The organism is Streptomyces sp. NPDC001816 (assembly GCF_042892235.1).
GTDB lineage: Bacteria > Actinomycetota > Actinomycetes > Streptomycetales > Streptomycetaceae > Streptomyces.
Window position 1 is genome coordinate 111789 of the sequence record NZ_JBIATY010000016.1, and the last position, 56934, is coordinate 168722.

53 protein-coding genes (2 of these 53 running past the window's edge) are annotated in these 56934 nt (G+C 70.9%); 37 read left to right on the forward strand and 16 right to left on the reverse strand.

Going from position 1 to position 56934, the window contains the following annotated elements; all coding sequences use genetic code 11:
• Together ACFYZZ_RS39895 and ACFYZZ_RS39900 are read left to right on the forward strand one after the other, a co-directional pair.
• A protein-coding gene (locus ACFYZZ_RS39895) for a GNAT family N-acetyltransferase (RefSeq protein WP_386577082.1) crosses the window boundary here: on the forward strand, positions 1 to 231 show its end. 294 nt of this gene lie to the left of the window's left edge; only the last 231 of its 525 coding nucleotides appear in the window; its start codon lies off the left edge, out of view; it ends in the stop codon at positions 229 to 231.
• A 75-nt stretch (positions 232 to 306) separates the two neighbouring features.
• Positions 307 to 615 carry a DUF4229 domain-containing protein gene (locus tag ACFYZZ_RS39900; RefSeq protein ID WP_389187326.1) on the forward strand — a complete coding sequence of 103 codons (309 nt, stop codon included), beginning with the start codon at positions 307 to 309 and terminating at the stop codon, positions 613 to 615.
• Between the two features lie 66 nt (positions 616 to 681).
• Here the strand turns inward: ACFYZZ_RS39900 and ACFYZZ_RS39905 are convergent, their stop codons facing one another.
• Positions 682 to 1239: a GNAT family N-acetyltransferase gene (locus tag ACFYZZ_RS39905; RefSeq protein ID WP_386577084.1), complete on the reverse strand. Its 558-nt coding sequence runs from the start codon at positions 1237 to 1239 to the stop codon at positions 682 to 684.
• 339 nt (positions 1240 to 1578) lie between these two features.
• Between ACFYZZ_RS39905 and ACFYZZ_RS39910 the strand changes: the two genes are divergently transcribed.
• On the forward strand, positions 1579 to 3585 hold the full coding sequence (locus tag ACFYZZ_RS39910; protein ID WP_389187329.1) for a transposase: 2007 nt from the start codon (positions 1579 to 1581) through the stop codon (positions 3583 to 3585).
• A gap of 28 nt (positions 3586 to 3613) precedes the next feature.
• Positions 3614 to 4258 carry a TetR/AcrR family transcriptional regulator gene (locus ACFYZZ_RS39915; protein WP_386577086.1) on the forward strand — a complete coding sequence of 215 codons (645 nt, stop codon included), beginning with the start codon at positions 3614 to 3616 and terminating at the stop codon, positions 4256 to 4258.
• A 199-nt stretch (positions 4259 to 4457) separates the two neighbouring features.
• On the opposite strand, the gene ACFYZZ_RS39920 is transcribed toward ACFYZZ_RS39915, so the two are convergent.
• Complete coding sequence (locus ACFYZZ_RS39920; RefSeq protein ID WP_389187332.1) at positions 4458 to 5318, reverse strand: MaoC family dehydratase; 861 nt, start codon at positions 5316 to 5318, stop codon at positions 4458 to 4460.
• Between the two features lie 292 nt (positions 5319 to 5610).
• Here ACFYZZ_RS39920 and ACFYZZ_RS39925 point away from each other — a divergent pair, with 292 nt between their 5' ends.
• The 5 genes from ACFYZZ_RS39925 to ACFYZZ_RS39945 all read left to right on the forward strand — a co-directional run bounded on the left by ACFYZZ_RS39925 (position 5611) and on the right by ACFYZZ_RS39945 (position 13801).
• Positions 5611 to 7569 (forward strand): AMP-dependent synthetase/ligase, encoded by a 1959-nt coding sequence (locus tag ACFYZZ_RS39925; protein WP_389187334.1) that lies wholly within the window; start codon positions 5611 to 5613, stop codon positions 7567 to 7569.
• 169 nt (positions 7570 to 7738) lie between these two features.
• On the forward strand, positions 7739 to 8683 hold the full coding sequence (locus tag ACFYZZ_RS39930; protein ID WP_389187337.1) for a LysR family transcriptional regulator: 945 nt from the start codon (positions 7739 to 7741) through the stop codon (positions 8681 to 8683).
• 206 nt (positions 8684 to 8889) lie between these two features.
• Positions 8890 to 9708, forward strand: coding sequence for a hypothetical protein (locus tag ACFYZZ_RS39935; RefSeq protein ID WP_389187340.1), 819 nt, complete (start codon positions 8890 to 8892; stop codon positions 9706 to 9708).
• A gap of 112 nt (positions 9709 to 9820) precedes the next feature.
• Positions 9821 to 10615, forward strand: coding sequence for a BTAD domain-containing putative transcriptional regulator (locus tag ACFYZZ_RS39940; RefSeq protein WP_389187343.1), 795 nt, complete (start codon positions 9821 to 9823; stop codon positions 10613 to 10615).
• Positions 10616 to 10783: 168 nt separating this feature from the next.
• Positions 10784 to 13801: a BTAD domain-containing putative transcriptional regulator gene (locus ACFYZZ_RS39945; RefSeq protein ID WP_389187346.1), complete on the forward strand. Its 3018-nt coding sequence runs from the start codon at positions 10784 to 10786 to the stop codon at positions 13799 to 13801.
• A 111-nt stretch (positions 13802 to 13912) separates the two neighbouring features.
• Here the strand turns inward: ACFYZZ_RS39945 and ACFYZZ_RS39950 are convergent, their stop codons facing one another.
• The 4 genes from ACFYZZ_RS39950 to ACFYZZ_RS39965 all read right to left on the reverse strand — a co-directional run bounded on the left by ACFYZZ_RS39950 (position 13913) and on the right by ACFYZZ_RS39965 (position 16026).
• On the reverse strand, positions 13913 to 14116 hold the full coding sequence (locus ACFYZZ_RS39950) for a hypothetical protein (protein ID WP_389187348.1): 204 nt from the start codon (positions 14114 to 14116) through the stop codon (positions 13913 to 13915).
• Positions 14117 to 14278: 162 nt separating this feature from the next.
• On the reverse strand, positions 14279 to 14929 hold the full coding sequence (locus ACFYZZ_RS39955; RefSeq protein WP_389187351.1) for a class I SAM-dependent DNA methyltransferase: 651 nt from the start codon (positions 14927 to 14929) through the stop codon (positions 14279 to 14281).
• 54 nt (positions 14930 to 14983) lie between these two features.
• Positions 14984 to 15298 (reverse strand): AzlD domain-containing protein, encoded by a 315-nt coding sequence (locus ACFYZZ_RS39960; protein ID WP_389187354.1) that lies wholly within the window; start codon positions 15296 to 15298, stop codon positions 14984 to 14986.
• Positions 15295 to 16026, reverse strand: coding sequence for an AzlC family ABC transporter permease (locus ACFYZZ_RS39965; protein ID WP_389187357.1), 732 nt, complete (start codon positions 16024 to 16026; stop codon positions 15295 to 15297). Before ACFYZZ_RS39965 ends, ACFYZZ_RS39960 begins: the two co-directional genes overlap by 4 nt.
• Positions 16027 to 16094: 68 nt before the next feature.
• On the opposite strand from ACFYZZ_RS39965, the gene ACFYZZ_RS39970 reads away from it, so the two are divergent.
• Complete coding sequence (locus tag ACFYZZ_RS39970; protein WP_389187360.1) at positions 16095 to 16670, forward strand: helix-turn-helix domain-containing protein; 576 nt, start codon at positions 16095 to 16097, stop codon at positions 16668 to 16670.
• A 92-nt stretch (positions 16671 to 16762) separates the two neighbouring features.
• On the opposite strand, the gene ACFYZZ_RS39975 is transcribed toward ACFYZZ_RS39970, so the two are convergent.
• A complete protein-coding gene (locus ACFYZZ_RS39975) occupies positions 16763 to 16966 on the reverse strand; it encodes a cold-shock protein (protein WP_003992177.1) in 204 nt (67 codons plus the stop codon).
• A 286-nt stretch (positions 16967 to 17252) separates the two neighbouring features.
• Here ACFYZZ_RS39975 and ACFYZZ_RS39980 point away from each other — a divergent pair, with 286 nt between their 5' ends.
• From ACFYZZ_RS39980 to ACFYZZ_RS40010, 7 genes are all read left to right on the forward strand, one after another.
• Positions 17253 to 18101, forward strand: a complete 849-nt coding sequence (locus tag ACFYZZ_RS39980; RefSeq protein ID WP_389187363.1) for a menaquinone biosynthetic enzyme MqnA/MqnD family protein — start codon at positions 17253 to 17255, stop codon at positions 18099 to 18101.
• A gap of 104 nt (positions 18102 to 18205) precedes the next feature.
• The gene (locus ACFYZZ_RS39985) at positions 18206 to 19918 is read left to right on the forward strand and encodes a protein kinase (protein WP_389187366.1); all 1713 of its coding nucleotides are present in this window, start codon (positions 18206 to 18208) and stop codon (positions 19916 to 19918) included.
• 174 nt (positions 19919 to 20092) lie between these two features.
• Complete coding sequence (locus ACFYZZ_RS39990) at positions 20093 to 22447, forward strand: PQQ-binding-like beta-propeller repeat protein (protein ID WP_389187369.1); 2355 nt, start codon at positions 20093 to 20095, stop codon at positions 22445 to 22447.
• A gap of 47 nt (positions 22448 to 22494) precedes the next feature.
• The gene (locus ACFYZZ_RS39995; RefSeq protein WP_389187624.1) at positions 22495 to 23214 is read left to right on the forward strand and encodes a prepilin peptidase; all 720 of its coding nucleotides are present in this window, start codon (positions 22495 to 22497) and stop codon (positions 23212 to 23214) included.
• A 71-nt stretch (positions 23215 to 23285) separates the two neighbouring features.
• Positions 23286 to 24485 carry a cyclic dehypoxanthinyl futalosine synthase gene (gene mqnC / locus ACFYZZ_RS40000; RefSeq protein ID WP_389187372.1) on the forward strand — a complete coding sequence of 400 codons (1200 nt, stop codon included), beginning with the start codon at positions 23286 to 23288 and terminating at the stop codon, positions 24483 to 24485.
• Between the two features lie 37 nt (positions 24486 to 24522).
• Positions 24523 to 25122, forward strand: coding sequence for a hypothetical protein (locus ACFYZZ_RS40005; protein WP_389187375.1), 600 nt, complete (start codon positions 24523 to 24525; stop codon positions 25120 to 25122).
• 76 nt (positions 25123 to 25198) lie between these two features.
• On the forward strand, positions 25199 to 25894 hold the full coding sequence (locus tag ACFYZZ_RS40010) for a demethylmenaquinone methyltransferase (RefSeq protein ID WP_386577104.1): 696 nt from the start codon (positions 25199 to 25201) through the stop codon (positions 25892 to 25894).
• A 24-nt stretch (positions 25895 to 25918) separates the two neighbouring features.
• On the opposite strand, the gene ACFYZZ_RS40015 is transcribed toward ACFYZZ_RS40010, so the two are convergent.
• Together ACFYZZ_RS40015 and ACFYZZ_RS40020 are read right to left on the reverse strand one after the other, a co-directional pair.
• On the reverse strand, positions 25919 to 26227 hold the full coding sequence (locus ACFYZZ_RS40015; protein WP_386577105.1) for a PASTA domain-containing protein: 309 nt from the start codon (positions 26225 to 26227) through the stop codon (positions 25919 to 25921).
• Positions 26228 to 26346: 119 nt separating this feature from the next.
• The gene (locus ACFYZZ_RS40020) at positions 26347 to 26853 is read right to left on the reverse strand and encodes a GNAT family N-acetyltransferase (RefSeq protein ID WP_389187380.1); all 507 of its coding nucleotides are present in this window, start codon (positions 26851 to 26853) and stop codon (positions 26347 to 26349) included.
• A 98-nt stretch (positions 26854 to 26951) separates the two neighbouring features.
• Between ACFYZZ_RS40020 and ACFYZZ_RS40025 the strand changes: the two genes are divergently transcribed.
• Entirely contained in the window at positions 26952 to 28235 is a 1284-nt protein-coding gene (locus ACFYZZ_RS40025; protein ID WP_389187384.1) for a geranylgeranyl reductase family protein, read from the forward strand.
• Here ACFYZZ_RS40025 and def read toward each other — a convergent pair whose 3' ends face one another.
• A complete protein-coding gene (gene def / locus ACFYZZ_RS40030) occupies positions 28236 to 28859 on the reverse strand; it encodes a peptide deformylase (protein ID WP_389187387.1) in 624 nt (207 codons plus the stop codon).
• Between the two features lie 295 nt (positions 28860 to 29154).
• Here def and ACFYZZ_RS40035 point away from each other — a divergent pair, with 295 nt between their 5' ends.
• Positions 29155 to 29433 carry a hypothetical protein gene (locus tag ACFYZZ_RS40035; RefSeq protein WP_389187390.1) on the forward strand — a complete coding sequence of 93 codons (279 nt, stop codon included), beginning with the start codon at positions 29155 to 29157 and terminating at the stop codon, positions 29431 to 29433.
• A 119-nt stretch (positions 29434 to 29552) separates the two neighbouring features.
• Here the strand turns inward: ACFYZZ_RS40035 and ACFYZZ_RS40040 are convergent, their stop codons facing one another.
• Positions 29553 to 30371: a C40 family peptidase gene (locus ACFYZZ_RS40040; RefSeq protein WP_389187393.1), complete on the reverse strand. Its 819-nt coding sequence runs from the start codon at positions 30369 to 30371 to the stop codon at positions 29553 to 29555.
• A gap of 745 nt (positions 30372 to 31116) precedes the next feature.
• On the opposite strand from ACFYZZ_RS40040, the gene ACFYZZ_RS40045 reads away from it, so the two are divergent.
• From ACFYZZ_RS40045 to nuoN, 14 genes are read left to right on the forward strand one after another with little or no spacing between them, the layout of a single operon-like run.
• A complete protein-coding gene (locus ACFYZZ_RS40045) occupies positions 31117 to 31476 on the forward strand; it encodes an NADH-quinone oxidoreductase subunit A (RefSeq protein ID WP_003992243.1) in 360 nt (119 codons plus the stop codon).
• 15 nt (positions 31477 to 31491) lie between these two features.
• Positions 31492 to 32046, forward strand: a complete 555-nt coding sequence (locus tag ACFYZZ_RS40050; RefSeq protein ID WP_023547484.1) for an NADH-quinone oxidoreductase subunit B family protein — start codon at positions 31492 to 31494, stop codon at positions 32044 to 32046.
• Positions 32043 to 32807 carry an NADH-quinone oxidoreductase subunit C gene (locus tag ACFYZZ_RS40055; RefSeq protein ID WP_389187397.1) on the forward strand — a complete coding sequence of 255 codons (765 nt, stop codon included), beginning with the start codon at positions 32043 to 32045 and terminating at the stop codon, positions 32805 to 32807. Before ACFYZZ_RS40050 ends, ACFYZZ_RS40055 begins: the two co-directional genes overlap by 4 nt.
• The gene (locus ACFYZZ_RS40060; protein WP_389187400.1) at positions 32804 to 34144 is read left to right on the forward strand and encodes an NADH-quinone oxidoreductase subunit D; all 1341 of its coding nucleotides are present in this window, start codon (positions 32804 to 32806) and stop codon (positions 34142 to 34144) included. Before ACFYZZ_RS40055 ends, ACFYZZ_RS40060 begins: the two co-directional genes overlap by 4 nt.
• Entirely contained in the window at positions 34141 to 34923 is a 783-nt protein-coding gene (gene nuoE, locus ACFYZZ_RS40065) for an NADH-quinone oxidoreductase subunit NuoE (RefSeq protein WP_389187403.1), read from the forward strand. Before ACFYZZ_RS40060 ends, nuoE begins: the two co-directional genes overlap by 4 nt.
• Positions 34923 to 36266 carry an NADH-quinone oxidoreductase subunit NuoF gene (nuoF, locus tag ACFYZZ_RS40070; RefSeq protein ID WP_386577114.1) on the forward strand — a complete coding sequence of 448 codons (1344 nt, stop codon included), beginning with the start codon at positions 34923 to 34925 and terminating at the stop codon, positions 36264 to 36266. The genes nuoE and nuoF overlap by 1 nt, the downstream gene beginning before the upstream one ends.
• Entirely contained in the window at positions 36263 to 38791 is a 2529-nt protein-coding gene (locus tag ACFYZZ_RS40075) for an NADH-quinone oxidoreductase subunit G (protein ID WP_389187407.1), read from the forward strand. Before nuoF ends, ACFYZZ_RS40075 begins: the two co-directional genes overlap by 4 nt.
• The gene (gene nuoH / locus ACFYZZ_RS40080; protein ID WP_389187410.1) at positions 38788 to 40152 is read left to right on the forward strand and encodes an NADH-quinone oxidoreductase subunit NuoH; all 1365 of its coding nucleotides are present in this window, start codon (positions 38788 to 38790) and stop codon (positions 40150 to 40152) included. Before ACFYZZ_RS40075 ends, nuoH begins: the two co-directional genes overlap by 4 nt.
• A complete protein-coding gene (gene nuoI, locus ACFYZZ_RS40085) occupies positions 40145 to 40747 on the forward strand; it encodes an NADH-quinone oxidoreductase subunit NuoI (protein WP_389187413.1) in 603 nt (200 codons plus the stop codon). The genes nuoH and nuoI overlap by 8 nt, the downstream gene beginning before the upstream one ends.
• Positions 40744 to 41586 (forward strand): NADH-quinone oxidoreductase subunit J, encoded by an 843-nt coding sequence (locus ACFYZZ_RS40090; RefSeq protein ID WP_389187415.1) that lies wholly within the window; start codon positions 40744 to 40746, stop codon positions 41584 to 41586. Before nuoI ends, ACFYZZ_RS40090 begins: the two co-directional genes overlap by 4 nt.
• Positions 41583 to 41882, forward strand: coding sequence for an NADH-quinone oxidoreductase subunit NuoK (gene nuoK, locus ACFYZZ_RS40095; RefSeq protein ID WP_386577119.1), 300 nt, complete (start codon positions 41583 to 41585; stop codon positions 41880 to 41882). Before ACFYZZ_RS40090 ends, nuoK begins: the two co-directional genes overlap by 4 nt.
• A 15-nt stretch (positions 41883 to 41897) precedes the next feature.
• Entirely contained in the window at positions 41898 to 43817 is a 1920-nt protein-coding gene (nuoL, locus tag ACFYZZ_RS40100; protein WP_389187418.1) for an NADH-quinone oxidoreductase subunit L, read from the forward strand.
• Positions 43818 to 43822: 5 nt separating this feature from the next.
• Positions 43823 to 45394, forward strand: coding sequence for an NADH-quinone oxidoreductase subunit M (locus ACFYZZ_RS40105; protein WP_389187421.1), 1572 nt, complete (start codon positions 43823 to 43825; stop codon positions 45392 to 45394).
• Positions 45391 to 47040 (forward strand): NADH-quinone oxidoreductase subunit NuoN, encoded by a 1650-nt coding sequence (gene nuoN, locus ACFYZZ_RS40110; protein WP_389187423.1) that lies wholly within the window; start codon positions 45391 to 45393, stop codon positions 47038 to 47040. The genes ACFYZZ_RS40105 and nuoN overlap by 4 nt, the downstream gene beginning before the upstream one ends.
• A 61-nt stretch (positions 47041 to 47101) precedes the next feature.
• On the opposite strand, the gene ACFYZZ_RS40115 is transcribed toward nuoN, so the two are convergent.
• Positions 47102 to 47647 (reverse strand): hypothetical protein, encoded by a 546-nt coding sequence (locus ACFYZZ_RS40115; RefSeq protein WP_389187426.1) that lies wholly within the window; start codon positions 47645 to 47647, stop codon positions 47102 to 47104.
• Positions 47648 to 47975: 328 nt separating this feature from the next.
• On the opposite strand from ACFYZZ_RS40115, the gene recQ reads away from it, so the two are divergent.
• Positions 47976 to 50015, forward strand: a complete 2040-nt coding sequence (gene recQ, locus ACFYZZ_RS40120) for a DNA helicase RecQ (protein ID WP_389187429.1) — start codon at positions 47976 to 47978, stop codon at positions 50013 to 50015.
• Positions 50016 to 50084: 69 nt separating this feature from the next.
• Here recQ and ACFYZZ_RS40125 read toward each other — a convergent pair whose 3' ends face one another.
• From ACFYZZ_RS40125 to fahA, 4 genes are all read right to left on the reverse strand, one after another.
• A complete protein-coding gene (locus ACFYZZ_RS40125) occupies positions 50085 to 51023 on the reverse strand; it encodes a M56 family metallopeptidase (protein WP_389187430.1) in 939 nt (312 codons plus the stop codon).
• A 247-nt stretch (positions 51024 to 51270) separates the two neighbouring features.
• Positions 51271 to 51648, reverse strand: coding sequence for a GntR family transcriptional regulator (locus ACFYZZ_RS40130; protein ID WP_389187433.1), 378 nt, complete (start codon positions 51646 to 51648; stop codon positions 51271 to 51273).
• Positions 51645 to 52424, reverse strand: coding sequence for a hypothetical protein (locus ACFYZZ_RS40135; protein WP_389187436.1), 780 nt, complete (start codon positions 52422 to 52424; stop codon positions 51645 to 51647). The genes ACFYZZ_RS40130 and ACFYZZ_RS40135 overlap by 4 nt, the downstream gene beginning before the upstream one ends.
• Positions 52425 to 52549: 125 nt before the next feature.
• Complete coding sequence (fahA, locus tag ACFYZZ_RS40140; protein ID WP_389187439.1) at positions 52550 to 53767, reverse strand: fumarylacetoacetase; 1218 nt, start codon at positions 53765 to 53767, stop codon at positions 52550 to 52552.
• A gap of 272 nt (positions 53768 to 54039) precedes the next feature.
• Between fahA and ACFYZZ_RS40145 the strand changes: the two genes are divergently transcribed.
• The 3 genes from ACFYZZ_RS40145 to ACFYZZ_RS40155 all read left to right on the forward strand — a co-directional run.
• A complete protein-coding gene (locus ACFYZZ_RS40145; protein WP_389187627.1) occupies positions 54040 to 55290 on the forward strand; it encodes an ATP-grasp domain-containing protein in 1251 nt (416 codons plus the stop codon).
• Positions 55291 to 55334: 44 nt separating this feature from the next.
• On the forward strand, positions 55335 to 56534 hold the full coding sequence (locus ACFYZZ_RS40150; RefSeq protein ID WP_389187442.1) for an FAD-dependent oxidoreductase: 1200 nt from the start codon (positions 55335 to 55337) through the stop codon (positions 56532 to 56534).
• Positions 56535 to 56688: 154 nt separating this feature from the next.
• Positions 56689 to 56934, forward strand: partial view of an HAD family hydrolase gene (locus ACFYZZ_RS40155; RefSeq protein ID WP_389187445.1) — the beginning only. The gene runs 567 nt beyond the window's last position; only the first 246 of its 813 coding nucleotides appear in the window; it begins with the start codon at positions 56689 to 56691; its stop codon lies beyond the right edge, outside the window.

The window sequence follows — 56934 nt, forward strand, 5'->3', positions numbered from 1 at the left end:
CCCAGGCACCAGGGCAAGGGCTACGGCCGCGACCTCCTGGAGGCCGCCGCCGACGCCGCCCGCGGCCTCGACGGCATCGAGGCCATCCGGCTCACCTGCCGGGGCGGCCTCGGCCTGGAGCGGTTCTACGGCTCCTGCGGCTACAAGGAGGTCGGCCGGATACCCGGCGCGATCCGGGTCGCGCCCGACGACGACCGGGACGACATCTTCATGCTGCTGCCGCTGCCCTGACCCCGCTGCAAGATCGGGTCCGCACCGTGCTTCACTGGACGGTGCCCCTGTTTGGAATCGGAAGAGTGGATTGAGATGCTCCGCTACACGCTGATGCGCCTCGGCATCTTCGCCGGCTGCTTCGTGGTCGTCTGGGGAGCCGTCTACTCCGGGATCTTCCCGCGCGGCTTCGGCGACTCCAACTTCCTGTGGGTCATGCTGCTCGCGCTGGTGCTCTCGGCGCCGATCAGCTTCGTGGTGCTGCGCAAGGAGCGGGACCGGGCCTCCGTGCAGATCGTGAACCGGGTCGACCGGATGAAGGCCAACCTGGACGCCAACCGCAGCCAGGAGGACGTGTCGGACGACTCCGCACGGACGCAGGGCGGGGCAGCCGCGCCCAACTGAGGCTTCTCGTCCATCCGGTTCGGTGGTTTCGTGCCCACCTCAGACGAGGGCCGCCTTCAGACCAGTTCACAGTCTGCTCATCGAGTGCAGTTGGGTGAACTCGTCAGCGAGCATGCCCATCATGACGAGATCATGGTGTCGGCCGGCGAAGAACACGTGATCGCGGAGGCGGCCCTCCTCGGTGAATCCGAGCCGACGGTGGAGTGACAGCGATGCCTCGTTGTGGGCGAAGATCCGCGCCTGGCACCTGTGATAGCGCCGCTCGGCGAACATGAAGCGCAGCAACAGCACGACGGCTTCTACCGCGTAGCCCTTGCGCCAGTGGTCAGCACCGATGGTGACGCCGTACTCGAACCAGCCGGCACGAGGATCAGCGAGATGCGAGCCGACAGTGCCGACTATTTCTCCCGTGTCGACGGCCTCGACTGCCAACTGGAAGCAGTCACCGCCGGGCTGGGCACCGGCTTGCTCTCTCGCCCAGACGCGGTAGCCCTCGGCAGAACGAGGCGGCTGCAGTAGGTCTCCCAACCGCTCCTCGTCTGCGGTGAAGCGCATGAACGCCGCCCAGTCGTCGGGCTCGATACCGCGCAGGCGTACCCGTTTGCCGGTCCAGAACGATGTCATCCCCTATTTGATCACGCTGCCGCCCGGAGAGTTCCAGGCTTGCCGCCCCTGAGACAGAAGGTCAGGCCGGTCCAGCGCTTGAGGGTACGGGCGTTCAGGCTGGCGGCTCAGAGCTTGGGCCGACGCGGGTCATATGTCCCATCAGGCGAGTCCTCTTGGCTGGTCCTTTCCCCGGCAGAGGATGTCGTTGCTGCCGAGGTCGCGATGAGTGTCCGTACGGCGATGCGGGGCTCGAATGCGTGACCCTTTCATCGTGGTGTCGTTGATCGGGTGACGGCGCCGCGATCGGGAGCGTGGCGCCGCGCAGTCTGGCTGTTGCGTCTGGAGGGGGTGTCAGTCATGCAGGCTGACCAGACGCGGCGGTTTCGGGGGAAGAACAGGGCTCCGAAGTGGACCAAGCCCGACGACGAGACCGTGTCGGTGATGGTGCTGCCGCTGGCCGTCACTGACCCCGCCGACCTGGACCGGCTGGAGAAGCTGTTCGGGTCGATGTGGTCGATCAAGCGGGCCGTCCAACGCGACGCCCGCGCCAAGGTCGATGCCTACTGGGCCGCCAAACACGAACGAGACCACGACGGCGCCAAGGCCGTAAGACAGCGCCTCGGCCTGTCCCGGGAGGCACTGGAGCGCTGCGCCTACCGGCACTTGGAGGACGCAGGCCACCTCAAGCACCACGCCACCAAGGCCCTGGTCATGCACATGGCTGACGAGGTGTGGAACGGTGTCTCCCGCCACCTGTTCGCAGACAACTCGGGGCGTCGGCTCGGGCGCCCGAAAGTGGGCCGATGGCACGACTTCACCCGCATCCCCGGGCGCGCCCGCTCCCACACCACCGCGAACAAGTGGGAGACCTTCCGTCTCGTCGGTACCCTCCAGGGCCACGCCTTGGCCTACGCCTCCGGCGGCCGGTACGAGTTGATGCAGCCGCACCGGATGCCCAAGCCGACCGCACCGACCGGCCGGGTGCCCACGGGCAAGTTCACCGTCTCGGCCAAGCCGGTCACGCGTAAGGCCACCTGGTGGGACCACACGGGTCCGCTCGCCGTCGTCTTTGCCGGAGGCTCCAACTCCAGTCGGGGTGACCTGGTACTCCCCGTCCGCGTCCCCCAGGGGCCGAAGCAGTACGCACGCGTGGAGTACTTCCTCAGCGATCCGGGACGCTGGCACAAGGTGGACCTTGTACGCCGCCGGAAGGCATCCGCGCCGGGCGGCTGGTCGTACGAGGCGCACCTGATGATCCTGGGCCCCGGATACGTCTCCCCGACCGTGCGGGAGATGCGCCGGACGGCCGCCGAGCTGGACCGGATCGGCGGCGTGGATGGCAACGTATCCAACCTGTCGATTGTGTCCTTCCCTGCCTCCCTGGACCCCGCCGACGGGTGTCCGAAGTCCTCCGAAATCGTGTTGACCGAGGAGGAACGGGTGCGGCTGGAGAAGGAGGCGAATAAGCGGCGGGGTCGTGCGCGGGCGCTGGAGCGCTCCCGCCGGGCCACCAACGCCGCCCAGTACGGCCTTTCCAAGCGGCAGGTCAAACGCGCCGAGCGCCGGGCCGCCAAGGGCCTCAAGCCCAAGACGGTGACAGTGCCGGGTGGTGCCCGCGACGCCCGGTCTAACGGGGTGCCGAAGCAGGCATTCCGCCGCGACCGGCTGTCCAACGGCTACCAGGAGCTGCGCGCCCGCCAGACCGAAGCCGCAGCCACCGCTGCCGAGTACCGGCGTCACCGCGCCCGCGCCGTAGCCCGCGACATCATCGCCGTCCACGGCCCCCACCTCACGGTGGAGGACTGCGACATCCGCACCTGGTACCGGCTATGGGGCAAGCGCCTCTCTCAGACCACGCCCGGCATGCTGATCTCTGCCCTGGAGATCGAATGCAAGGCCGCCGGTGGAAGGCTCGTGCGGGCCTCCACCTGGTCAACAGCCCTGTCCCAGCACTGTCTCTGTGGTGAACGCGTCACCAAGTCCCTGCGGGACCGGGAACACAAGTGCATCGCGTGCGGCCTGATTGGCAAGCGTGATCTCGTGTCCGCGGCGCTGGCCGCCTTCGTGGATCTGACCGGCCCGGACGATCCCAGCACTGCCCGGCTGGACAGCGCCCGGTCGCGGCACGCACAGATCATCTTCTCTGAAGGGCTGGAAGAAGCCCTGCGTGAGTCAACCACACCGTGCCAGAGCGCCCCTCGGGGTGCCGGTCGCGTGGCAGTTCCGCGTCAGCGCGGGACCTCTGCTCACCGAACCGTCGGGAAGCGACTCCGAGCAACCCCGGATGAGACACGCCCCGTGCGTGACCACACCGGAAAGCCCGGGTACCGCCCCGCGTGCAGTCCCCAGCTCACCTTCTGGTGAAGCGCGGATCAAGTCTTAGGCTTGCCCTATGGGTGCCGTGAAGACCAAACGGATGCCGAGGGCGGTTCGGGAGCAGCAGATGCTCGATGCCGCCGTGCGGATCTTCGGCCAACGCGGCTACATGGCCGCCTCGATGGACGAGATAGCCGAGCTTGCCGGCGTGTCCAAGCCGCTGGTCTACCTGTACCTGAACTCGAAGGAAGACCTCTTCACCGCCTGCATCCGCCGCGAGGCCGGTGCCCTCACCCAGGCCGTCCGCGCCGGGGTCCGTGCGGGGCTGCCCGCCGACCGCCAGCTGTGGGACGGACTCCAGGCGTTCTTCGCGCACACCGCCGAGCACCCCGACGGCTGGTCCGTGCTGCACCTCCAGGCCCGCACCCACGGCGAGAGCTTCGCCGCCGAGGTCAGCGCGATGCGCGAGGAGATCGTCGCGTTCGTGACCCAGCTGATCGCGGAGGCGGCCCGTGCGGCCCACCAGGACCCCGACCTCCCCGAGCGCGAGGTCGCGGGCCTGGCCGAGGCCCTGGTCGGCGCCGCCGAGTCCCTCGCGGCCTGGGCGAACGCCACGGACGGCGTCACCGCCAGGCAGGCCGCGTCCACCCTGATGAACTTCGCCTGGGCGGGCTTGGGCAACCTGATGCGGGGGCGTCCCTGGGTTCCGCCGCAGGGCTAGGCGCCGTACAGGTGTATCGCCGTTGCCGGGTGCGGGTGCATGGGGGTTGTTCGCGCAGTTCCCCGCGCCCCTCAGGTAGGCAAGCTGCAGCTTGCCTACCTGAGGGGCGCGGGGCTGTACCGATGTGCGGCTCCGCCGCGTGGGCGCGATCAGCCACGCACCACCCGCACCCGGCAACGGCGATACACCCGTACCGCGCCTAGCTCACCTCCCCGGTCAGATGCAGTCGGCCCCCCGCACTCCGCAGCTCGAAACGGCCCTCGCCGTCCGCGCCGTACCTCACCGTCCCCGGCAGCAGTACCGGCGCCCGGAACTCGGCCCGGACCGCGGTGGAGCCGCTCGTGCCGTGGGCGGCCAGGCTGCGGGCGACCGTCCACATGCCGTGCGCGATGGCCCGGGGGAAGCCGAAGACGCGGGCGGTGAGGGGGTGCAGGTGGATGGGGTTGCGGTCACCTGAGGCGGCGCCGTAGCGGCGGCCGACGTCCCCGGCGAGCCGCCATTCGGCCAGGACGGGCAGCGGGGCCGGGTGCTCGTCCCGGGATCCGTCGGGCCGGCCGGGCGTCCGGTGCCGGGCGAGGTAGGTGCTCCGCGACTCCCACACGGCGTCCCCGCCGGCCGCCAGCTCGGTGACCACCGTGGCCTGCGTGCCGCGCCGGTGCGGGGTCAACCCCTCGATGTGGACGGCGAGTTCGTACTCGCGGGTGGCCGGCAGGGCGGTGCGGCGGACGATCTCGATCGAGGTGTGGACCAGGCCGAGCAGCGGCAGCGGGAAGTCCCGGCCGCTCATCAGGCGCATGGCCAGCGGGAAGCCCAGGACGTGCGGATAGGTGACGGGCAGCGCGTCCGTGCCGTCGGCCGAGCCGGTCGCGAAACCGCACACCCGCTCGTAGGCGGCCAGCCGGGCCAGGTCGACGCGCAGGCCGGGCAGCACCAGGCGGGTGCGCGGGAAGTCCGCTTCCGGGGACGGGCGCTTGAAGGGGGAGCGCAGGGCGCCCCGGGCCAGCAGCGGAGGCAGTGCGGGTGCGGCGGGCAAAGTGAAGCTCAGGCGGCGGTCGGCCATGTCCAACTCCGCGCGACTCGGTCCGAAGTCCTTACTCTGGAGTAAGGTTACCGGTGGTAAGTCTATGTCATGGGTGAGGGGGGAGGTCGAGACGTGTCCCGGGTGGTAGCGGGCGGGCAGGGAAGTTGACGCCTCCTCACGTAACCCCCGACGCTGCACACCCCCGGCTCCGGACCACCCCCGAACCCGCACGAGTCCCCCACAGGGGCCTCGTACGATCACCTGCCTAACTGGCGGTAACCCCTGTTTATGGGCCGCCGGTGAACGCCTCGCCGCAAGAGGTACGTACGTCATGCAGCAAGCAGTTCGCCGCTGCACGCCCCAGGAGCCGCCCGTGTCCACTGATCACGTAGTCCACGCCACCGACTACGACGGCCTCCCGGTCCTCGTGGAGCCCGAGACCCGGCGGCTGGACGGTGCTGTACGGGAGGCGTATGTCCCTCCTTTCGCGTCGCCGGTGAAGCACGGCTCGCTCGCGGACCTGCCGTTCGACAACGCCGAGGCGGCCCCCGGCGCGATCGTGCTCAGCCGTAGGCTCGCCGACGGCGGCTGGACGGACGTGACCGCGGCGGAGTTCGCCGGGCAGGTGCTCGCGGTGGCGAAGGGGCTGATCGCGGAGGGGCTGGTGCCGGGCGACCGGATCGCCGTCATGGCCCGCACCACGTACGAGTGGACGCTGCTCGACTTCGCCGCCTGGTCGGCCGGCCTGGTCACCGTCCCCGTCTACCCCACCTCCTCCGTCTTCCAGACCCGCTGGATCCTGCACGACTCCGGCGCGAAGGCCCTGGTCACGGAGAGCGCAGGCCAGGCCGCGGCCATCGCCCCCGAACTGGAGCGCATACCGGACCTGCGGCACCTGTGGGTGATCGAGAAGGGGCACGTGGAGCGGCTGGCGGAGCTGGGCGACCAGGTGCCGGACGGCGAAGTGGGCGTCCGCAGAGGGATGCTGGGGCCCGACACGCTCGCCACGCTCATCTACACGTCCGGCACCACCGGCCGGCCCAAGGGCTGCGCCCTCTCGCACGGCAACTTCTTCGCCGAGGTCGACAACGCCATCGAACTCCTCTACCCGATCTTCAAGGCGAAGTCGGGTGAGGAGGTGTCGGTGCTGCTGTTCCTGCCGATGTCCCACGTCTTCGGGCGGATGGTGGCGATCGCCTGCGTCCGGGCCCGGGTACGGCTCGGGCACGCGCCCAGCCTGAAGGCCGAGGACCTGCTGCCGGACCTGGCCGCCTTCCGGCCGACCTGTCTGCTGACCATCCCGTACATGCTGGAGAAGATCTACAACTCCGCGCGGGCCAAGGCGGAGACGGGCGGCCGGGTGACCACCTTCGACCGCGCGTCCGCAGTGGCCGTGCGCTATGGGGAGGCGCTGGAGGCCCGCCAGACCGGCACCGGCGGCGGCCCGGGCCGGACCCTGAAGACGGCCCGTTCCTTCTACGACCCGCTCGTCTACCGGCGCATCCGCAACGCCATGGGCGGCAAGGTCAGGTACGCCATCTGCGGCGGCTCACCGCTCGGCCGCCGCCTGGCCGCCTTCTACGCCGGGGCCGGCATCGAGATCTTCGAGGGCTACGGCCTCACCGAGACCACCGGCGCCTCGACGGTGACCCCACCGCTCAAGCCCCGCCTGGGCACGGTCGGCTGGCCGCTGCCCGGCACTCGGGTGCGGATCGCGGCGGACGGCGAGATCCTGATCGCGGGCGACCACGTCCTGCGCGGCTACTGGGACCCACAGGCGGGCGGAGTCGTCCCCGCGACCCGGGACGGCTGGCTGCCCACCGGCGACCTCGGCGAGCTGGACGACGAGGGCTATCTGACCATCACCGGCCGCAAGAAGGAGCTGCTGATCACGGCCGGTGGCAAGTCGGTGGCACCGGCGCCGCTGGAGAACTGGCTGCGCCAGCACCCGCTGATCTCCCAGTGCATGCTCGTCGGCGACGCCCGCCCCTACGTCGCCGCCCTCATCACCCTGGACCCCGACGGCATCACGCACTGGCGCCAGATGAACGGCAAGCACCCGGTGCCGCCGGAACTCCTGGTCGGCGACCCGGAGCTGGAGGTCGTCCTGCAGCGGGCGCTGGACGAGGCCAACAAGCTGGTGTCCCGGCCCGAGTCGATCCGCAGGTTCACCGTGCTGCCCGTGGACTTCACCGAGGCGGCGGGCCATCTGACCCCCTCGATGAAGCTGCGTCGGCAGCAGATCATGCAGGACTTCGCGGCCGAGGTGGACAGCCTCTACACCCGCTGAAACGGTCGGCACCCGCTCCCGCCGGCCCCGCCTCGGTCCGGACTCGGCGAGGAGCGTGGAGCGGGTTGCCGCCTGGGTCGGTCGCGGCCCGGCATCGATCCTCGTACGGCCGCCGGAGCCAGTCAATCCTAAGGTTTTCTCCGTAAACCCCAGTGTTAGCTTGGGTGTTGTGACCCTCGACGACCTTCGTGTGTTCGTGGCGGTGTGCCGGGCCGGGAGCCTCAGCGCCGTCGCACGGGAGCTGGGCTGCACCCAGTCCGCCGTCAGCCAGCACGTCAAGCGGCTGGAGCGGGAGACCCAAGTGGCCCTCCTGGAGCGGCAGCCGCGCGGGGTCGTGCCCACCCGGGCCGGCCGGATCCTCGAAGCGGCGGCGGCCGAAGGGATCTCGGGCCTCGACCTGGCGGTACGGCAGCTGCGCGACCTGCTCGACGGGCACAGCGGACACGTCCGTGTGGCCACCGGCGCCACCACCGTCCGGCACTTCATGTCCGACGCCGTCGTCACCTTCCGGCGCCGCCATCCACAGGTCAACCTGGAGTTCCGAACGGTCAGTTCCGGCCGCGGCAGCTTCGACGCGCTCACCGACGGCACCCTGGACCTGGCCTGGATCACCCTCGGCCCCCCGGTGCGCGGCATCGAGCAGCGCGCCGTGGTGGAGCTGCCCTGGGTGCTCGCCGTCCCCGCCGACGACCCGCTGGCCACGCGCACCCGCCTGGATCCGGCCGATCTGGCCGACGTACGGCTCATCCGGCTGCCGCCGAATTCCGCCTCCGCCGCCCATCTGGAGGACGCCTGCGCCCAGTGGGGCGTCCGGCTCGGCCACGACACCAGCGTCGCCGACTGGGACACCGCGCTGCTGCTGGCCGAGCTGGGGGTGGGACGGGCTGTCGTCCCGGCCGTACCGGGGCTGCCGGTGCCCGGCGAGGGCGCGCTCCGGCTCGTGCCGCTGCCGGGTCTGCGGCCGCTGCCGGTCGGCTGGGCGGTCCGCCGCTGGGACGCGCTCAGCCCGCCCGCAAGGGCCTTCGCGGACACGGTCGTCGAGCGCTGCGGCGCACCGGCTGTGCCTGAAACGGCCGGACAGCGCGGTAAACCGGCTGTTCTGCCTTTGCCGTGAATCCGCCCCCGGCAGGTGCCGAGGAGCGGGTAGCGTAGGAGGGATGCACGCGTTTCCCTGGTGTGTCGTCAACTGGTCAATTACACAGAAGAAGTGAGCGTCTTGGGCCCACGCACCACCTCGGGAACGGGCCGGGATCGGATCGGTAACGCCCGTTCGTAGCCTGCCTTTCCACCCTCGCCGACTCCGTCACCACGAGCAGAGGCATGAAAGAAGACAACGACGTCCGCCGGATCTTCCTGCTGAACCCTGACCAGCGCCTCGTCCGCGAGGCCACGCACGCGGGTGTCCAAGTGCGCTCCATCCGGGTCGACGCAACGGACGAGGCGGCCCTGCGCGCACCGCTCGCGGAGGCCGCCGAGGCCGGGCTGTGCGTCAACCCGGCCCGCGCCCTCAGGGTGCTCTCGGACCCGGCGGCCGTACAGCGCCTGGTCCGCGACAACCGGCTTTCCCCGGGCGGCACCGAGGTCGCGCCCGGCGATCTGCGGCTGACCGTGGAGACGCTGAGCGTGCACGGCATGCACCAGGCCGTCGGGATCACCGCCCGCACCCCCTACGGCCTGCTCCACCCCGCCCCGCTCACCGACGACACCGCAGCCGAGGTGCGCGCGGTGGTGACCGCCCTGCTGGACCTGACCGGGTACCAGTACGGGCCGGCCCACATCAGCGTCGCCCTCACCCCGCGCGGGCCGGTGATCACCGGCTGCCGGGCGGGACTCGGGGACGACCCGGTGCCCGAACTGGTCAAGGTGGCCGGCGGGTTCGACCTGGCGGCCGGCGCCATCGAGGTGCTGGCCGGTCAGCTGGTCGACGCGGTGCGGCCGACCCGGTTCGCGGCCGCGGCCCTGCTGAGCCCGCCGTGGCGGCTGCAGACCACCGAGGTCGGGATACTGCCGCACGTCCGGCACGTCTCGCCGCCCGAGGCGCTGCGCCCCGGACACCTCGTCGTGCACGCCGAATCGCCCGAGCTGGCCGCCCGCCGGGTCGCCTCCCTCACCGCCCTGGTCGTCGGCGACGGCGGCTGACCGGCGACCGGGAACGGATCGGGAACGATCCGGTACGGGCCGACCGCACTGTCGATACGTCGCCGGAAGAAGGACGACGACGCCAGCGACATCAACGGGAGGCGGAGTCAGGATGCTGAAGTTCTCGATCCTTGGGGCACTGCAGATCCGTACCGTGTCCGGCCCGGCGGAGATCTCCGGCGACCTGCAGCGCACCCTGGTGCAGACCCTGCTGATCAGCGAGGGTCAGTCGGTGTCCGGGGAGAGCCTGGTCGAGGAGCTGTGGGGGGACGCCGTCCCCGACAACCAGGCCAACGCCCTCCAGGCCCATGTCAGCCGGCTGCGCCGCAGACTGCGCAGCCTGGAGCCCGGCCGGTCCGGATCCCGGGTGACCATCCACCCCTCCGGCTACCGGCTCCTGGTGACCGAGGGCGAGCTGGACGCCGCGGAGTTCGTGCGCACGGTACGGCAGGCCGAGTCGGCGTCCCCGCAGGACGCGGAGCGCACCGCGCGGCTGCTCGGCGGCGCCCTTGCGCAGTGGCGCGGCCCCGTCTTCGGCGGGTTCGCCGGCGGGACGCTGTGCCAGCTGGCCGGTGCCCGCTACGAGGAGTACCGGATGCGGGCCATGGAGCTGCGCTTCGACGCCGAGCTGCGGCTGGGCCGGCATGCCGCCGTGCTCGCGGAGCTGACCGAGGCGCACACCAACCATCCTTTGCGGGAGCGCTTCTGCGAGCAGCTGATGATCGCCCTGTACGGCTCGGGGCGGCAGGCCGACGCCCTCGACGTCTTCCGCCGGATGCGCCGCCATCTCGACGACGAACTCGGCATCCAGCCCTCCCCGGCCCTGCGTCAGGTGGAGAGGGCGATTCTCTGCCATGACCCGGCTTTGGCCGGTGATGTGCGATCCTCTCTTCTTCAACTTGCATAAAGGGTTAGCTTTGGCTCGGCCGAGACGCGTCGCACGCTAACGTGAAGTCGCCTTCCAGCGTTGCCTGTTCGGGTGCAAACTAGGATTGTCCCGAACATCTCGGGCCGGGCAACGCGATGGGGCGGGGGGGACGGGTTCGTGGAGTCGGCGGTATCCGCTCGGCCTGTCGTGCGCTTCAACATCCTCGGCCCGTTGGAGGGCTGGCACGGCGACCGCCGGCTGAGACTCGGCAGCCCGACCCAGGAACGCGTTCTGGTCACGCTCTTACTGGAGCCGGGGCGCATGGTGCCGGTGCCCCGGCTGGTCGCCGCAGCCTGGGACGACGAGCCGCCGCAGACCGCCGGCCACCAGATCCGCAAGGCCGTCGCGGCGCTGCGCACCCGGATCCCTGGCGGCGCCGGGCTGATCGTCACCGACGGCGCCGGATACCGGGCCGTCCTCGGCGAGGAGCAGCTCGACCTGCACGAGTTCGGCCGCCGCTCGGCCGAGGCCCGGCAGGCGGTGGCCGCCGGGCAGCCCGCCGAGGCCGTCGGGCATCTGCGGGCCTGTCTGGACCTGTGGCGGGGCCCGGTCATGGCCGGAACGGGCGGTTCGGTGATCTCCGCGGCCTCCGCCGCGCTCGAGGAACGGCACATGGCCGTCGCCGAGCAGTACTTCGAACTACAGCTGGAACTCGGCCAGTCTGCCGAACTCATCGGCCCTCTACGCGAGTTGGTGACCGCACACCCGCTGCGGGAGACCCTGCGCGGCCAGCTGATGCTCGCCCTGTACCGGGGCGGCCGGCAGGCCGAGGCGCTGGAGGAGTTCGGCCGGGTGCGCGAACTGCTCGTCGAGGAGCTGGGCATCGACCCGGGCGCCGAACTGACAAGGCTGTACGAAGCCATTCTGCGCGACAGCCCAGAGGTGGCGCCCCGGGTGCCGCAGTCCGTGGCCGACCGCGCGGCCCACCTCGTACCGGCCCCCCTCGACCGTCCGTCCGGATCCGAGCCCGCGCCCTGCACCCTGCCCTACGACCTGCCGGACTTCACCGGCCGCGACGAGGAGCTGGCCCGGCTGCTGGAAGTGGGCCGGGCCCCGGCCGGCGGGTGCGCCCGGATCGTCGGCGTGGACGGCATGGGCGGCAGCGGCAAGACCACCCTGGCCGTGCACGCCGCCCACCTGCTCGCGCCGGACTACCCCGACGGGCAGCTCTTCGTCGACCTGCGCGGATTCAGCCCCGGTGAGAAGGCGCAGGAGCCGGGCGCGGTCCTGCACTCCCTGCTGCGCACCGTCGGCATCCCGGACGACCGGATACCGGACGACCTGGAGCGGCGCACCACCTTGTGGAGAACCGTTTCCGCCCAGCGGAAGCTGCTGCTCCTCCTCGACAACGCCGCCGACGCCGCCCAGGTACGGCCGCTGCTGCCCACCTCCGAGGACTGCCTGGCCATCCTCACCGGCCGGGTGCGCATGCTCGAACTCGACGGCGCCGAGTGGCTCCCGCTCGGCCTGCTCTCGGCCGACGACAGCACCACCCTGCTCACCCGGATGCTCGGCGCCGACCGCACCGCCGCCGAACCCCAGGCCGTCGACCAGCTCGCCCGGCTGTGCTGCGGCCTGCCCCTCGCCCTGCGCATCACCACCGCCCGGCTGCGCAACCGCCCCCGCTGGACCGTCCAGTACCTGGTCGACCGGCTCGCCGACGAGACCCGGCGGCTGCGCGAGATGAGCGCCGGGGAACGCAGCGTCGAGGCCACGCTCCGGCTGTCGTACCAGGCGATGGAGGAGGACCGGCGCGTCGCGTTCCGGCTGCTCGGCCTGCACCCCGGCAGCGCGATCGACGTCCACTCGGCCGCGGCGCTGCTCGGCACCGACGTCCACGACGCCGAGGACGTCCTGGAGCACCTGCTCGACGCGCATCTGCTGGAACAGCACGAGGCGGGGCTGTACGGCTTCCATGATCTGGTGCGAACGTATGCGATGAGTGTGCGGGAGGCGGAGGACGACGAGGAGAGCGCGGTCGAGCGGCTGGTGGCGTACTACATGCTGGCCACGGACCGGGCCTGCGAGGTGCTCTTTCCCGGCCGCGAGCGCTTCGGCGAGCCGCCCGAGCGGGACCTGTCCGAACTGCCCCGGCTGGACGGGGACGAGCGGGCGCTGCGCTGGTTCGACAGGGAACACGAGGCGTTGCTCGCGGTCGTCGCGCAGGCCGGCGCCCAGGGCCTGTACCGCTCCGCCGCGCTGCTCGCCCGCAACGTGCTCTTCTATCTGGACCTGCGGGGCCACTACGAGGAGTACCGGGTGGTCGGTCGCATCGGCGTCGATGCCTGCCGACAGCTCGGCGATCCGACGCTGCTCGGCGTCTGCCTGGGCAACCTGGCCGTGGCTCACTGGTGGTTCGGCGACTTTCAGGATGGGATCACCACCGCCCAGGAGGCCCTGGAGTTGGCCGTCATCGACGATCGCCGGGGCGAGGCGATGTGCATCGACGTGCTTGGCATGCTGCACGGTGCGATAGGAAACTTCGACGATGCACGCATGTACCTGAACCAAGGCATTGCTCTGCACCGGGAGTTGGGCTCGCCTCGGGCCGAGGCCGTGGCGCTGGCCAACCTCAGCACGGTGGAGACCTGGACGGGCCGGTATGCCGAGGCGGCCCGGTGCGCGGCCCAGGCCACCGAGCTGAACCGGCGCCTGGGCGAGCGCAGCAACGAGATCTCCTCACTGACCTGGCTGGCGCTGGCCCATCTGGGCACTGGCGAGGACGAGCGGGCGAGGGCGTGCCTCGCCCAAGCTCTCGAACTGTGCGACGAGTCCCGGAAACCCGCGAACGTAGCCGTCGTCCTCGCCCAGTGGGCGCGGGTCTGTCAGCGCCTCGGCGACATGCGCTCGGCCGCCGAACACGCGGAGCGCGCCTTGGACCTGGTCTCCGCCGAGGGTACGGCCCTGCGCCAGGCGACCGTGGCGAACGTGGTGGGCCTGGTCCATCTGCGCAGCGACGCACCCGAGCAGGCGATGGAACTGCATCGTCATGCCCACGATTTGGCCTCTCGCCTGGGCTATCGGTTCGAAACCGCCCGCGCCCTGCACGGCATGGCGGAGGCGGCGCAGGCGCTGGGCGACGAACCGACGGCGCGTCGGCATCGGGTCGCGGCGGAGGGGCTGTACGACGCGATGCGAGTGACAGAGGCGGGGCGGCGTCTCTAGTCAACCGCCCTGTGGACGGCGGAACTCACCGGGGCGGCTCGCATGAAGAACGGCACCGACGGGGCGTGAGCCCGGCCGGTGCCGTCGATGCTGCGCGGTTCGCGAAGGCGGTCAGTGCTGGACGAGGCCGGGCGGGCGCTCGTCCGCCAGGGTCGGTCCGGACTGCGCCTGGTGGCCGGTCGGACCGGAGGCGATATGCACCAGCGCGTCCTGCACACCCGGCGCCGAAACGGCCGCAGTGGTGCCGAGTGCCAGGACGCCGGCCCCGGTGAGCGCGGTCAGAACCGTCTTCGTACGCAGTGCGATGGAGCGCATTGGTTTATCCCCCAGGAAGAGACGGATCGTGATCCGGTCGCCGGGCCTCTCCCCGACGCCGCAACCGATGCTCGGGGCGAGCGATCCCCATGCCGTCCCCGGCGGTTCCCGGCACGGGGCGGGCTCCCGGTACTCCTGGTTTCAACCGCGCCCAGGACCTGTCTAGGCCGGCTTCCGGGCGAACAGGAAGGCCTGGGGGACCGGTTCGCCGAGGGCGGTGTCGGCTTCGCGGACCGTGCGGGAGCCGAGCGCGAAACCGGCGTCCGTGAGCAGTTCCGCCAGGTGCTCGGGGCGGCGCCGGTGGAAGTCCAGCGCCACCGGATGGCCCCAGGGGCGGTCGTGGCGGCGGGTGTGCTCCCCGGCCTGGAAGGCGAGCAGCAGGTGGCCGCCGGGAGACAGGACGCGGTGGAGCTCGGCGAACAGGGCGGGGAGTTCGTCCACCGGCGTGTGGATCGTCGAGTACCAGGCGACGACACCGGCCAGCGTGCCGTCGGCGAGGGGGAGGTCCAGCATGGAGCCCTGCTCGAAGCGCAGCCCGGGGTTCTCGCGGCGGGCGATCGCGAGCATGGACTCGGACAGGTCGAGCCCGAAGACGTCCAGGCCGAGGGCGGCGAGGTGCGCGGTGACCAGCCCGGGGCCGCAGCCGAGGTCCGCCACCGGCCCGCCGGAGCCGACGAGTTCGGCGTACGCGGCGAGCAGAGCCCGGTCGAGGGGCCTGCCCGCGTACGCGTCCCGGAACTGCTCGGCGTAGTCCTCGGCGACGGTGTCGTAGAACGTGCGGGTGGCGGCGAGGAAGTCGTGGGAGTCGGTCATGGGGAGGGACCGTAGCCAGGGGCACTGACAGTCGGGGCTTGCTGCAGCCCCGGCCTACGCCACCCCCGCCAGCCGCAGCAGCGCCGCCGTCGCCGCCGCGCCCAGGACCACCACCGCGAACGGCGCCCTGCGCCAGGCCAGGACGCCTCCGACCAGCACCCCGGCCGGGCGGGCCCAGCCCGCGAAGCCGCCGCTCTCGGTCAGGGCGCCCGTGGCCAGCAGGGCGACGAGCAGGACGATCGCGCCCGCCGACGCCAGCTCCTGTACCCGGGCCGGGACCGTCACCCGGCCGTGCAGCAGCGGGCCCACCAGGCGGAAGGCGTACGTGCCGACGGCCAGGGCCAGGATCAGGGCGACCGTGGCGTTCATACGGCGGCCCCGGCGGGGCGGCGGTGCAGGAACAGCCCGGCCAGTGCGAGCAGCACCGGCACCCCTGCCGGTACCGCGGGCGTCGCGGCCAGGGCCAGGGCGGCGCCGGGCAGGGCGCAGCGCCGTACCGCCGCGTCGGCGCGCAGGGTCGGCAGGACCAGGGCCACCAGGACGGCGGGGAAGGCCGCGTCGAGGCCGAAGCGGGCGGTGTCGCCCAGGGCGCGGCCGGCGAGGGCCCCCGCCAGCACGCCGGTGTTCCACGCGGCGAACAGGCCGAGCCCGGAGATCCAGAACGCCCGGCGCCGCCGCCGCGGGTCGGGCTGGGCGAGGGCGAAGGCGACCGTCTCGTCGGTGACGAGATGCGCGCCGAGGAAACGGGTCGCGCGACCGGTACCAAGGGTCTCGGCCACCGCCAGGCTGAATGCGGCCGTACGCGTGTTGAGCAGCAGACCGGTGGCCGCGGCGGCCAGCGGGCCGCCCCCGGCGAGGAGCACCCCGACGGCGCTGAACTGGGCCGATCCCGCGTACACCACCAGAGACATCAGCACCGGGACCCACACCGGCAGCCCGCCCGCGACGGAGACCGCGCCGAAGGAGACGCCGACGATGCCGCCGGCCAGCCAGACCAGGGAGCTGTCCCGGACCAGCGAGCCGGTCTCCGGTGCGCCGGGACGTGTTCGGCGGAGTGAGCTTGGGCGGAGTGAGCGTGTTCGGAGAAGCGAACGCATGTTTTCTACAATGAACAGCGAACGCCCTGTCCGTCAAGGCGAACGATCGTACCGATGGAGCGAACGACATGTCCGAGGCACCGTCCGGGCCGCCCGCCCGGCTCCCGATGGAGTGGATCGCCGCGTCCCTCAGGCGCGAGCGCACCCGCACCGGGCTGTCCCTGTCCGAGCTGGCCAAGCGCGCCGGGATCGCGAAGTCCACGCTGTCCCAGCTGGAGGCGGCGAGCGGGAATCCGAGCATGGAGACGATCTGGGCGCTGGCCGTGGCCCTCGGGGTGCCCTTCAGTGCCCTCGTTGAGCCGCCCACGCCCGCGGTCCAGGTGATCCGGGCCGGCGCGGGACCCGCCGTGCACTCCGAGCAGTCCAGCTATCTGGCGACGCTGTTGTCGGCGAGCCCGCCGGGCGCGCGCAGGGATATCTATTACGTCTGGCTGGAGCCCGGGACCGTACGGGATTCCGAACCGCACATTCCCGGGACCACGGAGCACATCGTGGTCACAGAGGGAGGCGTCAAGGCCGGGCCGCGCGGGGAGACGGTCGAACTGGCGCCCGGGGACTACATGTCCTACCGGGGTGATGTGCCGCACGCTTACGAAGCGCTCACCAGCGGGACGAAGTTCGTACTGATCATGCAGCACATGTGAACCGGAAATGAACGGGGAAAGGCAGGAGCCCCGTTGCCTTGCGGCGCGGGGCTCCTTGGGTACTGCACTCAGGTTCTGCGATCAGGCAGAGATCAGACGGGGGTGACGTTCTCCGCCTGCGGACCCTTCGGACCCTGCGTCACGTCGAAGCTCACCTGCTGGTTCTCCTCGAGGGAGCGGAAGCCGGAGGCGTTGATCGCGGAGTAGTGAACGAAGACGTCGGGGCCGCCGCCCTCCTGGGCGATGAAGCCAAAGCCCTTTTCGGCGTTGAACCACTTCACGGTTCCGGTAGCCATAAGCCCTCCTTGGGCTCAAAAGGGTTGCCCTGCTCCAGAACCTGCAAGTGCGAAACTGTGCTGCACAACGCATTCGTCTGAAAACGACGAGAGCCCGCGGTCACATGCTCCGCAGGCTCTGTACTGCAAGGGAAACCAAACTGCAACTTGCGGCGAGCCTAGCACGCGGGCAGCCGAAAGCAATAGGGGTCAAGATCACGTCACCCGAATGTTTGAACCGTCGGGCGGGTGGGTTGACGGTGGGGTCGGTCCCAGCACCGTACAGCACGGGGTCTAGTCTCGCGATGTGGACAATTCTCGCACCCGGCCGCGCGTCGGCCACATCCAGTTCCTGAACTGCCTGCCCCTCTACTGGGGGCTCGCGAGAACCGGCACGCTCCTCGACTTCGAGCTGACCAAGGACACCCCGGAGAAGCTCAGCGAGCAGCTCGTGCGCGGCGACCTCGACATCGGGCCCGTCACCCTCGTCGAGTTCCTGCGCAACGCCGACGATCTGGTCGCCTTCCCGGACATCGCCGTCGGCTGCAACGGCCCGGTGATGTCCTGCGTGATCGTCTCGCAGGTCCCGCTCGACCGGCTGGACGGCGCCCGGGTCGCCCTCGGCTCGACCTCCCGCACCTCGGTCCGCCTCGCCCAGCTCCTGCTGACCGAGCGGTACGGCGTGCGGCCCGACTACTACACCTGCCCGCCCGACCTCGGCCTGATGATGCAGGAAGCGGAGGCCGCCGTCCTCATCGGCGACGCGGCCCTGCGCGCCAACCTGCACTACGGGCCCAAGCTCGGCCTGGACGTGCACGACCTCGGGGCCATGTGGAAGGAGTGGACCGGCCTGCCGTTCGTCTTCGCGGTCTGGGCGGCCCGGCGCGACTACCTGGAGCGCGAGCCGGCCCTCACCCGCCAGGTCCACGAGGCCTTCCTCGCCTCCCGCAACCTCTCCCTGGAGGAGGTCGGCAAGGTCGCCGAACAGGCCTCGCGCTGGGAGGCCTTCGACGAGGCGACCCTGGAGCAGTACTTCACCACCCTCGACTTCAGCTTCGGCGAGCCGCAGCTGGCCGCGGTCACCGAGTTCGCCCGCCGGGTGGGCCCGACGACCGGCTTCCCGTCCAACGTGAAGGTGGACCTGCTTCAGCCGTAATCGCGACGGCACCAGGTCCTGTCGTTTGGCGACAGGGCCTAGGCTGCGGGCAGTGAGGCGTACCGGGGGAGAGGCGGGACGCCCCGGGGGAAGAGGGGGACGCCATGCAGCCGCTCGCAGCGGACGAACCGGCCGCCGTCGGGCCCTACCGGCTGCTCGGCCGGCTCGGCTCCGGCGGCATGGGCCGGGTCTACCTGGGCCGCAGCGCGGGCGGCCGTACGGTCGCCGTGAAGATCGTGCATCCGCACTTCGCGCTGGACGAGGAGTTCCGGGCCCGCTTCCGGCGCGAGGTGGAGGCCGCCCGCCGGGTCGGCGGCGCCTGGACCGCGCCCGTGCTCGACGCGGACCCGGAGGCCGCCGTGCCCTGGGTCGCCACCGCCTACGCGGCCGGTCCCTCCCTCGCCGCGGCCGTCCGGGACGGCGGCGCACTGCCCGCGCACACCGTACGGGCGCTGGGCGCGGGCCTCGCCGAGGCGCTGGCGGCGGTGCACGAACTGGGTCTCGTCCACCGGGACGTGAAGCCCTCCAACGTCCTGCTGACCCTGGACGGCCCGCTGCTGATCGACTTCGGCATCGCGCGCGCCACGGACGGTACGGCGTCCCTGACCTCGACCGGCGTCTCCGTCGGCTCGCCGGGCTACATGTCCCCCGAGCAGATCCTCGGCAAGGGGGTCACGGGCGCGGCGGACGTCTTCTCCCTCGGCGCGGTGCTGGCGTACGCGGCGACCGGTGAGCCGCCCTTCCCCGGCGACTCCTCGGCCGCGCTGCTCTACAAGGTCGTCCACGAGGAGCCGGAACTCGGTGACCTGACCGGTGAGTTGCGCCAGGCCGCTGCCGCCTGCCTGGCGAAGGACCCGACCGCCCGCCCGACCCCGGCCGAACTGGCCCGCCGGCTCGCCCCCGAGGGCGCCGCCCGCCTGGTCGCCGGCGGCTGGCTGCCGGGCCCGCTGGTGGAACAGGTCAGCCGCAGCGCCGTACACCTGCTGAACCTGGAGACGACCGAGCCGGCGCCGTCGGGGCCGGTGCGGTTCAGCAGCCCTTCGGTGGGCGGGGAATCCGGTGTGGTCCCGCGTGAGCCGGCTCTGGTCGCGGGGGAGTTCGGACCGGCTCCGGTGATGACTCCCCCCGTGCCGACCCAGGCTCCGGCCGTGCCGTCGGGGGCGCCGTCGGGGGCTCAGCCGCAGGACGCGGTGCCGGCTCCCGGGAAGGTCAGCGTCAGCGTGGCGGCGGCCTCCGGGCCGGGGGAGAGCGGGCGCGGGCGGCGGGTCAGCTGCACCGTCGCGCTGGCCGTGGCGGGGGCGCTGGCCGCGACCGCCGTGGGGCTCGGGGCACTGCTGCGGCCGTGGGCCGAAGGGGGACACGACACGGTGGGCGGCGCGCCGCCCGCCTCCGACTCCTCCTCCGCCTCCCCCTCGGACTCGTCACCCGCCAACGGCTCCTCGCAGGAGCCGAGTACCGCGCCGGGCGCGATCCCGGCCCGCTACCTCGGCACCTGGGAAGGTCGGGCCACCGGACTCGGCGGCAAGCTCGACATGGGCACCTTCCGGCTCACCGTCCACCAGGCGGCCGTCGGCAAGGAGTTGGGGCGGCTCAAGCAGACCGACCAGATCGGCGGCGTCTGCACCGACATCCTCACCCTCAAGCTGGTGACGAAGACCCGGATCTGGGCGACCTCGGTGGGCGCCAAGGGCAACCACGGCGGCTGCGATCCCGCGCCGCACCCGGTGGAGTTGACGCCGGTCGGCGACGACCTGCGCTACACCGCGGAGAGCGCGGCCGAGGGCGACCCGGTGTCGCGGATGTCGAAGGTGGGCTAGCGTCGGCCGGCCGCACGCCCCCGTCGGCCCGCCCTCCCCGGCTGTCACTACTGTGTCTGCGTTGGCGAACGCCAACGGCGCGCCATTGCACCGGTCTTGGTCGGGACAACGCGTCACAACGCGCAGCACGGCGGTGCAAAGCATCGCAACGGGGAAGGACGGGGATCGCCCGCCATGGAGACACTGCAGCCGGACGACCCACGGGAGTTGGGCAGTTACCGCATGCTGCGCCGGCTCGGAGCCGGCGGCATGGGCCGGGTCTACCTGGCCCGTTCGCCCGGCGGCCGCACCGTCGCCGTGAAGGTCGTACGCCCCGACCTCGCCGCCGACGCCGACTTCCGCCGGCGCTTCCGGCACGAGGTGGAGATCGCCCAGGCGGTCTCCGGCCACTACACCGCCTCGGTCGTGGACGCCGACCCGGACGCACCGCTGCCGTGGCTGGCGACCTCGTACGTGCTCGGTCCGGACCTGACGGACGTCGTGGACGCGCACGGTGCGCTGCCCGAGCACACCGTGCGCGCGCTGGGCGCCGGGCTCGCGGCCGCCCTCCAGGAGATCCACGCGGCCGGTCTCATCCACCGTGACCTCAAGCCCTCGAACGTCCTCCTGGCCGCCGACGGCCCCCGCGTCATCGACTTCGGCATCGCGCGGGCGGTGGACGGCAACCGGATGACCCAGACCGGCGTCGTGGTCGGCTCGCCCGGCTACCTGCCCCCGGAGCAGGCCCTGGGCCAGGACGTCGGCCCGGCCGGCGACGTCTTCTCGCTCGGTGCCGTCCTCGCCTTCGCCGCCACCGGCCGCAACGTCTTCGGCGACGGCGCCGCCTCGCACGCCGCGATGCTCTATCAGGTCGTCCACGGCGAACCGGATCTGACGGACGTACCGCAGTCCCTGCTCGGTCTGGTGCGGGCCTGTCTGCTCAAGGACCCGGCCGCCCGGCCCGGCCCCGCCGAGATCGTGGCGGCGCTGGCCCCGCAGGGCGTCGAGGGCGTGCTGAGCGACTGGCTGCCCTCGGCGGTGGCGTCCACCATCGCCACGCACGCGGCCGGGATCCTGGACCTCGACCTGGAGGCACCGGAGCAGCCGGCCGCGACACCCTCTTTCGGTCCGGCACCGACGATGCCGGCCGCCGCGGTGCCGTCGTCGGGTACGCCGGCGACGGGATACGGCTACCCGCCGGCGGGTACGCCCGCGGCCGGGTACGGCTACCCGCCGGCCGGCACGCCCGCGCCCGTCTACGGCACGCCCGCCCCGGGCCACGACACCCCGCAGCCCGGCACCGTCCGGCTCGGCGCCACGGACGCCTCCGCCCCGGCCCCCACCCGCCGCCGCGCCCTCTCCTACGCCCTCGGCGGGGCCGGCGTCGCCGTCGTCGGCGGGGGCGCGGCCTGGTGGCTGTCCCGTAAGGACGGCGACACCGGCACGTCCGACGGCCCGCGCAGCCAGGGCAGTTCCGGCGAGCCGGCCGCCGAGACCTTCACCACCCCGCCTCCCGGGGTGGCCCCGCAGCCGCTGTGGCACAAGAGCGCCGCCGAGGACAGCACCGCGACCTCCGTACCGCTCGTCACCTACGACGGACTGCTCCTGGTCAGCGGCGACCCGCTGGTGGCGTACGACGTGCAGACCGGCAAGCGGCGCTGGTCCAGGAAGGACATCTGCCGCTCGGGAGCCCCGCTCCTCTTCCACAGCGGCAAGGTGTTCCTGGCCGACGGCGACTTCGACGGCGTCCTGGTCGCCTACGACGTACGGACCGGCGACGAGGCCTGGCGCAGCCGGCTCGGCAAGAAGTTGAAGATCGAGCGGACGATCGCCATCGACGACAAGAACGTCTACGTCACGCTGACCGACTACGGCCAGGCGAAGAGCGCCACCAAGTACCGCACGGCCGTCGCCGCGGTCAGCCACAGCACGGGCCGGACCACGTGGCTGCAGCGACGCGACTGGGGCACCAAGGACTACGACGTCGAGGGCACCGTCTCCGGCAAGTACCTCGTCTACGCCGACTCCAACTACAACCTCACCGTGCGCGACACCGCCACGGGCGGGCAGCTGTGGACCAAGAAGATCGGCGACGACTGGAGTTGGCAGCCCACGGCCGCGAACGGGCTGGTGTTCCTGCCGGGCGAGGAACTGACCGCCGTGGACCTCGAGACCGGCAGGACACGCTGGACGCTCTCGTCGAACGGCCGCCGCGGCTTCAACAACCCCACCGTCATCGACGGCGTCCTCTACGCCACTGACTACGACCGCGGCATCTGGGCCGTAGACGTCAAGGACGCCAAGCGGATCTGGCTCTGCGAAGAGGGCAACCGCGTGCCCAGAGAGACGTTCCTGAAGGCCGGGACGACGCTGTACGCGGCCGCCGGCGCGCTGGGCGGCGGCATCATCTCCCTGGATGCCAGGACCGGCAAGGTCCGCTGGACCTGGGTCGACAACACCGACGCCACCGACTACTGGCAGATCGCCCGGTCCGGCAGTCGGCTGCTGGTGACCGGCGGCCAGGAGGTCTACGCGATGCCGGCTGTCTGAGACCGGCCGCCCCGACCGGCCGCACTCCCTAGGATCTCCCCGTGAGCATGGACGCGTTGGCCCTCGTCGCGGCGCTGTGGGGAGCGGTCGCGGGCGCGCTGCTGCCGCGGGCCGCCTACCGGTTCGCCGCCCCGGACGAGGAGCCGTGGCGAAAGCTGTGCCCGGACGGCCACCCGATCCGCGGGTGGCTCGGCTGGGCACGGTGCGGCGAGTGCGCGCGGACGCCGGACGACGCGTCCGCCGCCCTGGCCACCCTCACCGCCCTCATCTGTGCCGCCCTCGCCGCCGCGACCGGCACCCGGCCCGAGTTGGGGGTCTGGCTGCTGCTCGCGCCGGTGTGGGTGCTGCTGGCAGAGGTCGACCTGCGGGTGCGGCGGCTGCCCGACCCGCTGACCCTGCCGCTCGCGGCCGCCGGGCTCGCCCTGCTCGGCCTCGTCGCACTGCTGCCCGAGCACGCGGGTCACTGGCTCACCGCGCTGTACGGCGCCCTCGCGCTCGGCGGCGGCTACTACGTGCTGTACCTGATCAACCCGGCCGGCATGGGCTTCGGCGACGTGAAACTCGCCCTCGGCATGGGCGCCGTCCTCGGCTGGTACGGCTGGCCGACCGTCCTGCTCGGCACCTTCGCCGGCTTCCTGTTCGGGGCGTTGTACGGCGGTGGCCTGGTCGTCGCGCGACGAGCGGGCCGCAAGACGGCGATCCCGTTCGGGCCCTTCCTCATCGTCGGAGCCCTCGCCGGGCTGCTGATCGGCGCGTACGCGGCCTGAGCGCGGACGGCAGAAACGCCTGGCGTAGGCTGGATCAGTCCGTCCACAACCCTTGACGAAAGGGCCCTCTGGTGACCGAGAAGGCCGACCTCCAGTCTGTCCTCGACCGTGCCGCCGCCGGTGGGCGGATCACCGCGGAAGAGGCGCTCGTCCTCTACCGCGACGCCCCGCTGCACGCGCTGGGCGCCGCCGCCGACGCCGTACGCCGCCGCAGGTACGCGGGCGTCGAGCACATCGCGACGTACATCATCGAGCGCAACATCAACTACACGAACGTGTGTGTCACGGCATGCAAGTTCTGCGCCTTCTATGCGGCCCCCAAGGACACCGCCAAGGGCTGGACCCGCGACCTCGACGACATCCTGCGCCGCTGCGCGGAGACCGTGGAACTGGGCGGCACCCAGATCATGTTCCAGGGCGGCCACCACCCGGACTACGGCGTCGAGTACTACGAGAAGCACTTCAAGGCCATCAAGGACGCCTTCCCGCAGCTGGTGATCCACTCGCTGGGCGCCTCCGAGGTCGAGCACATGGCCCGGATCTCCGGGGTGTCGGTCGAGGAAGCCATCACCCGGATCCACGAGGCGGGCCTCGACTCCTTCGCGGGCGCCGGCGCCGAACTGCTGCCCGCCCGCCCCCGCAAGGCCATCGCGCCCCTCAAGGAGAGCGGCGAGCGCTGGCTGGAGATCATGGAGGCCGCGCACCGGCTGGGTGTGGAGTCCACGTCCACCATGCTCATGGGCACGGGCGAGACGAACGCCGAGCGCATCGAGCACCTGCGCATGATCCGGGACGTACAGGACCGCACGGGCGGCTTCCGCGCCTTCATCCCGTACACCTACCAGCCCGAGAACAACCACCTGAAGGGCCGCACCCAGGCGACCCTGTTCGAGTACCTGCGGATGATCGCGATCGCCCGCCTCTTCCTGGACAACGTCCAGCACATCCAGGGCTCGTGGCTGACCACCGGCAAGGAGGTCGGCCAGCTGTCCCTGCACTACGGCGCGGACGACCTGGGCTCGATCATGCTGGAGGAGAACGTGGTCTCCTCGGCCGGCGCCAAGCACCGCTCCAACCGGCTGGAGATCATCGACCTCATCCGCAAGGCGGGCCGCGTTCCGGCGCAGCGCGCCACGACCTACGAGCACCTCGTCGTGCACGACGACCCGGCGAACGACCCCGTCGACGAGCGGGTGATGTCGCACATCTCGTCCACGGCGATCGAGGGCGGCACGGCTCACCCCGAGCTGAAGCTGCTGGCGTCCAACTAGAGCCGACCAGAACCGACCAGAGCCGACCAGAGCTTCCGTGCTGACACTTCACGTTGCCGAACAGTCGCCCGAGACGGCGGTCGTGGTCGACGGGGCGTCCGTCGCCGCCGTCGGCCCGTACCAGCAACTGGCCGCCGCCCACCCGCGGGCGAGGGTGCGGCGCTGGCCCGGCATCCTGACCCCGGGGCTGCTGAACCCGTACGGCCCGGAGCTGCTGGAGGCCACGTACCATCCCGACCCGCGCGAGGCCGATGCCCTCGGTACCGAGCCCATCGGCGGGGAACGGGCGCGGGAGATCCTCCGCAGCGACCCCGCGCGCCTCGGTGCGAGCGCGCGGCGCGGGGTGCAGCGGATGCTGGCGCACGGCACGGTGGCAGTGGCCGGGGAGCTGCGAACGCGGGCTGCGGTCGACGCGGTGCGCAGAGCCGGGCTCGCGGTGGGACAGCGGCCGGACCGCCTCCCGGGCCCGGTGGCGCTGTCCCCGACCCCGCTGATCCTGCTGCCCAGGCTGGTGCCGGGCGGTCCCGCCCGGTTCGCCGTGTTCGATGTCGCGGACCGCGCCGAACTGGTCCGGCGCGGCGCCGGGACCTGCGTGGCGACCGTGATCGGCGGGCGGCTGGTGTACCGCGGTCGCTGATCACGTCTCGTACAGGCACGAGATCGCCCTGATCCCCGCAACTGATCCCGTGAGGCCGTGCTGCAAGAATGGGCGGGTGACCCGCGCTTCCCTGAACAAGCAGCCGCACGAAGTCGCCTCGATGTTCGACGACGTGGCGGAACGGTACGACCTGACGAACGACGTGCTGTCGCTCGGCCAGGACCGGCGCTGGCGCAAGGAGGTGGCGACGGCGGTCGACGCGCGCCCCGCGCAGAAGATCCTCGACCTGGCGGCCGGTACGGCGACCTCCTCGCTGCCCTTCGCGCAGACGGGCGCGTACGTGGTCCCCTGCGACTTCTCGCTGGGGATGCTCCAGGTCGGCAAGAAGAAGCACACCTGGCTGCCGTTCACGGCGGGCGACGCGACGAGGCTGCCGTTCAAGGACGACACCTTCGACGCCGTCACGATCTCCTTCGGGCTGCGCAACGTGCAGGACACGGACGCGGCGCTGCGTGAGATGTACCGGGTGACCCGGCCCGGCGGGCGGGTGGTGATCTGCGAGTTCTCGCACCCGACGTGGGCGCCGTTCCGGACCGTCTACACCGAGTACCTGATGCGAGCCCTGCCGCCGGTCGCGCGCGCGGTGTCCTCGAACCCGGACGCGTACGTCTACCTCGCCGAATCCATCCGCGCCTGGCCCGACCAGCCCGCGCTCGCCGAGCGGCTGCGCAAGGCGGGCTGGTCGAAGGTGGCCTGGCGCAACCTGACCGGCGGTGTGGTCGCGCTGCACCGGGGCTTCAAGGAGAGCTGAGCCCCGGCGGCGGGCGCCGGCCTCTCACCGGTCGATCATCTCGAAGGCGTCGCCGGGCTCGCCCAGTTCGCGTTGCATTCCGCCTCTGGGCGGCCGGGGGATGCGTGGCTCGCGCACGCCTCCGCCGCCCTCACCCTCACCGAAGTCGAACCACACGTACACCATGGAGTCCCGCGGCACCTCGGCGCCGGGCTGCGGGTACTGCCGTACGACGTAGTCGACGACCGTCAGGTGGAAGTCCGGGCGGTCCGGCGCGTTCAGGAACAGACCCCGCGCCTGGGCCGTCTCGCGCGCGTCCACGGCCATGAGGCCGACCAGACGAGGAACGCGCACTTCGGGTGTTTTGGGTGTTATGCGCACAGATGTCACCCCCAGCGGTACTGGCAGGGTAACCCGGGCGCGTGCCGCCCGGAAGCGTCATGTGGCTTTCTGTAACACTCCGTTACTCTGAGTCACAGATCAAGTCGGTAGCAGTGTCCCTCGCGTTCCGAGGACGGAGTCACGAACGTCTCCGCGAGCCGCATGCCGAGGCGCCGGGTGACCGCGATGGAGCGCTCGTTGCGCGCGTCGACCATCGCCACCACGTGCGGCACCCCCAGCGCCCGCAGCCGCTCCAGGGTCGCCCCGGCGGCCGCCGAGACGTATCCCCGGCCCCAGTGCGCCCGGCCGAGCCGCCAGCCGATCTCGATCTCGCCCGATGGCCCCCACTCGTGCGGCCACGGCTGGGCCCCGGTGAAACCGACGACGTCACCGGAGTCGTCCAGCACCGACCACAGACAGAACCCCCGCTCCGCGTCGTGCCGGCGCTGGCGCGCGGTCAGCTCCTCGTAGAGCGAGAGTTCGGCGGACCTGCCGCCGTGGAACTCCATGACCTCGGGGTCGTCGAAGACCCGGTGCCAGGCGAACGCGTCCTCGTCGGTGGGCACTCGCAGCTGTACTGCGGGGAGAGCTCGGTTCACGGGGCAGCCCTTCAGCCGGGTGATCAATTCTGCTGAATAGACTGCCCATGTCCAGTGCCGGTCGGCACGCAGATTTCTAACCTTGGGGAGATCCCGCCGTGACCGAGCCCCTCTCCGACAACACCGCCGATGTGATCGTCGTGGGCGCGGGGCCAGCCGGCTCCACCACCGCGTACCACCTCGCCAAGGCCGGACTCGACGTTCTCCTGCTGGAGAAGACCGAGTTCCCCCGGGAGAAGGTCTGCGGTGACGGCCTCACCCCGCGCGCGGTCAAGCAACTCGTGGCCATGGGCATCGACATCTCCGAAGAGGCCGGCTGGCTGCGCAACAAGGGCCTGCGCATCATCGGCGGCGGCTCGCGACTCCAGCTGGACTGGCCGGATCTCGCCGCCTACCCGAACTACGGTCTCGTCCGCAAGCGCGACGACTTCGACGAGCAACTCGCCCGCCAGGCCCAGAAGGCGGGAGCGCGGCTCTTCGAACTGTGCAACGTCAGCGGTCCGGTCATCGACGACCGCACGGGCCGCATCACCGGCGTCACCGCCAAGCTCGGCGAGGAGAAGCGCGAGGTCACCTTCCGCGCGCCGCTCGTCGTCGCCGCCGACGGCAACTCCACCCGCCTGTCCCTGGCGATGGGCCTGCACCGCCGCGAGGACCGCCCGATGGGCGTCGCGGTGCGCACGTACTTCACCTCGCCGCGCCACGACGACGACTACCTGGAGTCCTGGCTGGAACTGTGGGACCGCCGCGGCTCCCAGGACCGTCTGCTGCCCGGCTACGGCTGGATCTTCGGCATGGGCGACGGCACCTCCAACGTGGGCCTCGGCGTGCTCAACACCTCCGCCTCCTTCAAGGAGCTGGACTGGCGCGAGGTCCTCAAGGCCTGGTGCGCGTCCATGCCCGAGGAGTGGGGCTACACCCCCGAGAACATGACCGGCCCCATCCGCGGCGCCGCCCTCCCCATGGCCTTCAACCGCCAGCCGCACTACACCAAGGGCCTGCTGCTCGTCGGCGACGCCGGCGGCCTGGTGAACCCCTTCAACGGCGAGGGCATCGCCTACGCCATGGAGTCCGGCCAGATCGCCGCCGACGTCATCGTCCAGGCCCACGCACGGGCCACGCCCGCCCAGCGCGAGATCGCCCTGCAGCGCTACCCGCGCGTCCTCAAGGACACCTACGGCGGCTACTACACGCTCGGCCGTGCCTTCGTGAAGCTCATCGGCAACCCGAAGGTCATGCAGATCGCCGCCCAGCGCGGTCTCACCCACCCGCAGCTGATGAAGTTCACCCTGAAGCTCCTCGCGAACCTCACCGACCCGACGGGCGGCGACGCGATGGACCGCATCATCAACGGGCTGAGCAAGGTGGCCCCGAAGGCGTGATCAGGCGCTGAGAGCCACCGCGTTGGCGGTCCGGCGGGCGTACACCTCGTCCCGCCGGTCCGCCATCTGCTGCAGCGCGTCCTTTTTCTCCCGCTTGGAGAGCCGGTCCAGGTAGATGTACCCGTTGGTGTGGTCGGTCTCGTGGGCGAGGCAGCGCGCGAAGTACCCCGTGCCCTCGATGACCACGGGTTCGCCGTCCTTGTCCTGCCCGCGCACGACGGCCCGGTCCGGCCGCGGTACGGCCATGACGGCGCCCGGCACCGACAGGCACCCCTCGCCCTCGTCCAGCAGCCGCCGGCCGCTCAGGTGCGTCTCCAGCACGGGATTGACAATGTGGCCGACATGCCGGTTTCCGTCGTCATCGGGGCAGTCGTACACGAACAGGCGCAGATCGACCCCGACCTGATTCGCCGCCAGCCCCGCCCCCTCGGCGACATACATGGTGAGGAACATGTCGTCGATGAGCGCGGCGAGGTCGGGCCCGAACTCCGTGACATCCCGGCAGGGCTTGTGCAGCACCTCCTCGCCGACCTCGGTGATACGGCGCACCGCACCGCGCCCAGCCTCAGGGGCGTGACGCGGGTAGTGGTCGGCCGGGGTGCCCTGGACGAAAACGCGTGGCATCGCTGTGTCTCCCTGTGCTTGTGAGGATGCTGTGGGTGACAGGACAGCGGCTTCCGGCCTCCGGCGCCCCTCCCTGCCCTCCAGGGCTCATGACAACAGAACACGCGCAGCAGTCACAGGGGCTCGCCGGACACGTCGGCACCTCCCGGAGACGCTTCCTGATGGCGGCCGGGGAGCGGTCGCCGGGGGTGTGGCCGGTGCCGCCTTGGAACGGCCTTCACGGCGGCCGCGGCGACCCCGGCCGTCGGCATGCGGGTCGCCGTCCTGCCCAGCTGAAGGACGGGCCGGCAGGACAGTGCTCAGGGGCGAGGACCGGCTCGGCTGGTTCATGGACCCCGCGGTGACCGGCCTGGGCGGCCCCGACCCGCAGAACCGGGAACGGCTCCTCATCCACCCCACGGGGACGCTCTACAACCGTCCGTCGGCGCAGACGGCGGTGCCCAACTTCTTCCTCGCCGGCGACTACGTCCGCACGGATGTGGACCTGGCGACGACGGAGGGCGCCGACGAGTCCGCGCGCCGGGACGTCAACGCCCTTCTGGGTGCGGACAATTCGGACATCGAGCGCTGCTGATGAGCCCAATAGGGCGAATTTGCCCGGATCGCCCTGGAGATGAGGGGACGGGATGAGCCCGAAGGGCCGCTGCCCCCGAGCGGCTGCGGCCCTGCGCGCGTGAGTGGTGTGCCGAGTGCTCAGAGCACCCGCACGGCGCCGGTCGGCGGGTCGTACGACAGCGGCTTCTCCACGATGCCCGTGGACGAGTTCTGCGCACCGACGAACATGCCGTCGCCGGCGTAGATCGCCACGTGGTACGCGCTGCCCGCGCTGCCCCAGTAGAGGATGTCGCCCGGCTGCAGGTTGCTCAGCGAGACCGGGGTGCCCTGGGTCGACTGGTCCTGGGAGACGCGCGGCAGGCTGATGCCGACCTGCTTGAAGGAGGCCTGCACGAGGCTGGAGCAGTCCCACGCGTTGGGGCCGGAGGCGCCCAGAACGTAGCTCTTGCCGATCTGCGCCTTGGCGAAGGCGAGGACCGCCGCAGCCGAACCGGTGGCCGTGGACGAGCCGGTGGAGGTGCTCGTGCCGGTGTTCGCCGTGGTGGAGAGCGTCGTCCGCTCCGCGCTGCGCGAGGCACGCTCGGCGGCGGCCTTGCGGGCGGCCTCCTGAGCCTTCTTCTTGGCCTCCGCCGCCTTCTGCTTCGCGTCCGCGAGGTCCGACTTGGCCTGCTTCGCGGCGTTTGCGGCGGCCTGGTCACGCTCGGCCTGCAGCTGGTAGTTCGCGGCGGCCTGCTGCGTGGCGTCCGCGGACTGGGCGACCTGAGCGGCCAGGTCGGCCGTCAGGGTGGGCAGTTCGAGGGTCTGCGTCACCGGCTCGGCAGCGTTCGCCGAACCGGACGCACCGGCGACTGCCAGGGTGCCGAGGACGCCACTGGCGACTCCGGCTCGCACGGCGATGGTCGAGGCGCTGCTGCGGCGGGGCTTCCGGTGGCTGCGTATGTGAGCGGTGTGGGACATGGGAATAACCGGTACCAGGGGCTCCTTCATATCTTCAAGAAACGTGTGCTGCGCCACAGTTGTTCAATCGAGACCTCGAAGCCCGGGCGTGTCGCTCTTTATTGACGCCGTAACGGACATTGCGGACGACCGTGATCAAGCCTTTGATCACGGCCTTTGATCATTACGTCCGAATTGCCCCGCACCTACCACTGGTTCGGGTCGATGGCCAAGCCCGGTTCTCGGACCGCTCTCATGGATGTGGCGGAGGTCACGGAACGGTTACCGGAAGGGTGGCGTCACGCGCGGGCGGCAGCTCGTGAACGTGTGCACGCATTCGCCGCGCGTCCACATCCCGCCTCGGAGCTCCCCCTGATGTGTGAACGCGGTCCTCTATCAGGACCCCGGGTTCAGCACCAATTTGCATGCAGCGGAACTCTCTTGATATGGAGACGACCCCTCCGGCCTGCGACGACGAGCGAAAATGTCACTTCTGGTGATCACCTGAACGCTTCGCGTGCGAAGATCACCCATCATCCGACTTCATGATCCTTCGTCAGGTGGTGGAGATCACAAAGCTTGTGTAATACCCCGTGTCGCAGATCACAGAGTGGCGGGCATAAGATGCGAGGCAGTTGGGCTTGTGACCTGCTTCACATGTTCTCGATCTTCGCCCGGGACGACCGGGGCTCGTGGGACCGGTGAGGCGGGTGTGAGCCCAGTGCAACCGCCACCAGTCAGTGCCGACTGAGAGGAGCGAGGAGCGGTGAACGCGTATGCGCCCATCCTCGTACTGGGAGCCCTCGGGGCAGGCTTTGCGATCTTCTCCGTGGTCATGGCCACGCTGATCGGTCCGAAGCGGTACAACCGCGCCAAGCTCGAGGCCTACGAGTGCGGTATCGAGCCGACCCCCACGCCGGCCGGCGGCGGGCGCTTCCCCATCAAGTACTACCTGACGGCGATGCTCTTCATCGTCTTCGACATCGAGATCGTCTTCCTCTACCCCTGGGCCGTCACCTTCGACGCCCTGGGGATTTTCGGGCTCGTGGAGATGCTGCTCTTCGTGCTCACCGTCTTCGTCGCGTACGCGTACGTATGGCGGCGCGGCGGCCTGGAATGGGACTGAGGGGCCTTTAAAGACATGGGACTCGAAGAAAAGCTGCCGAGCGGCTTCCTGCTGACCACCGTCGAGCAGGCCGCGGGCTGGGTGCGCAAGGCGTCCGTCTTCCCCGCCACCTTCGGCCTGGCGTGCTGCGCCATCGAGATGATGACCACCGGCGCCGGCCGCTACGACCTCGCGCGCTTCGGCATGGAGGTCTTCCGCGGCTCGCCGCGCCAGGCGGACCTGATGATCGTCGCCGGCCGGGTCAGCCAGAAGATGGCGCCGGTGCTCAGGCAGGTCTACGACCAGATGCCCAACCCCAAGTGGGTGATCTCCATGGGCGTCTGCGCCTCCTCGGGCGGCATGTTCAACAACTACGCGATCGTCCAGGGCGTCGACCACATCGTCCCCGTCGACATCTACCTCCCCGGCTGTCCGCCGCGGCCCGAGATGCTGATGGACGCGATCCTCAAGCTCCACCACAAGATCCAGACCTCCAAGCTCGGCGTGAACGCCGAGGAGGCGGCCCGCGAGGCGGAGGAGGCGGCGCTCAAGGCCCTGCCCACGATCGAGATGAAGGGGCTGCTGCGGTGAGCGACGCGAACGGCACCAACGGCGCGAACCGGTCCGCGAACGGGGTGAACCCGGAGAAGGACCTCTCCGCCTCCAACCTCCCCGGCCAGCGCGGCCAGGGCGGCGAGGAGATCCGCGTCCAGCGCGGCATGTTCGGCGCCGCGGGCGGCGGCGACACCTCCGGCTACGGAGGCCTGGTCCGCTCGGTCCGACTCCCGGGTCCGGCGAACCGGCCCTACGGCGGCTGGTTCGACGAGGTCGCCGACGAACTGGAGGGCGCCCTGGAGGAGCAGGGCCTCCTCCCGGAGAACGCCATCGAGAAGACGGTCATCGACCGGGACGAGCTGACCTTCCACATCGAACGCGAGCACCTGGTCCGCGTCGCCCGCACCCTGCGCGACGACCCGGCCCTGCGCTTCGAGCTGTGCACGGGCGTCAGCGGCGTCCACTACCCGAGCGACAAGGGACGCGAGCTGCACGCCGTCTACCACCTGCGCTCGATCACCCACAACCGGCTCGTCCGCCTCGAGGTCAGCGCCCCCGACAGCGACCGGCACATCCCGTCCCTGGTCTCCGTCTATCCGACCAACGACTGGCACGAGCGCGAGACCTACGACTTCTTCGGGATCGTCTTCGACGGTCACCCGGCCCTGACGCGGATCATGATGCCGGACGACTGGCAGGGCCATCCGCAGCGCAAGGACTACCCCCTCGGCGGCATCCCCGTCGAGTACAAGGGCGCCCAGATCCCGGCTCCGGACCAGCGGAGGTCGTACTCGTGAGCACGCAGTCAGCATCCGCGGCCTCCGCCGCTTCGGCGCGCGAGACCACCGAGGGCACCGTATATACGGTCACCGGTGGCGACTGGGACGAGGTCGTCCAGTCCGCGGCCCGCGCCGACGACGAGCGCATCGTCGTCAACATGGGTCCCCAGCACCCGTCCACCCATGGGGTGCTCCGCCTGATCCTGGAGATCGAGGGCGAGACGGTCACCGAGGCCCGCTGCGGCATCGGCTACCTCCACACGGGCATCGAGAAGAACCTCGAGTACCGCACGTGGACGCAGGGCACCACGTTCGTGACGCGCATGGACTACCTGACGTCCTTCTTCAACGAGACCGGCTACTGCCTCGCCGTCGAGAAGCTCCTCGGCATCGAGGACCAGATCACCGAGCGCGCCAAGATCATCCGGGTGCTCCTCATGGAGCTGAACCGGATGTCCTCCCACCTGGTGTGCATCGCCACCGGCGGCATGGAGCTGGGCGCCACCACGATCATGATCTACGGATTCCGTGATCGTGAAATGATTCTCGACATCTACGAGCTCATCACGGGCCTGCGCATGAACCACGCGTACATCAGGCCCGGCGGACTCGCCCAGGACCTGCCGCCCGGCGCGGTGGACCAGATCCGCGAGTTTGTGAAGAAGATGAAGAAGAACCTCCCGGAGTACGACAAGCTCGCCACCGGGAACCCCATCTTCAAGGCCCGTATGCAGGACATCGGCTACCTCGACCTGGCCGGCTGCATGGCCCTCGGCGCCACCGGCCCGATCCTGCGCTCCGCCGGCCTGCCGCACGACCTGCGCAAGGCCCAGCCGTACTGCGACTACGAGACCTACGACTTCGACGTCCCGACCGCCGACAGCTGCGACGCCTACGGCCGCTTCCTGGTCCGCCTGGAGGAGATGCGCCAGTCGCTCAGGATCGTCGAGCAGTGCCTGGACCGGCTCCAGCCCGGCCCGGTCATGGTCGCCGACAAGAAGATCGCCTGGCCCGCCCAGCTCGCCCTGGGACCGGACGGACTCGGCAACTCCCTCGACCACATCAAGAAGATCATGGGCACCTCCATGGAGGCCCTGATCCACCACTTCAAGCTGGTCACCGAGGGCTTCCGCGTCCCGCCCGGACAGGCGTACACGGCCGTCGAGTCACCCAAGGGCGAACTCGGGGTGCACGCCGTATCCGACGGCGGCACCCGCCCCTACCGGGTCCACTTCCGCGACCCGTCCTTCACCAACCTGCAGGCCATGGCGGCGATGTGCGAGGGCGGCCAGGTCGCCGACGTCATCGTCGCCGTGGCGTCCATCGACCCCGTGATGGGAGGCGTCGACCGGTGACCACCTCTTCTTCGGAGCGGGGCGTCAGCCTGGGCATGCCCGAACTGCCCGCACCCGCGTACCCGGACGACGTCCGGGCCCGGCTGGAGACGGACGCGCGCGAGGTGATCGCGCGCTACCCGGACTCCCGGTCCGCCCTGCTGCCGCTGCTCCACCTCGTGCAGTCGGAGGAAGGGCATGTCACGCGCACCGGAATGCAGTTCTGCGCGGACATGCTCGACCTGACCACGGCCGAGGTCACCGCCGTCGCCACCTTCTACACCATGTACCGGCGCAGGCCGTCCGGTGACTACCAGGTGGGCGTGTGCACCAACACGCTGTGCGCGGTGATGGGCGGCGACGCGATCTTCGAGACCCTCCAGGAGCACCTGGGCGTCGGCAACGGCGAGACCACCGACGACGGCAAGGTCACCCTGGAGCACATCGAGTGCAACGCGGCCTGCGACTTCGCGCCGGTCGTGATGGTCAACTGGGAGTTCTTCGACAACCAGAACCCCGCCAGCGCCAAGCGTCTGGTGGACGACCTGCGCGCCGGACGGCCCGTGCAGCCCACGCGCGGGGCGCGGCTGTGCACCTTCAAGGAGACCGCGCGGATCCTGGCCGGTTTCCCCGACGAGCGGCCAGGGGCCGTCGAGGAGAGCGGCGGTGCGGGACCCGCTTCGCTGGTGGGCCTTCGCCTGGCAAGGGGAGAGGCCGCACCCGCGCGCGTGGTCCATCCGCGCGGCCAGGAACCAAAGGACGCTCCGTCCGCGGGCCGGTCCGAGGAGGAGGGGGAGTGATGACCGTGACCGAACTCAAGGACACCAGCCCCGAGAAGCTGCTCGCACCCGTGCTGTCGGCCTTCTGGGACGAGGACCGGTCCTGGACTCTGGACGTCTACCGGAGGCACGAGGGGTACGAGGGTCTCCGCAAGGCGCTCGCCATGTCGCCGGACGACCTGATCGCGTACGTCAAGGACTCAGGTCTGCGCGGGCGTGGCGGCGCGGGATTCCCGACCGGAATGAAGTGGCAGTTCATTCCCCAGGGTGATGGAAAACCGCACTATCTAGTTGTCAACGCCGACGAGTCGGAGCCCGGGACCTGCAAGGACATCCCGCTCCTCTTCGCGAATCCGCACAGCCTCATCGAGGGCATTGTGATCGCGTGCTATGCCATCAGGTCGTCGCATGCCTTCATCTATCTGCGTGGTGAAGTCGTCCCCGTTCTGCGGCGGTTGCACGAGGCCGTGCGCGAGGCCTACGCGGCGGGATACCTCGGCGAGAACATCCTGGGCAGCGGACTCGACCTCGAACTCACCGTGCACGCCGGCGCCGGCGCGTACATCTGCGGTGAGGAGACCGCACTGCTCGACTCGCTCGAAGGCCGCCGTGGTCAACCGCGGCTCCGTCCCCCCTTCCCTGCGGTGGAAGGCCTCTACGCCTGTCCGACTGTGGTGAATAACGTCGAATCGATCGCGTCAGTTCCCGCCATCCTGAAAAACGGCAAGGACTGGTTCAGGTCGATGGGGAGCGAGAAGTCGCCCGGCTTCACGCTCTACTCGCTCAGCGGTCACGTCGCGAGCCCCGGCCAGTACGAGGCGCCGCTCGGCATCACGCTCCGCCAGCTCCTCGACATGAGCGGCGGCATGCGGCCCGGGCATCGCCTCAAGTTCTGGACGCCGGGCGGCTCCTCGACACCGATGTTCACCGACGAGCACCTCGACGTCCCGCTCGACTACGAGGGAGTGGGCGCAGCGGGTTCCATGCTCGGCACCAAGGCCCTGCAGTGCTTCGACGAGACGACCTGCGTGGTGCGGGCGGTGACCCGCTGGACCGAGTTCTACGCCCACGAGTCCTGCGGCAAGTGCACACCGTGCCGTGAAGGGACGTACTGGCTCGTGCAGTTGATGCGGGACATCGAGGCCGGCAAGGGCGTCATGTCCGACCTCGACAAGCTGAACGACATCGCCGACAACATCAACGGCAAGTCCTTCTGCGCCCTCGGCGACGGCGCCGCCTCGCCGATCTTCTCCTCGCTCAAGTACTTCCGCGAGGAGTACGAGCAGCACATCACGGGCCGGGGCTGCCCCTTCGACCCGGCAAAGTCGACGGCCTGGGCCGACCGCCCGGAGGTGAACGCATGACCGTGACCACCAGCGCTCCCTCCGGAGGGGGAGAGGCGGCGGTCCCGCCGGAGGACCTCGTCACGCTGACGATCGACGGCGTGCAGATCAGCGTGCCCAAGGGCACCCTGGTCATCCGCGCCGCCGAGCAGCTCGGCATCGAGATCCCCCGCTTCTGCGACCACCCCCTCCTCGACCCGGTCGGCGCCTGCCGCCAGTGCATCGTCGAGGTCGAGGGCCAGCGCAAGCCGATGGCGTCCTGCACGATCACGTGTACGGACGGGATGGTGGTGAAGACTCAGCTCACCTCCCCGGTCGCCGAGAAGGCGCAGCACGGTGTGATGGAGCTGCTGCTCATCAACCACCCGCTGGACTGCCCGGTCTGCGACAAGGGCGGCGAGTGCCCCCTGCAGAACCAGGCCATGTCGCACGGCAACGCGGAGTCCCGCTTCGAGGGTCGCAAGCGGACGTACGAGAAGCCCGTCCCGATCTCCACACAGGTGCTGCTCGACCGTGAGCGGTGCGTGCTGTGCGCCCGCTGCACCCGCTTCTCCAACCAGGTCGCGGGCGACCCGATGATCGAGCTGCTCGAGCGCGGCGCGCTCCAGCAGGTCGGCACCGGCGAGGGCGACCCGTTCGAGTCGTACTTCTCCGGGAACACCATCCAGATCTGCCCGGTCGGCGCGCTCACCTCCGCGGCCTATCGTTTCCGCTCCCGCCCCTTCGACCTGGTCTCCTCGCCGTCGGTGTGCGAGCACTGCTCCGGTGGCTGCGCGACCCGCACCGACCACCGGCGAGGCAAGGTCATGCGGCGGCTCGCCGCCAACGACCCCGAGGTCAACGAGGAGTGGATCTGCGACAAGGGACGCTTCGCGTTCCGGTACGCGCAGCTCAAGGACCGCCTCGACACCCCGCTCGTACGTAACGCCGAAGGTGTCCTGGAGCCCGCCTCCTGGCCGGAGGCGCTGGAAGCGGCCGCGCGCGGGCTGACCGCAGCCCGCTCCCGGGCCGGTGTCCTCGTCGGCGGCCGCCTGACCGTCGAGGACGCCTACGCGTACAGCAAGTTCGCGCGCGTGGCGCTCGACACGAACGACATCGACTTCCGCGCGCGCGTGCACAGCGGCGAGGAGGCCGACTTCCTGGCGGCCCGGGTCGCCGGCCGCGGCCGTGACCTCGACGGTACGGGCGTCACGTACACCTCCCTGGAGAAGGCGCCCGCAGTCCTGCTCGTCGGGTTCGAGTCGGAGGAGGAGGCGCCCGGCGTCTTCCTGCGGCTGCGCAAGGCCTGGCGGGGGCACAAGCAGCGGGTGTTCTCGCTGGCCACACACGCCACCCGCGGCCTGGAGAAGGCGGGTGGCACGCTGCTGCCGGCCGCTCCCGGCACCGAGACCGAGTGGCTGGACGCCCTCGCGAGCGGTGTCGGCCTGGAGGAGCCCGGTACGAAGGCCGCCGAGGCACTGCGTGCCGAGGGCGCGGTGATCGTCGTGGGAGAGCGGCTCGCCGCGGTGGCCGGCGCACTCACCGCCGCCGTACGCGCCGCCTCCGCGACCGGCGCACAGCTGGTGTGGATCCCGCGGCGGGCGGGCGAGCGCGGCGCCGTCGAGGTGGGCGCGCTGCCGTCGCTGCTGCCGGGCGGCCGCCCGGCGACCGACCCGCGCGCGCGGGAAGAGGTCGCCGCCGTCTGGGGACTCTCCGAACTGCCCCTGCGCTACGGCCGCGACACCCACCAGATCATCGAGGCCGCGGCCACCGGCGAACTGTCGGCCCTGGTGGTCGCCGGCGTCGAGGCCGCCGACCTGCCCGACCCGGCACGCGCGCGCGAGGCGCTCGACAGCGTCGGCTTCCTGGTGTCGCTGGAGCTGCGGCCCAGCGAGGTCACCGAGCACGCCGACGTCGTCCTGCCGGTCGCCGCGGTCGCCGAGAAGGCCGGCACCTTCCTCAACTGGGAAGGCAGGGTCCGCTTCTTCGAGGCCGCGCTCAAGCCCGACCAGATGACCCGCCGCCTCGCCCCGACGGACGGGCGGGTGCTGCACATGCTGGCCGACGCCATGGCCCGCGCCGAAGGCGCTGATGGACGCTGTCACCTGGGCCTGCCGGACCTGCGCACCGCGCGCGCGGAGATCGACCGGCTCGGTGCCTGGGACGGCCCGCGCGCCTCCGAGCCCATGGAGACCGCGACCGCGCTGCCCCGCCCCGCCGCGGGTGAGGCCGTACTCGCCGGACACCGGCTGCTGCTCGACCACGGTGTCCTGCAGGAGGGCGACGAGGCGCTCGCCGGCACCCGGCACGCCGCACGCGCGCGGGTGTCGTCGGCGACCGCCGCCGAGGTCGGCGTCAGCGACGGCGCTCTCCTCGCCGTCACCGGGTCGGCCGGCACGGTCCAACTTCCCCTCCAGATCACCGAGATGCCCGACCGGGTGGTCTGGCTCCCGCTGAACTCCGTCGGCTCGGGCGTCGCCTCCGACACCGGCGCGCAGCCCGGCTCCCTCGTCCGTATCGGCCCGGCGGCACGCGCCGACGCGGCCCCCAAGGAGGTGGAGGCATGAGCCCGTACCTCGCCGCTGAAGACCTCTCGATGTTCGGCAGCGACCCCTGGTGGCTGGTCGTCGTCAAGGCGGTGTTCTGCTTCGCCTTCCTGATGGTGACCGTGCTGTTCTCCATCGTCTGGGAGCGCAAGGTCGTCGCCTGGATGCAGCTGCGCATCGGCCCGAACCGGCACGGCCCCTGGGGCATGCTCCAGTCGCTCGCCGACGGCATCAAGCTGATGCTCAAGGAAGACATCATCGTCAAGCGCGCGGACAAGGTGGTCTACGTCCTCGCGCCGATCGTCGCGGCCATCCCGGCCTTCATGGCGATCGCGGTGATCCCCTTCGGTCCGGCCGACGACGAGATCTCGATCTTCGGGCACCGCACCACGATGCAGCTGACCGACCTGCCGATCGCGATGCTCTACATCCTCGCGGTCGCCTCCGTCGGCATCTACGGCATCGTCCTCGCGGGTTGGAGTTCCGGATCCACCTACCCGCTGCTCGGCGGCCTGCGCTCCTGCGCGCAGATGATCTCCTACGAGATCGCCATGGGCGCCGCGTTCGCCTCCGTGTTCCTCTACTCCGGCTCGATGTCGACGTCGACGATCGTCGAACAGCAGCAGGACCGCTGGTACATCCTGCTGCTGCCGGTCTCCTTCATCCTCTACATCGCCACGATGGTCGGCGAGACCAACCGCGCCCCCTTCGACATGCCGGAGTCCGAGGGCGACCTGGTCGGCGGCTTCAACACCGAGTACTCCTCGATCAAGTTCGCGATGTTCATGCTCGCCGAGTACGTGAACATGGTGACGGTCTCGGCCGTGGCGACCACCCTGTTCCTCGGCGGCTGGCGCGCCCCGTGGCCGATCAGCGGCTTCTGGGAGGGCGCGAACCACGGCTGGTGGCCGCTGCTCTGGTTCGTCATCAAGGTCCAGCTGCTGCTGTTCTTCTTCATCTGGCTGCGCGGCACGCTCCCGCGCGTGCGCTACGACCAGCTGATGAAGCTCGGCTGGAAGGTCCTCATCCCGGTCTCGGTGACCTGGCTGATGCTCGTCGCGACCGTGCGGGCGCTGCGCAACGAGAACTACGACTTCGCCGACATCGCCCTCTACGTCGGCGGCGGGGTCCTGGCCCTGCTGCTGATCTCCTTCATCGCCGACATGTTCCGCGAGAAGGCGAAGACGGCCGAGCAGCCCGCCGCCCAGCAGCCCGGGTTCGACCCGATGGCGGGCGGATTCCCCGTACCGCCGCTGCCCGGACAGGAGCTGCCGCCGGTGCCGAGGCGCCGCTCGCGCCGAGACCGGGAGCTGATTGTCAGTGGCGGGTCGGACACTGTCAGTGACGGATCTTCGGATGGAAAGGAGGCGTCCGATGGCTGAGGAGCCCAAGGAGACCAAGCCCGGTTTCCAGAATCCCGTGGCCGGCTTCGGCGTGACCTTCAAGGCCATGTTCAAGAAGCGGCTGACGGAGCAGTACCCGGAGCAGCAGAAGACCACGGCTCCGCGGTTCCACGGACGGCACCAGCTCAACCGCCATCCGGACGGCCTGGAGAAGTGCGTCGGCTGCGAGCTGTGCGCCTGGGCCTGCCCCGCCGACGCCATCTACGTGGAAGGCGCCGACAACACCGACGAGGAGCGCTACTCCCCGGGCGAGCGGTACGGCCGCGTCTACCAGATCAACTACGCCCGCTGCATCCTGTGCGGGCTGTGCATCGAGGCGTGCCCCACGCGCGCGCTGACGATGACCAACGAGTTCGAACTGGCCGACTCCAGCCGCGCCAACCTCATCTACACCAAGGAGCAGCTGCTCGCCGGCCTCGAAGAGGGCATGGTCGACACACCCCACGCGATCTTCCCGGGCACCGACGAACAGGACTACTACCGGGGCCTGGTGACGGAGGCCGCACCGGGGACCGTACGGCAGGTGGCCGTCTCCAAGGGCGAACAGCCCGAGGATGAGGAGGTGGACGCATGAGCCCGCAGCTCGCGGCCTACACCACCTCCACCGGTGAGGCCTTCCAGTTCTGGGTCCTCGGCACGATCGCGGTGATCGGCGCCCTGTGCACCGTCTTCATGAAGAAGTCCGTGCACAGCGCGCTCTCCCTCGCCGGGACCATGATCATCCTGGCGATCTTCTACCTCGCCAACGGCGCCTACTTCCTCGGGATCGTGCAGATCGTCGTCTACACCGGCGCGATCATGATGCTGTTCCTCTTCGTGGTGATGCTCGTCGGCGTCACGGCCGCGGACTCGCTGAAGGAGACCATCAAGGGCCAGCGCTGGCTGGCCCTTCTGTGCGGGGTCGGCTTCGGCGTCCTGCTGTTCGCCGGCATCGGGAACGCCTCGCTGAAGGAGTTCAACGGCACCGGCCAGGCGAACGCGCACGGCAACGTGGAGGGCCTCGCCGCCCTCATCTTCACCAAGTACGTCTTCGCCTTCGAAATCACCGGCGCCCTGCTGATCACGGCCGCCGTCGGCGCCATGGTGCTCACCCACCGCGAGCGCACCGAGCGCGCCAGGACGCAGCGCGAGCTGGCCGAGCAGCGCGTCCGCGAGGGCAAGCACCTGCCGCCGCTGCCCGCCCCCGGTGTCTACGCCCGGCACAACGCCGTGGACATCGCGGGCCTGCTGCCCGACGGCACCCCGTCCGAGCTGACCGTCAACAAGACGCTGCGCGAGCGCGGCCAGATCCGTGACGTGTCGGCGGAGGCGCTGGGCGACCTGCGGGCCCTGGAACAGCGCGCCGAGGAGCGCCTGGAACGGACCGAGATCGAGCCGACGACGTTCAAGCGGTCCGAGGAGGCGTCGAAGTGAACCCCGTCAACTACCTCTACCTCGCCGCTCTCCTGTTCACCATCGGCGCGACCGGGGTGCTGATCCGGCGCAACGCGATCGTCGTGTTCATGTGCATCGAGCTGATGCTCAACGCCTGCAACCTCGCGTTCGTCGTCTTCTCCCGGATGCACGACAACCTCGACGGCCAGATCATCGCCTTCTTCACGATGGTCGTCGCCGCCGCGGAGGTCGTGGTGGGCCTAGCGATCATCGTGTCGCTGTTCCGTACCCGCCACTCGGCCTCGGTCGACGACGCCAGCCTGATGAAGCTGTAAGGGGTCGGAAGAATCGTGGAGAACCTGATCGCGCTGCTCATCGCGGCGCCCCTGCTCGGAGCGGCCGTCCTCCTGGTCGGCGGCCGGCGGCTCGACGCCGTCGGCCAGTGGGTCGGCACCCTGTTGTCGGCCGCCTCCTTCGTGTTCGGCCTGATCCTCTTCGCCGACCTGCTCGGCAAGGACGCCGAACACCGCACCCTGACCCAGCACCTGTGGACGTGGATCTCGGTCGGCAGCTTCCAGGCGGACGTCACCTTCCGCCTCGACCAGCTGTCGATGACCTTCGTCCTGCTGATCACCGGCGTCGGCTCGCTGATCCACCTCTACTCGGTCGGGTACATGGAGCACGACGAGCGGCGCCGCCGCTTCTTCGGCTACCTGAACCTGTTCCTCGCGGCGATGCTGCTGCTCGTCCTCGCCGACAACTACCTGCTGCTGTACGTCGGCTGGGAGGGCGTCGGTCTCGCGTCCTACCTGCTCATCGGCTTCTGGCAGCACAAGCCCAGCGCGGCCACGGCGGCGAAGAAGGCCTTCCTGGTCAACCGCGTCGGCGACATGGGCCTGTCGATCGCGATCATGCTGATGTTCACCACCTTCGGCAGCTTCGCCTTCGGCCCGGTCTTCAGCCACGCCGGTGACGCCTCCGAGGGCAAGCTCACCGCGATCGGCCTGCTGCTGCTGCTCGGCGCATGCGGCAAGTCGGCCCAGGTGCCGCTGCAGTCCTGGCTCGGGGACGCCATGGAGGGTCCGACCCCGGTGTCGGCCCTGATCCACGCTGCGACGATGGTGACCGCGGGTGTGTACCTGATCGTCCGCTCCGCGGCCATCTTCAACCTGGCCCCCGACGCCCAGCTCGCCGTCACCGTCGTCGGTGCGGTCACGCTCCTCTTCGGTGCGATCGTCGGTTGCGCGAAGGACGACATCAAGAAGGCGCTGGCCGGCTCGACGATGTCGCAGATCGGCTACATGATCCTCGCCGCCGGCCTCGGCCCCATCGGCTACGTCTTCGCGATCATGCACCTGGTGACGCACGGCTTCTTCAAGGCCGGGCTGTTCCTCGGCGCCGGTTCCGTCATGCACGGCATGAACGACGAGGTCGACATGCGCAGGTACGGCGGCCTCAGGAAGTACATGCCGGTCACGTTCGTCACCTTCGGTCTCGGCTACCTCGCCATCATCGGGTTCCCAGGCCTGTCCGGCTTCTTCTCCAAGGACAAGATCATCGAGGCGGCCTTCGCCAAGGGCGGCACCGAGGGGTGGATCCTCGGCGGCGCGGCCTTGCTGGGCGCCGCCATCACCGCGTTCTACATGACGCGCGTGATGCTGATGACGTTCTTCGGCGAGAAGCGCTGGCAGCCGGATGCTGCATCTGACAGCGGCTCCACCGCGGGCGGCAACGAGCCCCACCCGCACGAGTCGCCCAAGGTCATGACGATCCCGATGGTCCTGCTCGCGTTCGGGTCGGTCTTCGCCGGTGGGCTGTTCAGCATCGGCGACCGCTTCCTGCACTGGCTGGAGCCGGTCACCGGCCACAGCGAGGGCCACTCGCCGGTCAGCGCGGCCACGGTCACCGGCGCGACGATGGTGTGCCTGGTCATCGGCGTCGGCATCGCCTGGGCCCAGTACGGCCGCAAGCCCGTCCCGGTCGTCGCCCCGCGCGGATCGCTGCTCACCCGGGCCGCCCGGCGCGACCTGCTCCAGGACGACTTCAACCACGTCGTCCTGGTGCGCGGCGGCGAGCACCTCACGCGCTCCCTGGTGTACGTCGACCACACCCTGGTCGACGGCGTCGTCAACGGCACGGCGGCCGGCTTCGGCGGCCTGTCGGGCCGGCTCCGCCGGGTCCAGAACGGCTTCGTCCGTTCCTACGCGGTCTCGATGTTCGGCGGTGCGGCACTCCTGGTCGCCGCGACCCTGCTGATGAGGGCGGTCTGATACCGATGTCCTTTCCTCTGCTGACAGCGACGGCGGCGCTCCCGGCCATCGGGGCCGTCGCCACGGCCGCCGTACCGGCCGCACAGCGCACCGCCGCGAAGTGGCTGGCGCTGCTGGTCTCGCTCGCCACGCTCGCCCTGGCGATCACCGTCCTGGTCCGCTTCGACCCGGACGGCGCCCGCTACCAGCTCACCGAATCGCACGCCTGGATCGCGGACTTCGGCGTCCGCTACGAAGTGGGCGTCGACGGCATCGCGGTGGCGCTCATCGCGCTGACCACGGTGCTGATCCCGTTCGTGATCCTCGCCGGCTGGCACGACGCCGATCCGCTGGAGACCGGCAGCCGCCGCTGGCGGCCCACCCAGGGCTTCTTCGCGCTGATCCTGGCGGTCGAGGCGATGGTGGTCATCTCCTTCGAAGCCACCGACGTCTTCCTCTTCTACATCTTCTTCGAAGCCATGCTCATCCCGATGTACTTCCTCATCGGCGGCTTCGGGGACCGTGCCCACGAGCACGGCGAGACGGCGGCCGCCACCCAGCGGTCGTACGCGGCGGTGAAGTTCCTGCTCTACAACCTGGCCGGTGGCCTGATCATGCTGGCCGCGGTGATCGGCCTCTATGTGGTCGCCGGGAACTTCAGCCTCCAGGAGATCGCCCAGGCGCGCGCCAACGGCTCGCTGCACATGGCGACGAACACCGAACGCTGGCTGTTCCTCGGCTTCTTCTTCGCCTTCGCGGTGAAGGCGCCGCTGTGGCCGCTGCACACCTGGCTGCCCAACGCCATGCAGGAAGCCACCGCCCCGGTCGCCGTCCTCATCACCGCGGTCGTCGACAAGGTGGGCACCTTCGCGATGCTCCGCTTCTGCCTCCAGCTGTTCCCGGGGGCCAGCAAGTGGGCGACGCCCGTCATCCTCGTACTGGCGCTCATCAGCATCGTCTACGGCGCCCTGCTCGCCGTCGGCCAGCGGGACATCAAGCGCCTGGTCGCCTACGCGTCGATCTCGCACTTCGGCTTCATCATCATGGGCATCTTCGCGATGACCACCCAGGGCCAGTCCGGCGCCACGCTCTACATGGTCAACCACGGCATCTCCACGGCCGCGCTGATGCTGGTCGCCGGCTTCCTGATCTCCCGGCGCGGCTCGCGCCTCATCGCCGACTACGGCGGTGTGCAGAAGGTCGCCCCGGTGCTCGCCGGCACCTTCCTGATCGGTGGCCTCGCCACTCTCTCGCTGCCCGGACTCGCGCCGTTCGTGAGCGAGTTCCTGGTCCTGGTCGGCACGTTCACGCGTTACCCGGCGATCGGCATCATCGCCACCTTCGGCATCGTGCTCGCCGCGCTCTACACCCTCGTGCTGTACCAGCGCACGATGACGGGCCCGGTCAAGCCCGAGGTCTCGACGATGCCCGACCTCCGCGCGCGCGAGCTGGTGGTCGTCGCACCGCTGATCGTGCTGCTGATCTTCCTGGGCGTCTACCCGAAGCCCGTCACGGACATCGTCAACCCGGCAGTCAAGCAGACCATGTCCGACGTACACAAGACCGATCCCAAGCCCTCGGTGGAGGCGGCCAAGTGAGCGCAACAGCCGTCCACAGCCTGTGGACAAACGCGGCCGAGCCGATCTCGAAGATCCCCACGCCGAAGATCGAGTACGGGCAATTGTCACCGACCTTGATCGTCGTCGGTGCGGCGCTGGTCGGCGTGCTGATCGAGGCGTTCGTCCCGCGCCGGTCCCGTTACTACGCGCAGGTGTTCGTGGCCGTGGTGGCCCTCTGTGCCGCGTTCGCCGCGGTGGTCGCCCTGGCGGCCGACGGCTACGGCACCACGAAGGCGCACATCGCGGCCATGGGAGCGATCGCGGTCGACGGGCCGGCCCTGTTCCTGCAGGGCACGATCCTGCTGGCCGGTCTGGTCGCCCTGTTCACCTTCGCCGAACGGCGCCTGGACCCGGAGGCGCACGGCAACCGGGTCGACTCGTTCGCGGCGCAGGCCGCGTCCGTGCCGGGCAGCGACAGCGAGAAGGCCGCCGTGAAGGCCGGGTTCACCACCACCGAGGTCTTCCCGCTGCTGCTCTTCGCGATCGCCGGCATGCTGATCTTCCCCTCGGCCAACGACCTGCTGACGCTGTTCGTGGCCCTGGAGGTCTTCTCCCTGCCGCTGTACCTGCTGTGTGCGCTGGCCCGCCGCAAGCGGCTCATGTCGCAGGAGGCCGCGGTCAAGTACTTCCTGCTCGGCGCGTTCGCCTCGGCGTTCACGCTGTTCGGCATCGCCCTGCTGTACGGCTACGCGGGCTCGGTGTCGTACGCGCGCATCGCGCAGGTCGTCGACGGCACGGTCACCGGCGTCGACCCGGCCCTCGCGGGCACCATGGGCAACGACGCGCTGCTGCTGCTCGGCAGCGCCCTGATCGCGATGGGCCTGCTCTTCAAGGTGGGCGCGGTGCCGTTCCACATGTGGACGCCCGACGTCTACCAGGGCGCGCCGACCCCGGTGACCGGCTTCATGGCGGCGGCGACGAAGGTGGCGGCGTTCGGTGCGCTGCTGCGCCTGCTGTACGTCGTCCTGCCCGGCATGCGCTGGGACTGGCGGCCGGTCATGTGGGCGGTGGCGGTCGTCACCATGCTGGGCGGCGCGATCATCGCGATCACGCAGACCGACATCAAGCGGCTGCTGGCGTACTCGTCGATCGCGCACGCCGGATTCATCCTCGCGGGTGTCATCGCGACCTCGAAGGACGGCGTGTCGTCCGTCCTGTTCTACCTGGCCGGGTACTCGTTCGTGACGATCGGTGCCTTCGCGGTGGTCACGCTGGTGCGCGACGCGGGCGGCGAGGCGACGCACCTGTCCAAGTGGGCCGGGCTCGGCCGCCGGTCGCCGCTGGTGGCGGCCGTGTTCGCGGTGTTCCTGCTGGCCTTCGCCGGTATCCCGCTGACCTCCGGTTTCGCCGGGAAGTTCGCCGTGTTCAAGGCGGCGGCGGACGGCGGTGCGGCCCCGCTGGTCGTGGTCGGTGTGATCTCCTCGGCGATCGCCGCGTTCTTCTACATCCGGGTGATCGTGCTGATGTTCTTCAGCGAGCCGAAGCCCGAGGGCCCGACCGTGGCCGTGCCGTCGCCGCTGACCATGGCGGCGATCGGGGTGGGCGTGGCGGTCACGGTGGTGCTCGGTGTGGCGCCGCAGTACTTCCTGAACCTGGCGAGCCAGGCGGGAGTGTTCGTGCGCTGAGGCCCGCGCCACGGCCCTGCGGCCCCGGTTCCTCCGAGCGAGGAGCCGGGGCCGTCGCCTGTCAGTGGCCCGACATCTTCGCCATGCCCGGCATCGCCGACGACGGGCACTTCACGGTCGGGTTCCACTGGGAGAAGAGACCGCGGGGGTTCTTCTTGTAGAGCCACACGTGCAGGTCGTAGTGGGTGGGCATGCCCGGGTAGTGGCCTGCCATCGGGCCCTGGAAGTCCTGCCCGAACAGGCGGGGCCGCTTCATGTTCTTGCCGGTGACCGGGACCACCCACTCCACCCCCACGAGCCGGCGCCCGCCGGTGGCGGCGTTCTCGTAGAGCAGGCCGGCCGGCTTCTTCGGGTCGAGGGAGCCGAAGTGGGACTCGTTGAAGTAGTGGAAGCCCATGGCGCCCTCGGCGCTGGCCAGACACACGTGCGGCTCGTAGCCGTCGGCGGTCGCGAACGGCTCGTAGCGGTACAACGCCGTCGCCGTGTACGCCGCGGTCAGTTGTGGGTCGGTGAAGACGTCCTGGCCGGCGGCGTGGGCGGGCACGGAGGCGGGCACGGCGAGGGCCGAGACGAGGGCGAGGGCGGCTCCGGCGAGGCGAGCGATCATGAGGCGGGGCTCCTAGGGGCAGACACGGGTGTACCGGAGTGCGAAGCGTGGTCCGGCGGCGAGCGGGCCTCCCCGGCCCGCTCCAGCAGCCTGTCCCCGGGCGAGGGGAGTGGCCATCCAGAGGCGCCCAATGGGTTGAGCGGTGACCTTTCGGCAGCACCCGACGCACCCGATGGGTGCAGGATCGACTGTCCGGAAACAGTCGGTGCGCTGATACGACAAATCACTCGCACCTGTGGACAACTTCCGACGCTGTCGGCGCGGGCGCCTATCGTGGACGCAGTGGTCGAGGGGCGACGCACGGGGGACGGACTCGGGGGACAGGACGATGGGCGCGACGGGCGGGATCAGCGAGATGCCAAGGACGACCGAAGGGCCGGGCGCGGCCGCGAGCGAGGCGCTGGCCACGCTGCACCGGGTCTTCGGATACGAGGCCTTCCGCGGTGAGCAGGAAGCGATCATCGAGCATGTGGCGGCGGGCGGAGACGCCCTCGTCCTGATGCCGACCGGCGGCGGCAAGTCGCTGTGCTACCAGATCCCGGCCCTGGTCAGACCCGGTACGGGCGTGGTGATCTCGCCGCTGATCGCGCTGATGCAGGACCAGGTGGACGCCCTGCGTGCCCTCGGCGTGCGGGCCGGCTTCATCAACTCCACGCAGGACTTCGACGAGCGGCGCGTGGTCGAGGCCGAGTTCCTCGCCGGCGAGCTTGACCTGCTGTACCTGGCCCCGGAGCGGCTGCGGGTCGAGGCCACGCGTGACCTGCTCTCCCGCGGCAGGATCTCCGTCTTCGCCATCGACGAGGCGCACTGTGTGTCCCAGTGGGGCCACGACTTCCGCCCCGACTACCTGGCCCTCTCCCTGCTCGGCGAGCGCTGGCCGGACGTCCCGCGGATCGCCCTCACCGCGACGGCCACCCACGCCACCCACCAGGAGATCACCCAGCGGCTGGACCTGCCGAGGGCCCGCCACTTCGTGGCCAGCTTCGACCGGCCCAACATCCAGTACCGGATCGTGCCCAAGGCCGACCCCAGGAAGCAGCTGCTCGCCTTCCTGCGGGAGGAGCACGCGGGCGACGCCGGCATCGTGTACTGCCTCTCCCGCAACTCGGTGGAGCGGACGGCCGAGTTCCTGAGCAGCAACGGCATCGAGGCGGTGCCGTACCACGCGGGCCTGGACGCGGGCACGCGCGCGGCCCACCAGTCCCGGTTCCTGCGCGAGGAGGGCCTGGTCGTGGTCGCGACCATCGCCTTCGGCATGGGCATCGACAAGCCGGACGTGCGCTTCGTCGCCCACCTGGACCTGCCCAAGTCGATCGAGGGCTACTACCAGGAGACGGGCCGCGCGGGCCGCGACGGACTGTCCTCCACCGCCTGGATGGCCTACGGCCTCAACGACGTCATCCAGCAGCGCAAGCTGATCCAGTCCGGCGAAGGCGACGAGGCGTTCCGCCGCCGGGCCTCCGCCCACCTCGACGCCATGCTCGCCCTGTGCGAGACCGCCCAGTGCCGGCGCGGGCAGCTGCTGGCCTACTTCGGCCAGGAGGCCTCCGCCACGGGGTGCGGCAACTGCGACACCTGCCTGACCCCGCCGGAGACCTGGGACGGCACGATCGCCGCGCAGAAGGTGCTGTCGACGGTGGTACGGCTGCAGCGGGAGCGCGGGCAGAAGTTCGGCGCCGTACAGATCGTCGACATCCTGCTCGGCAAGCGCACCGGCAGGGTGATCCAGTTCGACCACGACCAGCTGTCCGTGTTCGGCATCGGCCAGGACCTCGCCGAGGCCGAGTGGCGGGGTGTCGTCCGGCAGCTGCTGGCGCAGGGGCTGCTGGCGGTCGAGGGGGAGTACGGCACGCTGGTGCTCACCGAGGCGAGCGGTTCGGTGCTGCGGCGGGAGCGGGAGGTGCCGCTGCGCAAGGAGCCGAAGAAGCCGGCCATGTCGCGGTCGGGTTCGGGCGCCTCCTCCGGCCGGGGCGAGCGCAAGGCCAAGGCCGCCGCTGTCGAGCTGCCCGACTCGCTGCTCCCCGCCTTCGAGGCCCTGCGTGCCTGGCGCGCCGAACAGGCCCGGGAGCAGGGCGTCCCGGCGTACGTCATCTTCCACGACGCCACCCTCCGGGAGATCGTCACCTCTTGGCCCGGCTCGGTGCGGGAGTTGGGCACGGTGAGCGGGGTCGGCGAGAAGAAGCTGGCGACATACGGGGAAGGGGTGCTGGAGGTGCTGAACTCCCTGGACGCACCGGGCACCGCTGCCGGTGGCTCCCCCGCGGGTGGAGCCTCCCCTGCTAGCGGCGCCTCGCGCGCGCCCGGCGACTCCCCGGACGACTACTGGCCCGAGCCGGGGGACGAGCCGGAGCCGGACGACTGGATGTAGCGCGCCGAAGGCGACGTACGACGGTCTGGGGGCGGCAGCCCCCAGTGGGGTCAGGACAGGACACGGGGGTCAGGACAGTGCCGTGAGCCCCGGTGCGAACGTGATCAGCAGTGGCAGCAGCGGGACCAGTGCCGCCACCGTCGTCGTCAGGGCCCGGTGCCGGCGGAGCAGGCGCGGTGGGGGCTCCAGGAGGCGGTCCACGCGTTCGCCCAGGAGGCGGCGGCTGGAGGCGCAGGACAGGACACCGCGGTGCTGGTTCAGCTCGATCAGGGCCAGGGCGGTGGTGAGGTGGCCGCAGCGGCGGGATGCCGTGTCGTCGGCTGCCAGTTCGACCAGCCGGTGCGTCTGGTCGCAGAAGTGGGCGAAGAGCGGGACGCGCGGGAAGCCCGTGGCGAGCGCGGTGGACAGGTGGAGCAGCCAGTCGTGGTGGGCGCGGGCGTGGCCGCGCTCGTGGGTGAGGACCGCGTCCAGCTGATGGTCGGTCAGGCGGTGCAGCGCCCCGGTCGTCACGACCAGCTGCGGCGGGTGGCCCGGCATCCACCAGGCGTCCGGGTACTCGTCCTCCAGCACCAGCATCGGTCCGCGTGCCGCCGGCAGTCCCGCGGGCAGGTCGGGGGCGCGCTCGCGCAGGTGCGCCCGGGTCTGGCCGCGGCGGCGGCGGGCCTCGGCGATCTCCCGCGCGAGCATCGCGGTCGTCCAGGCGGCCCCGCAGGCCAGTAGCAGGGTGAGGGCGACGGCCCAGACCGGGGCGGTGGAGAGGTCGTACGCGGCGGTGACGGCGGGCGGCGCGGGGGCGAAGACATGGTCGCGGACGGTGTGGAAGACGGCCGCCGCGCCCAGCACCAGCGCGGTCAGACAGCACAGCAGGACCGTGGCGACCAGACACTGCCACACCCACAACGCGACCACGGGGTCCCGCTCGGGCCAGGCGGCCCGGGTCAGCGCGCGGGGCGCCGGTACGGCGGCCGTCAGGGCGACGACGCTCAGCAGGAGCAGGCAGACGGTCATGCCGGGGCTCCGGTTCCTGGTCGGAGTGGTGTGCGGGCGTCAGGTGGTGCGGGGTGACGCGCCGGGGAGCGCGTCGCGTGGTGCGTGTTCCCGCCAGTATGACGGTGAGAGACGGGACGAGGCAGGTGTCGACGGCGATCCGGTTGCCCTCGTTCGCGTCCGGCTCGCCTCGACTCCGAGTTCGGCAGTCCTCCCTCTCCTCACCCTCTCCCTACTCCCCACCCTCTCCCTACTCCGGATCCTCTCCCTACTCCCGCAACGCCCGCCGCACCGCCTCCAGCACCTCTTCCTCCCCGAACCCCAGGGCCCGCGTCCACGCCACGAAATCCTTGGTCGTCTCAGCGAGTTCCGCCGCCTCGGGGCGGCGCGCCCCCGCCGGCAGCCGAGCCACCCGCGTGCCCGCGCCACGCCGGGTCAGGATCAGGGACGCCGCCTCCAGCTCGCGGTAGGCGCGGGCCACCGTCCCCGCCGCCAGGCCCAGGTCGGCCGCCAGCTGCCGTACGGTCGGCAGCCGTTCGCCCTCCGGCAGCCGGCCGGTGGTGATCAGGGCGGCCAGCTGGGCGCGGATCTGTTCGTACGGCGGGACGGGGCTCGTCGTGTCGACCCGTACGGCGGCGCCGCTCACCGGCGAACCCCGCGGTCCGCCGGGCGCCGCCACGCCGCCCGGGGCGAGCAGATGGTGAAGAGCATCCACGGCCCGGTCACCAACGAGACCAGCGCCAGCGGCAACAGCACCACGGTGGCCATGGTCCCCACGGTCCCGTCGCACGACAGGCTCAGCAGCGAGGCCGCCGCGGTCGTGGCCGCGCCGAGCAGGGAGACCGAGACGACGAGCCCCCACGCCGCGACGATCGCCAGTGTGCGGTCGCGGCGGGACTGCTCGTCGCCGGGCCGGGTGGCGATCCGCCGCAGCGACCAGCCGCAGGCGACCGTGGCGACGGCGAGGGAGACCAGCATCGGCAGGCCGTAGTACAGCCCGGGCCAGGGGCCGTGCGACTCGGTCACGCCCCGGCAGGTCAGGGTGAGGGAACGGCCCGCCCGCCCCAGGTCGTCCGGCGAGGCCACCACGCCCGCGACCGTCAGCAGTACCACCAGCGCGCCCGCGAGGACGAGCAACAGCCAGGTCGTCCGGGGCGGTACGTAGTCCTGGATCCGGCGCGGCGCGAGCCCGGCCGTGCGGACGGCACCCCGGGCCGGTGGGGTCAGCGCGTCGCCCACCAGCACGCCGGTCACCGCGCAGAGGCCGAACGCCGGGATGGCGTACAGCACCCCGTTCCCGTGGTCGAGTGTGGAGAGCGAGAAGGCCGCGAGCGCGCCCGTGGCCAGGCCCGTCCAGCGGGCGTAGCGGTCGACGGGCGCGCGGGACGCCGGAGCGGTCGTACCAAGGTCGGCATCAATCATGACAAAACCCCGTGAAAGTGAGCATCTTGTACTCACCGCTTGTATCAAGCGGTGAGTACAAGATGGCGTCACGGCGGGCTTGTGTCAAATGCTTGCTACAAGTCGCGGCCTGTCCGACGCAAAGCTCAGCCCGACACGACGCGCCCGCTGACCTCCCCCAGTCCCACCCGGCCCCCGTCCGCCCCAGGCGCCCACGCCGACAGCGTCACGACGTCGCCGTCCTCCAGGAACGTCCGCTTGCCGTCCGGGAGTTCGAGCGGGTCGCGGCCGTTCCAGGTCAGCTCCAGCAGCGAGCCGCGCTGGTTCTCCGCCGGGCCGCTCACCGTGCCCGAGCCGTACAGGTCGCCGGTGCGCAGGGACGCCCCGTTCACCGTCATGTGGGCGAGTTGCTGGGCCGCGGTCCAGTACATGCCGGAGAACGGCGGCTCGGACACCACATGGCCGTTGATCGCGACGGAGATCCGCAGGTCGTAGCCGCCGGGCTCGATCTCCGGCGCGGAGTCGTCCAGGTAGGGCAGCAGGGGGTGCGTGCGCTCCGGAGGCGCCACGCGCGCGTGCTCCAGCGCCTCCAGCGGGGTGATCCATGCCGACACCGAGGTCGCGAAGGACTTGCCGAGGAACGGGCCGAGCGGGACGTACTCCCAGGCCTGGACGTCCCGCGCCGACCAGTCGTTCAGCAGGCACAGCCCGAAGACGTGGTCCCGGAAGTCGCCGAGCGCGACCGGCCTGCCCAGCTCGGAGGGCACGCCCACCACGAAGCCGACCTCGGCCTCGATGTCCAGCCGGATCGAGGGGCCGAAGACGGGTGCCGGGTCGGCGGGGCCCTTGCGCTGCCCGGACGGCCGTACGACGTCCGTGCCCGACACCACCACGGTGCCGGAGCGGCCGTGGTAGCCGATCGGCAGGTGCTTCCAGTTGGGGGTCAGGGAGTCCTCGGCGTCCGGCCGGAAGATCTGGCCGACGTTCCGGGCGTGGTTCTCGGAGGCGTAGAAGTCGACGTAGTCCGCGACCTCGAAGGGCAGGTGGAGGGTCACCGACGACAGGGGGTGGAACAGCGGCTCGATCGTGGACCGGTGCGAGGGCACGGTCACCCACGCCGTCAGCGCGCGCCGCACGTCCGACCAGGCCGTGCGTCCTGCCGCCAGCAGGGGGGTGAGGGTGGGCTGTGCGAGCAGGGAGACGTACGGCGAGCCGAGGGCGGCGGCCGCGGCGCCCGCGTCGAGGACGTGGTCACCGAGCCGGACGCCGACCCTCCGCTCCGTGCTGCCGGAGGGCGAGAACACGCCATAGGGAAGGTTGTGCGAACCGAAGGGGTCGCCCTCGGGGACGTCGAAGGGGGGCATGGGGTACTGCCTCGCTCTCATCCGGGCCATGCATGGCGGGTGCGTTCCATGTGGTCGCGGCACACGTTACGGCTGAGTTGCTCTTCTTGGGCAGTGCCCCATGCGTTGCCCGAAAGGTTGCCCGGACAGTGCCTAAAGAGTTCGCAATGTCCGAATAAGCCTTGTGGGAGGCGGCAATTCCGGCTTAGCGTCCTTTCGGGGGACACGGACGGGGTGGGTCCGGTCCGTAGGGGGGACACGTGGGGGGACCCGTGGCCAGGAACACCGTCGGCGTGCCTTTCGAGGCGGACCGTGACGTGCCGGGACTGATCGTCAAGTTCGGCGACTACCCGCTGCACCACGGCGGTGTCGGCGCGATCCGCAGCCTGGGCCGCCTCGGCGTCCCGATGTATGCGATCACCGAGGACGCCCACACACCCGCGGCCGCATCCCGCTACCTCAAACGAGCGTTCGTGTGGCCGACGACCGGCGCCGAGGACCCGGGCCGGCTGGTCGAGGGCCTGCAGCGCATCGGCCGCCGGATCGGCCGACCGACCGTCCTGGTCCCGACCGACGAGGAGGCCGCCGTCCTGATCGCCGAGCACCAGGACGAGCTGGCCGGCCCCTTCCTCTTCCCGCGCGTCGACCCCGCGCTGCCGCGCCGGCTGGCCAGCAAGCAGGGCCTGCACGAACTGTGCGCGGAACACGGCATCGCGAGCCCGTCGGCCGCATTCCCGGAGTCGTACGACGAGATCGTCGCCTTCGCCGACACGGCCCGCTTCCCGGTGGTGGCCAAGAACCGCGAGGCGTTCGTACGGCGCAGCCGACCCGCCGTCAACGGCACCACGAGGATCGCCACCCGCAAGGGCCTGCTCACCCTCGCCCGGGACTGGGGCGAGCAGCCCGGCGTGATCCTCCAGGAGTACCTGCCGAGGGAGGAGGCCGAGGACTGGATCGTGCACGCCTGCTTCGACGCCGACTCCCACCCGCTCGCGCTCTTCACCGGCGTCAAGGTCCGCTCCTGGCCGCCGCACGCGGGCATGACGGCGAACGCGTACGTCGTCGACAACCCGGAACTCGCCGACCTCGCCGCTCGTTTCGTCAAACAGATCGGCTTCACCGGCATCATCGACCTCGACCTGCGCTTCGACCGGCGCGACGGACAGTACAAACTCCTCGACTTCAACCCGCGCATGGGCGCCCAGTTCCGGCTCTTCGAGAACGAGTCGGGCGTGGACGTCGTCCGCGCGATGCACCTGAATCTGACCGGCCGTGCCGTACCGGAGGGGGAACAGCGCGCCGGTCACCGTTTCGTCGTGGAGAACATCGACCTGCCCGCCCTCCTCGCCTACCGCCGCAGCGGCTACACGACGCCGCACGCGCCGGCGAAGGCGAGCGGGACGGAGCTGGCCTGGCTCGCGGGTGACGACCCGCTGCCGTTCCTCACGATGCTCGCCCGCTTCGTGCGCCCGGGCGCGAAGCACCTGTATCAGCTGTGGCGCACCAACCGCCGCGGCAGCAGCACCACTCCCACCACGAAGTAGGCAAGGCCACGAAGGTGGCGCACCGCGTCCTGGGGAGGGACTTCGTGATTCGACCGGTTGCAGTCATCGGGGCCGGGCCGTACGGCCTGTCCACCGCCGCCCATCTGCGGGCGCGCGGCATCCCCGTCCGCGTCTTCGGCGACCCCATGGTCAGCTGGCGCGCCCACATGCCCGAGGGCATGCTCCTCAAGTCGACCCCCGCCGCCTCCAACCTCGACTGCCCACAGCCCGGCCACACCCTCGCCGACTACTGCGACGCGGCCGGTGTCCGCCGGCTGGTGACCGACGAGGACATCGTCCCGGTGGAGACCTTCATCGCCTACGGCGAGTGGTTCCAGGAGAAGCTGCTGCCCGACCTGGAGCAGGTCCGGGTCGTCTCCGTGGACCGCGACAAGAGCGGCGGGTTCGAACTCAAGCTGGACTCGGGGGAGTTGTTCACCGCACGCGCAGTCGTGGTCGCCACCGGGCTGTCCGGGCTGGCCCATCTCCCGGCAGAGCTGGCGGCAGCGGCCGACGGTCCGGCGCTCACGGGGCCGGTCTCCCACAGCTCCCAGCACCACGACCTCACCCGCTTCGCCGGCAAGGAGCTGATCGTCGTCGGCGCCGGCCAGTCCGCGCTGGAGGCGGCCACCCTCGCGGCCGAGGCCGGCGCCCGGGTGCGCGTGGTCGCGCGCGGCCGCGGCCGGGTCGCCTTCGGCGCCCCGCCCTGGGAGCAGCCGAGGCTGCGCCCCGAGTCGCCCTTCGGCCGTGCCTGGTCCCTGTGGGCGCTCAGCCACTACCCCCACCCGTACCGCTTCCTGCCCGCCCGCACCCGCCACTACCTGGTCCGCCGGGTCCTCGGTCCGCTCGGCGCCTGGTGGCTGCGCGACCGCTTCGAGGGCAGGGTGCAGGTCCAGGAGGTCGAGCGGGTGGTGGGCGCCGAGGCCCCGGACGGCAGCCCGGTCCTCACCGTCCGCACCCACGGCAAGGGCACCGAGCGGCTCTCGGCCGACCATGTGATCGCGGCCACCGGCTACCGCGTGAACATCGCCGCGATGGACTTCCTCGGCCCTGAGCTGCGCACCCGGCTGGCGGTGAGCCGGGGCACGCCCAGGCTCGGACCCGGGTACGTCTCCTCCGTCCCCGGCCTGTACTTCACCGGCCTCCCGGCGGCGTCCTCGTACGGCCCGGTGATGCGCTTCGTCTGCGGCACGGAGTTCGCCTCGCCGCGCCTGGCCGGGCATCTGGCGGCGGCACACGGCTGAGCCGCGGACGACGCCGTCTCGCTCACCGGCAGGTCCGATCGCGTCAACTCCACCACCATCAGGGCGGCCGCAGGGGCCACTTGGGGCCGAGGAGCACACAAGTCCGGGAACTTCAGGGTGAGTCGGCGGGGCGTGGGATCCGTATTCTCTGATCATGGCCGCACCCCCCGCATACTCACTGATCGCCACCGACCTGGACGGGACGCTGCTGCGCGGCGACGACACCGTCTCCGACCGGTCGCGCGCCGCGCTGGAGCGGGTGGCACGGGCCGGCGCCCGGCACCTGGTGGTGACGGGCCGCCCGGCTCCTCGGGTACGGCCCCTCCTGGAGGGCCTCGGCAGCACGGGGCTCGCGGTGTGCGGGCAGGGCGCGCAGGTCTACGACGCCGGCGCCGACCGT

Coding starts and splice junctions, on each gene's coding strand:
- ACFYZZ_RS39900 (WP_389187326.1), top strand. CDS start 307: ATGCTCCGCTACACGCTGATGCGCCTCGGCATCTTCGCCGGCTGCTTC.
- ACFYZZ_RS39905 (WP_386577084.1), bottom strand. CDS start 1,239: ATGACATCGTTCTGGACCGGCAAACGGGTACGCCTGCGCGGTATCGAG.
- ACFYZZ_RS39910 (WP_389187329.1), top strand. CDS start 1,579: ATGCAGGCTGACCAGACGCGGCGGTTTCGGGGGAAGAACAGGGCTCCG.
- ACFYZZ_RS39915 (WP_386577086.1), top strand. CDS start 3,614: ATGGGTGCCGTGAAGACCAAACGGATGCCGAGGGCGGTTCGGGAGCAG.
- ACFYZZ_RS39920 (WP_389187332.1), bottom strand. CDS start 5,318: ATGGCCGACCGCCGCCTGAGCTTCACTTTGCCCGCCGCACCCGCACTG.
- ACFYZZ_RS39925 (WP_389187334.1), top strand. CDS start 5,611: ATGCAGCAAGCAGTTCGCCGCTGCACGCCCCAGGAGCCGCCCGTGTCC.
- ACFYZZ_RS39935 (WP_389187340.1), top strand. CDS start 8,890: ATGAAAGAAGACAACGACGTCCGCCGGATCTTCCTGCTGAACCCTGAC.
- ACFYZZ_RS39940 (WP_389187343.1), top strand. CDS start 9,821: ATGCTGAAGTTCTCGATCCTTGGGGCACTGCAGATCCGTACCGTGTCC.
- ACFYZZ_RS39950 (WP_389187348.1), bottom strand. CDS start 14,116: ATGCGCTCCATCGCACTGCGTACGAAGACGGTTCTGACCGCGCTCACC.
- ACFYZZ_RS39955 (WP_389187351.1), bottom strand. CDS start 14,929: ATGACCGACTCCCACGACTTCCTCGCCGCCACCCGCACGTTCTACGAC.
- ACFYZZ_RS39960 (WP_389187354.1), bottom strand. CDS start 15,298: ATGAACGCCACGGTCGCCCTGATCCTGGCCCTGGCCGTCGGCACGTAC.
- ACFYZZ_RS39965 (WP_389187357.1), bottom strand. CDS start 16,026: ATGCGTTCGCTTCTCCGAACACGCTCACTCCGCCCAAGCTCACTCCGC.
- ACFYZZ_RS39970 (WP_389187360.1), top strand. CDS start 16,095: ATGTCCGAGGCACCGTCCGGGCCGCCCGCCCGGCTCCCGATGGAGTGG.
- ACFYZZ_RS39975 (WP_003992177.1), bottom strand. CDS start 16,966: ATGGCTACCGGAACCGTGAAGTGGTTCAACGCCGAAAAGGGCTTTGGC.
- ACFYZZ_RS39985 (WP_389187366.1), top strand. CDS start 18,206: ATGCAGCCGCTCGCAGCGGACGAACCGGCCGCCGTCGGGCCCTACCGG.
- ACFYZZ_RS39990 (WP_389187369.1), top strand. CDS start 20,093: ATGGAGACACTGCAGCCGGACGACCCACGGGAGTTGGGCAGTTACCGC.
- ACFYZZ_RS39995 (WP_389187624.1), top strand. CDS start 22,495: ATGGACGCGTTGGCCCTCGTCGCGGCGCTGTGGGGAGCGGTCGCGGGC.
- def (WP_389187387.1), bottom strand. CDS start 28,859: ATGCCACGCGTTTTCGTCCAGGGCACCCCGGCCGACCACTACCCGCGT.
- ACFYZZ_RS40040 (WP_389187393.1), bottom strand. CDS start 30,371: ATGTCCCACACCGCTCACATACGCAGCCACCGGAAGCCCCGCCGCAGC.
- ACFYZZ_RS40050 (WP_023547484.1), top strand. CDS start 31,492: ATGGGACTCGAAGAAAAGCTGCCGAGCGGCTTCCTGCTGACCACCGTC.
- nuoF (WP_386577114.1), top strand. CDS start 34,923: ATGACCGTGACCGAACTCAAGGACACCAGCCCCGAGAAGCTGCTCGCA.
- ACFYZZ_RS40075 (WP_389187407.1), top strand. CDS start 36,263: ATGACCGTGACCACCAGCGCTCCCTCCGGAGGGGGAGAGGCGGCGGTC.
- nuoH (WP_389187410.1), top strand. CDS start 38,788: ATGAGCCCGTACCTCGCCGCTGAAGACCTCTCGATGTTCGGCAGCGAC.
- nuoI (WP_389187413.1), top strand. CDS start 40,145: ATGGCTGAGGAGCCCAAGGAGACCAAGCCCGGTTTCCAGAATCCCGTG.
- ACFYZZ_RS40090 (WP_389187415.1), top strand. CDS start 40,744: ATGAGCCCGCAGCTCGCGGCCTACACCACCTCCACCGGTGAGGCCTTC.
- ACFYZZ_RS40105 (WP_389187421.1), top strand. CDS start 43,823: ATGTCCTTTCCTCTGCTGACAGCGACGGCGGCGCTCCCGGCCATCGGG.
- ACFYZZ_RS40115 (WP_389187426.1), bottom strand. CDS start 47,647: ATGATCGCTCGCCTCGCCGGAGCCGCCCTCGCCCTCGTCTCGGCCCTC.
- recQ (WP_389187429.1), top strand. CDS start 47,976: ATGGGCGCGACGGGCGGGATCAGCGAGATGCCAAGGACGACCGAAGGG.
- ACFYZZ_RS40125 (WP_389187430.1), bottom strand. CDS start 51,023: ATGACCGTCTGCCTGCTCCTGCTGAGCGTCGTCGCCCTGACGGCCGCC.
- ACFYZZ_RS40135 (WP_389187436.1), bottom strand. CDS start 52,424: ATGATTGATGCCGACCTTGGTACGACCGCTCCGGCGTCCCGCGCGCCC.
- fahA (WP_389187439.1), bottom strand. CDS start 53,767: ATGCCCCCCTTCGACGTCCCCGAGGGCGACCCCTTCGGTTCGCACAAC.